The following is a 57,671-nucleotide window of genomic DNA, read 5'->3' as shown; positions in this document are numbered from 1 at the left end:
GCAAGGCATGCTCGTTCAAATAACCCTTTTGCGAGGCAGGATTGGTCCCCCCGTGATACATGTAAAAACCGATCAGGTTGCTGCCGTTCGCCAGCTTCACCACCGTCATCGCTTCCACGCTGCTTGCGTCGACGTAAGGCCGGGCATGATAGCTGACCTGCATTCCTCCCGCCAGCTCGCAGTAGGCTGCGGGGTATTCGCGGCTGTCATACTGCACCCGCTCCATCGGAGATTCATGCAAGTCGCGGAACAAATACTCCCCGCTTGGCGGTTGATCGGGAATCCACGGCGTATAGGCGTATCCTGCCAGCATGGGCAGCACGCCTCCTTCAGGCACGGCGGCCCCTCCCCAAGCCGTAGCGGTAAAAAACAATGGGCGAATGCCTGCATCCATCGCAATTTCGCGCAGCTTGGCCAGATGCTCTTCCCCGTCCCGCCCGGAAGTAATGTATTTGCCAGCCTTATATCCCCAAGCGTCCAAGGGCGCTCCGGCATGCATGTACTCGTTTTCCAACTGAACGCCGATGATCGGCCCGCCTTCCTGAAAGTACTGTCCCTTCAATTGCCGTGCAATCTGTCGATACAAACGCGCAGCGTAGTGCAGGTATCCGGAATCGTTCGATCTGACTTCGAAAGGATAACTGAACAGCCAATCGGGCATGCCTCCATTGCGGACTTCTCCATGACAGAACGGACCGATGCGGACGATCAGGGCCAGCTCATGTTTGCCGCAAAGATCCACGAAATGACGCAAATTCAGGTGGTTCGCCCAGTCGAACACACCCTCCTCTTCTTCATGGAAGTTCCAGAAAACGTAGGTAGCCACGATGTTGACCCCGCCTGCCTTCATCTTCAGCAGTTCTTCTTCCCATTGCAAATGCGCAAATCGGGCAAAGTGAAATTCGCCTACCACCGGAATATGGGGTTTGCCGTTTCGGGTCATATAATAGTTGGTAAAATCATAAAAATCGCCGTGCGGATTTCTGCCGCCTCGGCCGGACATCATTCCCGGGCGAATCTGCTTGTCCGGTTGATTCAGCGTATAACGGATCACGGAATCTCCCGTGTGCATGCCTGAACTCATTCATAATCACCTCGACTGAAAATGGGGATAGCTCCCCTCGTATAAGCTGATCATACGGCACATGCACCTGCCTGCACATTGACATTCAGAGGTTTATCATGGACGATTTTCGGATTAGCTCGCATCGGACCAAAAAGCAAACCGTGAAATGCAAAAAAACACCTGGGCCAGCACAACTCTTGTGCTGTACGTCCCAGGCGCCTGTTCAATCTTGTATATTGTTGATATATCATCCGTTCGCCTTGACCGGCGTACCGGGTTCATGCAAGCGTATGCTTTAAAAACCATTCGTATAATTCCGGATTGGCATACGTCTCATCCCAGGCGTTATGGTTGCCTTCCGGATATACCGTCAACCGCACGTCGGCATTCAATGCCTTCAAGGCATCAACGATATTTTCGGATTCGGACAATGGAACGACATCATCCTTCGCGCCATGAAACGCCCAAATCGGGGTATCCTTTAATCGCTCCGCCTTGGAGGGAGAAATGCCGCCGCATACCGGTGCGACCGCCGCAAACACGCCCGGATAATCCGCGGGAAGTCCCCACGCGCCGTATCCCCCCATGCTGAGTCCCGTCAAATACACCCTTTTCGGGTCCGCAGGCGTGTTCGCAAGAACATGTTCAAGCACGGCCATGACCACTTCCTTTTGCATCGCCCAAAAGTCATCCTCCGGGCACTGCGGCGAAATGACGATAAATGGAAAGTCATCATCCTTGCTTACAATGGCCGGCAATCCGTGCTCTTTTACCTTCTCCACATCATCGCCTCGTTCTCCCGATCCATGAAGGAAAAGAATGACGGGCCACGTCTTGTCCGCAGACATCTTGGCGGCCTTCGGGATATGCAGCAAATATTCGATCGATACCGTTTTGACAACCTGTTTGGTCAATCGGTTCGCCGTTTGGCTCATTGCACGACCTCGCTTCTTTTCCCGACTTGGGACAGTGCCGTCTCCAGCGCCTGAATGACATCATCGCACCATGCATCGAATTCCGGGTCCTCGACCTGAAGCTCGGGATGCGCCAAAATATGCTCGATCGTGCGCTTGATGCCCTGATCCGCCCGCGTCGTTGCCACGAAATCGGGAACAAGCCTTTTTAATTTGCTGTTGTCGAACACGACCGTATTCGCTTTGTCTCCCAGCAGGCTTCCGTGCAGGTCCTGATCGCTGCATGCCGCCAGGAATGCGGACGAAACGTGGACGGCATTCAACGGTTTGCCCAGTGCATCGGCGATGATGCCGTAAATTTGGTTCCAGGTGACCGACTCGTCGGAAGTAATATGTACCGAATCGCCGATGGCATGAATATTGCCCATAAGGCCGATGAACCCTTTGGCAAAATCACGGTTATGCGTAATCGTCCAGAGCGACGTGCCGTCGCCGTGAATGATAACCGGTTTGTTTTCGAGAATGCGCTTCAACACTTGCCAGCTGCCTTTGGCGCCATGAACGCCCAGCGGGACGGACCGATCGCCATAGGTGTGGCTCGGACGAACGATGGTTACCGGGAATCCCTCGTCCCGATACAGCTTCATCAAATATTCCTCGCAAGCGATTTTGTTGCGGGAATATTCCCAGTACGGGTTCGACAATGGCGTGCCTTCCGTAATCCGGTAGTCCGCCAAAGGCGTCTGATACGCCGATGCCGAGCTGATAAACATGAACTGCTTTGTTTTGTTTTTGAACAAACGGTAATCCCGCTCCAGCTGTGAGGGCACAAATGCAATGAAATCGGCCACCACGTCGAACTCCAGATCTGCAACCAGCTCCGCAACTTTGGCCTCGTCGTTGATGTCTGCTTGAAGCACCTTTACTTCACCGGGCAGGTCCTCGTTCCGATTCCCCCGATTCAACAAATAAAGGTCCCATCCCTCAAGGGCAAGCTGGTTCGTAATCGCCGTGCTGATCGTACCTGTCCCACCGATAAATAGCGCTTTCATTTCATGCCACCTCCTGCATATTGTCCGGACCATTCCATGATATCACGCATAGCAAATAGGAGCAAAGCGCCGGCGAACCCGAATCTTTGCTCCTATCCTGGCCAGTCCTGCTTAGAGGACCTTGATCGTCCCATATTCCATGTACATGCCGCAATTGAATTCGTATTCCCCCGGCTTTACGTTGGGATCGATCGTATAGTAATTGTCGCCTTTTTGCAAATAAAAATCCATGCCAAGCTTGCTGGAAAGCACCGAATTGATATGCGTGACTTTCCGGGTCAGGTTAAAGTTGATTTTGGTCGGCACGCCAGCTTTGACTTCGATGACGTTCGGCACGAAGCCGTCATTGCTTACGCTGACATGGATCACTTCATATCCGGCCAAATCCTCCGCCGTGTCCGCTTTGGCAACTGCCGCCGTTCCTGTACCCGGGGACATATCTTTGCCCAAAAAGTACACGGCGAACGCTCCCAGCACGACAATGACACCAAGTCCCAGTGCAAGGTAAGGCCATCCTTTTTTCAACATGTTCATAGGTAACGCTCCTCTTTCCGTTCTACGTACGCAAATCCAACGATTCACAACCTTATTAGCATAACCGATTTACATCCCGATGAAAATGGCCCCACTGGGCTATGGTCTTGCAAGACTTCTTTGGAAAAGGAACATAACCCGTTGTCAGGAATACAGCGTCCGGGATCGTGCCGCCCGTAATTTATACAGCTCCGGCAATGCTATGCCAAGCAATACGAGGATGACGCCGAACCATTGCAAGCTGCTCACATGCTCATGCAATACAATGGAAGACATCAATACGGCGACGGGAAGCTCCGCAGCTCCGAGAATGCCCGCCATGCCTCCGCCGGTATGCGGTACGCCGAAAGCAAAAAGCACAGGCGGGATAAACGCGCCGAAAAATCCAAGCAGCAAGCCGAAAACCAGCAGCTGTCCCCAGATCAATCCGTTAAACAAAAACGTCGGCGGAAACAGAATGCAGAGCAAAATCAAACCGCCGGTAACCATCCAGGCACTGCGAAATGCCGGATGCGCGGCAGGGACTGCTTTACCACTAAAGAGAAGGAACAATGAATAACTCACGGCCGACATCAAACCAAGGGCGATACCCCAGCCGCTGAATTCGCCTAACCCATGCTCCAGAAACCCTGCTGCCAGAAGCGTGCCGCCGAACAACACCAATAGTGTCAAAAACATGACTTTGTCCGGCCGCTCGCGTTTGCTTACAGCTTGAATCAGTACGCTGATCCATGTGAACTGGAATAACAGGATGATCGCCAGCGATGCCGGAATATACCGCAAGGACTGATAATAAACCAGTCCGGTCATGACGGTTGGCGTACCTGCAGCCATCAGCATCAGGCGGTGCTTCCACGTCAAGGACTGAAATCCTCCGGATTTGGCATCAGACGCCGCTGCCGATGCTTTGCCAGCTTTTGCACCGCTTCGTTTCATCCGGAATTTGGTATACAAAGCAAGCGCCCATGACAGGATGAAGCCTACAAATAACTGGCTGCCGACCACCTCGCCAAGTTGGTACCCCTGTCCGTAGGCCAAAACAACGATCGTAGATAAAATGCCGTAACTCAGCGCTCCCGCGAGAACGGCCAAATAATATTTCATTGCCGATAAACCTCCTGCCGTTTCGTTCGATGTCAATACGCAAAAAATCCTAACTCCGTCGCCGGGAATCGGCTGTGAGCCAATTCTTCAGCTTCGTAGTTAGGAAGTTAAGGCTTCCTGTAGAAACCCTCGCCCTGTGTACACTGACGGCCTGCGAGGTTATACGAATGGAATATGGATTTGTTATACGTTCGACTGAGCCTGCATCGGCTTATCCGAGCCTTCGGCCACAGTCCTTTGATGACAACGATTCATATATTACATGGCAGGTGAGGTGGTGTCAAGCCTCTTCTGGCAGCTTTGATTTACAGGCGCTTCTGAGGCCTAAATTACACAACCCTGTTTACATGACGCAATAACGTAATGTTATTCGATGAATATTTCTTGAAGCCCCTCGTTATGCATCCCACTCCAGCGTTTTCTGCAGCCCATCCCGTAAGCCAGGCAAGTCGAGCCCATCTGCGGCGAAAGCTTCACGAATTAGCGGGGGGGCCACGAATTCGTCATATTTGCCAAGGTACGGCGCTTCGTCCTCTGCCAATAGCGCAGATGCGTCAGAGGCCATCCGGCATTCACTCATGATTTCCGCCAGCAAGGTCCGTTCATCCACTTTGCCGGATACCACGAAATAATAAGGCTCCATCGGCACGACCGAACGTAAGCTTAGCTTGCCGGACAGGTTATGTTTCATCAGCCGCTCCAACGTGCGAAATGCCTTGCTTCCTACCCATGGCAGCACATAGAGCGAGTCTCCGCCGGCCGGAATGACGACTTGCTTCAGCAGCCCGCTTGCCCGCGCAAGACGCCGGGCGCGTTCCAGCCGATTCACCGCTTGAGGCGACAAGTACGGGTAGATCGCCGATTCCGACAGCACCTCGCGCATCTTTTGGATGACTGCCGTATGGATGTCGCCGCCCGCGCCAAGCCATAAAGTGTCCACTTTTCCCTTGGCCGCCTTCACATAGACCGACTTGTGCTTGTGATCCACCTCTTCCACCTTCCACAGCTTGCCGGCCAAGGAGAAGCAGTACCCCGGAGGCGGTACGGTCGTAATGGAGCCGATTTCTTCCGAGCCATTCAGCACCTTGTGCTCCTCATCATCCTTGAATACCGCATAAAAACGATAATTGTTCACCGTCTTCTCCCCGGTCAAACCAATGATCAGCGTTCGCTCTTCGGTCCACTGCAAATGGTCGGTATCGATCAGATAGTTCAGAAAAACATCATATTGCTCCAGCGTGATCTCCGCAAAGGGAGCCAACGAAAGAATCGCGTCGGCGAGTTCCCTCGGTTCGGCCTCGCCCATGCTTTTCAGCATGCTCATGGTCTGATGGTAGAGCACGCCGATCGGCATCCGTCGCGACTGCAGCGGCTCAACCCATCTGTGCCGAACGTACAGCTCGATGACGGCAATGGCCCTCAGCAGCGTCCATGGCATGCGGGCAGGCAGCTGGGCTTCTTCGTCCTCTTCTTCCGGGCAGACAAACAGCATTTCCGAGGCCATGTCCTCCCGCCGTCCCGAGCGACCCAAACGCTGCACGAAACTCGATGCGCTGTACGGTGCCCCAAGCTGCACCACCCGCTCCAGCTCGCCAAGGTCGATGCCGAGCTCCAGCGTCACCGTGGCTGCAGCCACGGCAGGACCCGGACCGCTTCGCAGCGCCGCCTCCGTCTCTTCCCTGAGCATGGCGGATATGCTGCCATGGTGCACGTGGAAGACGTCGCGTTCTTCCCTTCGGGCAGCCACGCGGCGCATCTCAAGAATCGTCACCTCTGCATCGGTACGGCTGTTCGTAAAGATCAGCGCTTTTTTGCGGTAGGTGCTCTCATAAATAAAATCGTAGTACGCCTTGCGCGCATGATGCAGCTGCTCGGCCTGCTCCTCGTCCCTGGCGTCGGGAAAGGAGAAATGCTCCACGCGCAGCCTCAGCTTGCGGCCGCCCGGAGAAGTGACCACGTCAACCCCTTGTCCCGTTCCGGCACCAAGCCACGCGGTAGCCGCATCGTAATCGCTGAGCGTTGCCGACAATCCGACCCTGCGCGGCGCACAGCCGGCCATCCGTTCCAGGCGCGCCAGTTGACTCAGCACCTGAATTCCCCGGTCTGCGCCCATGAACGCATGAACCTCGTCGATAATGACGTACCGCAGATCATGGAACAGCGCAGGAATCGCGTTCGGCCGGTTCATGAGCAGGCCTTCCAGCGATTCGGGCGTAATCTGCAGCACGCCGGACGGATTTTTCACGAGCCGCGTCTTCTCCGCCTGCGGCACGTCACCGTGCCAGTGCCACACCGGGATGTTGCCTTCGGTCAGCAAATCCTTGAGCCGTTCGAACTGGTCATTGATCAGCGCCTTGAGCGGTCCGATGTACAGGATGCCTACCGATTTGCACGGACGTTCGTATAGCTCCGTGAGCGCGGGAAAAAAAGCCGCTTCCGTTTTACCGGAAGCCGTGCCGGCCGCAATCAGCATGTGATGCGGGGTGTGGAAACAGATGTTGCACGCTTCGATCTGGGCAGGACGCAGCGATTCCCATCGTTTTTTGTAAATGAACTCCTGCACGAACGGAGCCAGCCTGTAAAACGGGTTTTCGCGCTGGTTCTGGCCGCTCATAGCTCGAACTCCGCCAGGAAGTCGTCCATATCGTCCCGGTCGCTTTCCGCATTCGTCCCCTGTCCGGCATTTCCAGCCTTCGCCGCACGTTCCCCCAGCAGTTCCGCATAATTCACGTGAGGATTCTGATGCAGCGTATGGAGCACGTCCATGAAATCTCGAACGACTTCGCGCGTCGTGAGCAGCTCGTCCGCACCAAGGCGATTCACGGCCATTTGCATGAAACCGACCAGGTCATCGTCCGTCAGGCTTGCGGCATATCCGAAATGCAGGGCATGGATCTGGCGCAGCTTCTGCAGCAAGATCAGAATTTCCTCGTGCGACAGCATCGCCAGCTTCAGGATCGGTCCGGTGTAGTTGGCGTACGCCTTGGCTGAATACCGACCGTCAACAAGCCTGGAACGCAGCGCCTCGTAGCTGAACAGGCCCCGGCGCTCATCCTCAACGAATTGCGGCGTGCCACCCACGAAAATGCCCAGGTGCTCCGCCTTGCCCTGCATCGTATCGTTGAACATGGTGAGCAGCTTCTCGTAGTTGCTCTGGCGCGCGATGCTGTTGCTGATCTTGTACAGGTTCACGGCCTCGTCAATGAACAACAAAAGCCCTTTATATCCGATCCGGGCTATGAAATCGGACCATAATTTGAAATAGTCATACCAGTTGTCGTCATCGATGATGACGCCGACGGCCAGTTCTTTTTTCGCTTCGGTCTTCGTGGCGTATTCTCCACGGAGCCAGCGCAAGGCGGCTTGTTTCCGCTCGTCGTCGCCGAGCTTGTACCCGGTCCAATACGCGGCCAGCACCTTGGCAAAATCAAATCCGTGCACCAGGTTCTGCAGCTCCTGCGTCACGGCGTAGATCCGCGTCTCGACCTCGCTCGTCAATGCCGGATCATCCGGTCGCAGTCCCAGGTTCTGCATCGCTTGCTGCTGGAGGCCTGCGATCCATTTCTGCAGCAAAGGCTCCAGAGCGCCGCCATCGGGGCGGGTGCGCGTGGACATGCGCGTCATAAGCTCGCGATACGTAGCCAGCCCTTGCCCCTTCGTTCCAACCAGCCTGCGCTCGGGCGACAGGTCCGCATCGGCCACCACGAACTCGCGGTCCATCGCGTAATTGCGGATCATTTGCAAAAGAAAGCTTTTTCCGCTGCCGTACCTGCCCGTAATCAACCGAAAGGCGGCTCCGCCTTCGGCGATGTTGTCCATGTCGCGCAGCATCGCCTCCACTTCCGGCTTGCGGCCGACCGCAATTTGCTCCAGGCCGATCCGCGGCACGACACCGGCCGTCAAGGAATTCACCAGCGCGGTAGTCAGCCGCTTGGGGATTTTAAGTTCTGTCATTCAGCTTCACCTCATGCTCTTCACGTGTTCAAATGGGTCCATATATTCATCCATGATGCGGTCGCCATCCACCAGCAGGTCTCCGATCGTCTCCATGGCGACGTCGTTGATTTCGTCCAGCAGAAGCGCAGGCATCGTGCCGCATTGCTCGGCGACTCGCATCAAGGCAGCGTCAGGCTGTTCGCCCAGCAGCGCCAAAATCGCCAGCACATGCCTTGGAGCAAGCGCTGCGGCAAATTGCTTCCATTCTTCATCCAGCTCTCGGAGCGTCGTTTCGTCCCAAAGCGTTTCGACGCCGGCAAGACCGGAAGCGGTCGTTGGTTGGGTTTCAAACGTATGCATTCCCGGTATGTCTTCGGCTTCGAAGACCTCTGCCGCAGGATGAAGACCCGCAGCAGAACCTGCCGTCGTTTGCGCAGGCAGATCCGGCTGGTCTTCCGCAAACGTTCCAAAATCACCCTCAAGCAAGGCGGGGTCTCCGGCCTCTTCTACCGTCAAAGCTTGGCGCACATATTCGCTCTCTTCCTGAAGCACCGCGAGTTTGTCCGCATCAATGGCGATGATGGTTCGCTCGCCGTGCTTCTCCTGTCTGGCCGAATAAGCCTTGTCCAGGTAACGCTCGACCAGCTTCGCCAGTTCAGGTTCAAGCGAATTGCCGCGCAGCCTCCCCCGGAAACCCGACAGCTCGCGCAGTTTGTTCTCGATCGAGCGGAATAGCTGCGTGGCCAAACGGACGAATTCAGGCTGTTCTCCAATCGGGCTATAGGTGAGCAGCGCTTTTTTTCCATACAAACCGTCATCGTATACCGCTTTGCGGAACAACACTCGTTCCATTGTTTTCTCGCCGCTTGGTCCATACAATTCCCAGATTCCCCCACCCCGGGTACGGGTCATGTAAGCATTCACGACAGCGATCGTTCCCGGAACGAACTCGGCCAACGCTTCGCGGCCGCCGTCCCTGTAAAATTTGCTGAGCGTGATGTCGTATTCAACATATCGCTGCAGCAGCTTCAAAGGGATATGAGGCTCAGCTTGCTTCAGCAGCCTGCACATCTCCATATCGAGCACCTCTGCGGGCAGCCTGCCATCGGCAAGGTCCACCAGTTCACCGAACGAACCGTCCAGACGATGGATCAGCGCATAATCCACCAACCATTCCTGCATGTACGCATCAAGCTGCGGCAAACGCGCTTGATATTGGGACCACAGCTCCTTCAATTGACCATAACCCGCTTCGGGCTGCTGCCAGCCGATTCCGTTGATCAGCTCGTAAACATGGACGAACACATAGGAAAGATCCGTATCGGGATATCTGCCTTGCCTTACCTCTGATCTCCAGAAAAAATACCATTGCCTTTGGGCATCGTCCATGACGCCATACGTCGGCCAGTAGCTCATGAAAGGAACCCGCTCGGCGGCCGCGACATTCATGTCGACCAGCCGTTTCGCTTCCTCCACGAATTTTTTTTCCGAAAACAAGATTCCTCCGCCCGAACGTGCAGCATACGCCCCTGTCTGGCGCAGAGCGGAACGATCCGGAATCGGGACACGAGGTATTTCGCCTTCCTCTCGCAGATCGATCTCCATGAACTCCAACTGGCCCGCATCTCTGTTTCTCATCTCCATCATTCACCTTCTCCCGCAAACATGCGAACACGTGTATCCATACTCCCATTATAACATCTGCCCCTGCTTCGTCGAGATCCATTTATCAATGAAAGCTTGCTTGGATGCGACATTCATCGGACGGGATTGCAACACCCCCTCCGTTTCTGCACCCGAACATGGTACACTGGACAGAACATTATCTCTCACTGGAGGAAATCAGGATGAATTTCACTGTACGGGACATCATGCGCCACCTGAACGTCGGAGCGGAACAACGGGAAAACACGGTTGACCTGCTGATTGCAGGTTCGCCCGAACAGCAGGTTAAAGGCGTGGTCACGGCTTTCATGCCCACCCATCATGTCATCGAAGAAACGATCCGCTTGGGCGCCAACCTCATCATCTCGCACGAATCCCCGTTCTATAGTCATCATGGTCACACGGATTGGCTTGCGAACGATCCTGTCTATCAACATAAACGCGGGCTCATCGAGGACGCCGGAATTGCTATTTTCCGTTGTCATGACTCCATTCATCAATCGTCGCCGGACGGCATAACGGAAGGACTCGTGCACGCGCTCGGTTGGCTGCCTCATGTTGAAAAGAGGATGAAAGAAGCGCACGTGCTCTCTTTTCCCGAAGAGTGGACCCTGCGGGACATGGCAAGCCATATCCGAAATGCGACCGGCATCGAGTACCTCCGGGCAGTCGGCGATCCTGGGATGGTTTGCAGGCGTGCCGCCATACTCGTTGGATTTCGCGGCAACGGCAATTTGACGATTCCCCTTATGCAGCAGGAACGGCTCGACCTCATTATCGCCGGGGAAGGGTTTGAATGGGAAACGCCAGAATACGTCCGCGATGCCGTCGGACAAGGCCTGCAGAAGGCGCTGATCATGATGGGCCATGCCGAAAGCGAAATCCCGGGCATGCGCATGCTGGCGGACAGGCTGAAGGTCGCCTTTAAGGAATTAAACGTGCAATTCGTGCCGAATGAGCCGGTTTATCGGGTATTCTAAAGAAGGTTATGGAACTGGAACCCTCTGTTTAAGGGGGTTTTTACGTTTTACGCCCATCGAACCCCCTGAGGACATATGTCCTTGGCAATGGGGCTCATTTGTCATTTAATAGATTTCGAAGTGAATGGATAAGGAGAGCTTATACAATGAAAGGAATTATTTTCGCTATTCTCGGCGGGGCATGCATCACCTTGCAGGGGGTCGCCAATGCCAGAATCAGCAGCGATGTAGGTACCTGGCAGGCCGCGACGATTACGCAACTTACGGGATTTATCCTGGCTGCCCTTATTCTTGTGTTTGTACGGGACGCCAATTGGACGGGCTTGAAACAGGTCAATCCGTTGTATCTGGCAGGCGGCGCCTTTGCTGCGCTCATTATTTTCAGCGAGGTGACCGCGATTCAGCACATCGGCGTAACGTTCACCATTTCTGCGCTGCTCATCGCTCAGCTGTTCCTCACGTTCGTCGTGGACGGCAACGGTTGGTTTGGCGTGGAAAAGCAAAAAATGAAACTGCCGCAGTTTTTGGGCATTGCCTTGATGGTTGCCGGCGTGATTATCATTAAACTGTGAACAGGTAAACCTATTCAGACCGGAGGTGCATCAAAGCCGTGGAGGCATTTTACGATGAGCAGCAGCTGCTTCACTATTTGAAACAATTCAACCTGGAACAAGTATTTGAAGAGAAACTGCGGCCGAACATGGATATATGCCGCTTTGACAAATGCGAGCTGATCTGCCGAGCCGGTGAAATCTCCGAGTATCTTTATGTGCTCGTGCAGGGGAAAATCAAAATTTTCACGACGTCCGCGCAAGATAAAACGCTCGTTCTCTGTTTCAAAACACCCCTTGAGGTTGTCGGGGACGTGGAATTTGTGCGCGAAAGCAATATCGTGAATACCGTGCAGGCCGTGACGCCCGTGACGATGCTGCGCATCCATTACCGATGGCTGGCTGAGCACGCTGGCGACCATGCGCCGCTGCTCCGATTTTTGCTCAAAATCATGACCGACAAATTTTACATCGATTCCAATTTTTCCAATTTCAATCTGATGTATCCCGTCGAGGTCCGGCTGGCCAGTTATCTGTTATCCATCTCGACCGAGGAAGCCGGCAACATCGTCCATGAAGAGCTGGATGCCTTCAATATGACGGACATTGCCCATCTGATCGGCACAAGTTACCGCCATCTGAATCGGGTTATTCAGAAACTGTGTGCAGACGGCCTCATCGAACGAAAACAGGGCTTGTTGCTGGTCAAAGACCAGGACGGATTGCGAGCCTTAGCAGGGCACAATATATATGACAGGAGTTAATGCAATGGTCATCACCGGAATTTTGCTGGCAGCGCTCGCTGGGGCGCTTGTCAGCCTGCAAACCATTTTCAACAGCAAGGTCAACGAAAGAACGGGTCCCTGGTCATCTACCGCATTGGTGCTGTTCACCGGTTTTCTCGCCTCGTTTGCCATCTCCCTATTGGTGGAAGGAAAAGATACGTTCAGCATCCAACATATGAAGCCATGGTACTGGTTTAGCGGAGCGATCGGCGTCGGCGTTGTGTTCTGCCTCATGCAGGCGCTTAAGCTGCTTGGACCTACCTACGCCATTTCCATTGTGTTGACGTCCCAGCTGAGCTTTGCGCTGCTGTTCGACTCCATGGGCTGGCTTGGCCTGGATAAGATCCCCTTCTCCTGGAATCAGCTTGTCGGGGTACTGATCATCGTCGCAGGTATTCTGTTGTTCAAGCTCGGTGGCAAGAGCGAGAAACCAAATGCGGTGGCGCCTAGCCGCGAGGGACAGTAACCGAAAACGCCGCAACCCGAAAGAATTGCCCGTTTCCTTCGGTTGTGGCGTATAAGAAGAGTGGTTCTATCATGTGCAATCAGGCATAGAGCCGCACGCAAAAAGACTATCTGTTCCGATTCAACAGACAGTCTTTGTTTACATAATCCTCAAGAACATTCGCTTAAGACTATATCTTCTCCCGAAAATCAAATTAAGGAAATATACGATTTTTCGAATGCATGAAGGAAGGCTTCAATAAGAGAATGTGATAAGATGTTCCATGCTGAATGCTGTTAAGGGGGCGAGTATGTTGATAAAGTTATTTAATTATAACTGGATGGTAAGAAATGAATGGTTTGAGCGATGTACGCTACTCTCAAATGAAGAATTGCTTCGTCATCGAATTGGTGGGCCAGGCAGCATTCTTTATACCCTTTTCCATATCACAGATGTGGAATATAGCTGGATTCGTGGAATACAAGGTCAACCTGATCTCCAAGTCCAATTTGAGAGCTGCAAGTCACTGGAACAAGTAAAAGAACTTTCTCATTGTTGGATGCAAGAAACAAAGGCATTTCTGGATACTTGGTCAGATAATTTCGAATACGAAACGGTTATAGTCCCATGGACGGAAGGACGTTATACCAAAGGTGAAATACTACGCCATGTCATTGCTCACGAAATTCATCATATGGGTCAACTATCCATATGGGCAAGAGAACTCGGGATTCAACCAGTATCAGCAAATGTAATTGGCAGAGGGCTGTTTTCAAGCTGATTCATCAGCACATAGAGCGAACAACATAAAAAAACTCACTTTTTGTAATAGATATTCCATACAAAAAGTGAGTTTAAAGTTACACGTTCCTCATAACTCGGACACCAAAACGTACATCATCATAAAATCCACCAAGCAAAGACATGTACATCCTCACTTATTGAAACAATTGGCGGTTTTAAGAACAAATTTCCGTCTCATGCCTAGAGAAATGGCTAGGATACGCCTTAATCTTCGAATTCTACGTTGTGGTACACCTGCTGCACGTCCTCAAGGTCTTCCAGCGCATCGATCAGCTTCTCGAATTGCACTTGCGCATCCTCAGGCAGCTGCACATAGTTTTGCGCCAGCATTGTCAGCTCGGCGACCGTGAATTCGGTCACGCCCGCTGCTTTGAACGCTTCCTGCACCGCATGGAATTGGTCCGGATCGGCATATACGATCACCGCTTCGTCTTCCTCCACGATGTCACGCACGTCAACGTCCGCTTCGAGCATTATTTCGAGCACTTCCTCGGAGGTTTTGCCTTCCACGCCGATGACCGCCGTCGGATCGAACATGTAGGCAACAGAACCGCTGACGCCCATGTTGCCGCCGTTTTTGTTGAACGCGGAGCGCACTTCAGGCGCTGTACGGTTTACGTTATTCGTAAGCGCGTCAACGATGACCATCGCTCCGTTAGGTCCGAAGCCTTCATAACGGAGTTCTTCATAGTTTTCGTCTCCGCTGCCTTTCGCCTTTTCCATGGCACGATCAATGATCGCTTTTGGCACATTATATGTTTTGGCCCGCTCCAGAACCACTTTCAACGCGCGATTGGCTTCCGGGTCCGGCTCGCCCTTCTTGGCAGCCACGTAAATCTCAACGCCAAATTTGGCATACACCCGGCTCGTGTTGGCATCTTTTGAAGCTTTCTTTTCCTTGATATTATTCCACTTGCGCCCCATATCTTTTCCGCTCACTTTCAACATGTAATCTGCATTCTACTCTGTCATTATATCTTGTTAAGAGGGCTTCAACAAGTTTCTGAGGGGAAAAGATTGACCAGTAAACCGTCCTCTGTGCGGACTGTGCGGACCCGTGAACGGTAACATTCTCCGCTATCCTTTAATAAGCGCCTCCGCTCCGTCGATATATACCTCGGTCCCGGTAATGTGCCTCGCTTCGTCTGAGGCAAGATACAGCAGCAATCCGGCCACGTCCTCCGGTTTGCCGGGTTTGCGCGTCAGCGGAATGCCGTAATCGGGAATGTTGAACGGAAAGCGAATCTCAGACGTATGCTCCTCCTGCTCCTGCGACTCGAAAATGTTCGTGTCGATCATGCCGGGGCAGATTGCGTTGACGCGAATGCCGTATTGGGAAAGCTCGAGCGCGGCCATTTTGGCAAACGCCGAGATGGCTGCCTTGGACGTGCTGTAAGCCGAGAACCCGGCTTGGGCAAATTGGCGGTTGCCGCTGACGGAACTGGTGACGGTAATCGTTCCTCCGTGTTCTTTCATATATGGGATGGCATGTTTGACCGTCTCCACTGTGCCGAGCAAATTGTTTTTCAGCGTGCGCTCGAACTCGCCGGGCGGAAAATGCTCGATCGGCGAAACGGTTCCAAGAATGCCCGCATTGGCAAACACCGTGTCGATCCGTCCTCCCCAACGATTGGCTGTATGCCGAATGGCTTCCTTTATCTTATCCTCATCACGAATGTCTATCGCGTAATGGAGCACCTCGGCCCCCATTTCGTTCAGTTCGGACACCGTTTCCTCGAGCCGCTCGGCATTTCGGTCGATCAGGCTGACCTTCGCCCCTTCCCGGGCCAGACGGATGGCACCGGCCTTGCCGATTCCGGATGCTGCTCCCGTAATTACCGCGATTTTGTCCTGCATGATTTTCATGTTCACCATCTCCTGTCCCGGAATAAATTATTGAAGCCGCACGAATCAATCACAATAGGCCACTGCAAGTGCAGCACCATCTTCCAGCACTACTGTATCCCCGGATGTTTTCGAACCCCTTTTCAGTGGGAAAATCCGGGGATAACGCCTATGCCTCCGATACAGCTTTCTCTTTGAAAGCTTTTAAGCGAACGTTTTGCTTCTTCGGAGTTGGTTCTGCCTCTCCGTTTACGCGCCTACGTTTTTGCGGTCTATAATAGCTGCTCCTTTCTTCTTACCCCGTTCAGGTCGAATGAAACGAAAACATACACACCAAAAAGCACTCCCCTCGGGAAGTGCTCATTCTCTCTTGGCTAATAATTCACGTTTTATCAGGCATGGAACTGCTGTCCGTCCAATACCTCAGGCACATAGCCGGAACGGATGACAAAGTCGCCGAAATGCTCGCCTTCGCTGCGTTCCTTCGCATATCGATGGATGATCGGCGTCAACGTATCCAGAATCTCTTTTTCGCCGATGTTTTCTTTATAAAGCTTATTGAGTCGATGTCCGGTAAAACTGCCGCCCAGATACAGATTGTATTTGCCCGGAGCTTTCCCGATAAAGGCAATCTCGGCCAACATCGGGCGTGCACAGCCGTTCGGGCAGCCCGTCATGCGAATGACGATCTCTTCGTCTCTGAGGCCTGCTTCGTCCAGCACAGGCTCCAGCTTGTCGATCAGGGATGGCAAGTAGCGCTCGGACTCCGCCATAGCCAGACCGCATGTCGGAAGGGCCACGCAAGCCATCGAGCTGCGGCGCAAAGCGGAGTAATGCGCTCCATCCGTCAAGTTGTACTGCTCCATCAACGCTTCGATCTTTTTTTTCTTTTGGCTCGAGATATTTCCAATGATCAAGTTCTGATTCGCGGTCAGACGGAAATCGCCGGTATGGACTTTGGCAATTTCCCGCAATCCCGTCATCAGCGGGTAACCTTCAAAATCTTTTACGCGGCCGTTTTGAATGAACAAGGTGTAATGCCAGCGGCCATTGCTTCCTTTGACCCAGCCGTAACGGTCACCGTTATGCTCGAAATGGAATTCGCGCGCAGGCTCCAGTTCCCAGCCAAGACGGTTATGCAATTCCTCCACGAACCAAGCGAGGCCGCGATCGTCGATCGTATATTTGAAGCGTGCATGCTTGCGCACCGCACGGTCGCCGTAATCCCGCTGGATCGTGACTGTTTTCTCCGCCACGTCGATCATTTTCTCCGGCGTGATGAAGCCGATCACCTTCGACACTTGCGGATACGTTTTGGAATCGCCGTGGGTCATGCCCATGCCGCCTCCGACTGCGACATTGAAGCCCTGCAGTTTGCCGTTCTCCACGATGGCGATAAATCCTAAATCCTGGGAAAAAACGTCCACGTCATTGGACGGCGGCACGGCAATGCCGATCTTGAATTTGCGCGGCAGGTAAACTTTGCCGTAGATCGGTTCAACCTCCTCGTCATTGTCGCGCGAATCGATGATTTTCTCGCCGTCCAGCCAGAGCTCGTGGTAAGCCCGCGTACGCGGATCGAGATGGTTGCTCACCTGGCAAGCCCATTCATACACTTCGGCATGAACGTCGGATTGGTTTGGATTCGGATTGCACATAACGTTGCGGTTGACGTCGCCGCATGCAGCCAACGTGCTGAGCAGGGCGTCGTTCACTTCACGAATCGTGGGCTTCAAATTCCATTTCAGCACGCCGTGAAGCTGAAAGGATTGACGCGTCGTCAACCGAATCGTGCCGTTCCCGTACTTTTGGGAAACCCGGTCCATCATAAGCCATTGCTCAGGCGTTACGATACCGCCCGACGCTCGCACGCGCAGCATGAACTGGTACGCAGGCTCCAGTTTGGATTTGTTTCGTTCGTTGCGCAGATCGCGATCGTCCTGCATGTAGCTGCCGTGGTGTTTCATCAAACGGTTGTCGTCTTCGGGAATGGAACCGGTGATCCGGTCTGCCAGCGTTTCGGTCAAACTTCCGCGCAAATAGTTGCTCTTGATCTTTATGTCTTCCACATCGCTGTTTTGGCGCTGCGGGTTGAGTAAATTGTTATAAGCCATACCGCTTTCTCCTCTCGCTACTTCGGGATCCGTTTCCGTCAAACTACACTGCGGATTAATACACGTCCCGCTGATAACGTTTTTCTTGCTGCAAACGTGTCAGGTACTCCGAAGCCTCTTCTTCCGTCAAACCGCCCTCCTGCTGAATGATGGTCGCCAGGGCATGATGGACGTCATGGGCCATTCTTTTCTCGTCGCCGCACACGTACACATGAGCGCCTTCCAACAGCCATTGATACAATTCCTTGCTGTGTTCCAACATCCGGTGCTGCACGTATACCTTCTGCTCGGTATCGCGCGAGAAGGCTACGTCCATGCGTGACAGCACGCCATCCTTCAACCAGCGCTGCCATTCCGTCTGGTACAGGAAGTCCGTTGCAAAATGCTGGTCGCCGTAGAACAGCCATGTTTTGCCCTCGGCGCCCGTTTCCTCGCGTTCTCCGAGGAATGCCCGGAATGGCGCCACGCCCGTGCCCGGTCCGATCATGATCACAGGCGCATCGGGGTTGGCGGGAAGTTTGAAGTTCGGATTATGCTGAACGAAGATGGGCAAGCTGTCTCCGGCTTCAATCCGTTCGGCCAAGTGTACGGAACATACGCCATAACGCTCACGGCCGCGCGACTCATAACGTACGGTTCGCACGGTCAGATGCACTTCGTCCGGAGATGATTTCAGGCTGCTGGCAATCGAGTACAAGCGGGCCGGAATTTTCCGCAGCACGGCCAAGAATGAAGCTGCCGGGATGCCGGCAAGTTGATAATCCTGCACGAGATCAAGCAGGTCGCAGCTATGCATGACCTTGCGGAACTCCGATTCATCCGCCAGCAGCCCGGACAGGCCGCTCTCGGGTTTCAGCTTCGCCAGCTGCTCTACAACCGGCTTGGTAACGGCCGTTATTTCAAAAACTCGCAGCAATGCTTCGCGGACGGAAGCCTGATCTCCATTTTTGTTCACCTGTACAAGCTCGTCCTCATTCCAATCCATCGCTGCGATCAGCTCATCCACGAGACGCGGGTGATTTTCCGGAAATACGCCGAGGCTGTCGCCAGGCTCATACTGCAGGTTGGACCCTTCAAGCGATAACTCGATATGGCGGGTCTCCCGATCGGATCCTCTGCCGTTCAGGTTGAGGTTCTCAAGCACTTCTGCCTTGAAAGGGTTCGTGCGGCTGTACTCCGACTCCACGTTGCTTGCAATCGGATTCGCAGCTGCATTGGCGCTGCTAACCGCCCCGGCCGAAGCATTTCCGAGCGATGCAGCCACTTCCTCGATCCACGCTGCAGCAGGTTCATCGAAATCGACGTCGCAGTCCACGCGCGGCACAAGCACCGTCCCTCCCAGTTCCTGAAGACGCTGGTCGAAGTCTTTGCCGGTCTGGCAGAAAAATTCGTATGAAGTATCTCCAAGCGCCAATACGGAATATTGCAATCCGTCGAGCTTGGGAGCCCGTTTGCTGAACAGGAATTCATGGAACGCAATGGCATTGTCCGGCGGCTCGCCTTCGCCATGCGTGCTGACCACGATGAGGAGATTATTGATTTTTTTGAGTCCGTTCGGTTTGAAATCCCCCATGGAGGACAAGGTTACCTGAAGGTTCTGCCCTTCGAGCCTTTTGGCGAGCTTTTTCGCCAGGCTGCTTGAATTCCCCGTTTGCGAACCGTAAAGAACCGTTACTTCCTTCGGTACTGCAGGTACGCTTTCAGGCGCTGCGGCCGCCGATCCCGACGCTGCCAACTGCTGCGGTGCCGCCGGAACCGATGCTGCTGCACTGCCGAACGATGCCGTAAGATATCCGCTCAGCCAGATCCGTTGTCCTTCGTTTAAGGTAGGAAGCAGGCGGTTGAGCAGCTCAACCTGTTCCTGAGTAAAAGGGCTGTTTGTCACTTGAAGTTCCACCATTTGCCACCTCGCGCATTGCTTCAATTTTAATTCCTACTAAAAAGATCACATTTATTTCTGATATTAAGAACCTAACACACCCGCTGTTGGCGGTCAATTTCAAACCTTTTATACCATTTATCAGTTTCGCTGATAAACGACAAAAAACCGCAAATTCATGCTTGATGATTTTTACAACGCCAAGAGGCTTATTCCAGCCTGCAGTCAGGTTGAAATAAGCCTTAGGCATTCCGTTTGCCGCGTTACTTAGGCCATACCAGCTCATTCATCATCGCATACAGTAACACCGCCGACTCGGCACGCGTAGCTGCAGCCAAAGGTTTGACCTCGCCGTTATAACCACCAACGACGCCAAGCTGCACAAGCGTTGCAACACTTTGCCCGGCATAAGGACGGATCATATGCGCATCATGGAAACGTGTCAGGACGTTCTCTGTTTCTACTGAACCCGGTTGAAGCAGTCCAGCCGTTTCAAGCGCTCTTACCGTCAGAGTCATCATTTCCTGCCGGGTAATGGCTGCCTCTGGCAAGAAACGCCCGTTGCCGGTACCGGTGGCAATGCCGAGCGAACGCGCAGTTCCAACCGCCTCGTAATACGGGGCGTCTGCCTTCACATCGGAGAATTCGTCGCCCGCTGGGGCATCCAAACCTAGCGCCGCGACCAGCCATTGCACGTATTGACCACGCGTCATATCCTGTTTCGGCTGCAGATGCCCTGCATCATCAGTTCCATCTGCATGGATGATTCCGCGTGCAGCCAGTGCATGGATCGCTGTTCGGGCCCATGGAACGCTTCCCACGTCGGCAAATGTGCTCTCCACCCGTGCTACGGCATATTCTCCTGTACCTGATGAAGTGGTGAATACAACCTCGCCGCTCTGCTCGTCATATCGGCTTTGTGGCAGCGGTGCTGCCACTCCGTCCGCCCCGATCTTGAACGCAACAATGGCGTCAGGGTGCGCGCCTTGCAGCTTCCCATAAGGCATTCGAAGCGTCAAGACACTAGTAGATGGCCAAACTTCTCCATTCACGTCAAGATCCAGTCGCAGTCCCTGTTGTGTGCCAAGCTGCCGTGCAGTCGGCTTCGCCAATGTTGTTTGCGTTAATCGCACCGTTACGATATCGCTGTCTGCAGCAACGTTTTTGCGCAAATCGGTCGGAAGCTCCAGCGACCCGAAAGCGGTCACGATCAAGATCCGGCGGGCCTTGCCGTCATCCACCAGCGAGGCGGCAGGCAGACGGAGCTCATATGCACCGGCCTCTGCACTCGCTTTCAAGCGAAGCTCCACCAGCGGTCTGTTCGAAGCTGCGGCAGGCACTGCCGCAAAAGCCGCTTCCATTGCGGATTCTTTCACCTCTGCTTGCGCGACGCCATCCTTGCCGGTCTCGGCCTTCACTTCAAGAAGAGCCCTGTCTTTTTGCGGTTGAGGTTTCAAATGGTCTCCTGACGTGTTCGAGCTGCCGTTTTGACCTCCCGTGCCACCCGAAGTTCCGCCAGAGCTGCCGCCCGCACTTCCTCCTGTGCCGCCGCTTGAACCGTCGCTTCCCGTACCTCCGGATGAAGAAGCCTGTGCAGGCACTTTGACGATAAGAGGTACCGTCAATGCCTTGCTGTCGTCAGAGATGCGTGTAATCTCCAATTCCAACGTGACCGCAGCTTCCTCGGATGGCGGCACGATCTTGCCATCGACACGTACAACGTCCGGCATCGAACTCGAAGCGATCGCAATCCTGAACCCTTTCGGAACGGTCGGCAGCTTCAATGTTATTGCGCCTTTGGCGGGCTGCTCCAGTGCTGTGATGGAAGCGGCGACTTCCTCGGCAGTGAGCTCCACCGTCTCCGTTTCGCAGGCCGTCGATAAACCGCCCAGTGATCCTCCCACCGCATCGAGCGCTTCCACTTTATAATAGTAATGCGTATCCGGCGTCAGTTCGCGATCCGTATATTGCCGCAAACTTCCGTTATAAACGACGCTGTACTCCCCGTCTTCACGCTCGGAACGATAAAGCCTGTAACCCGCAGCCCCAAGACGGGCATCCCAGTGGAGCGTAACGTCTGTTCCCGTCACCCCTTCGGCTCGCAACCCGGCGCTTTCGTCCACGGAAGGTGCCATGTCCGGTTTGGCGATGACGATCCAACTGATGAGCGGATCCTGCGCTGCCGTATTGCGTACCGTCAGTTCCAGCTTGTTGTTCGAAACGGCAATGCCTCGATGAGCCCTCACGCTAGATGGCGTATACGTGACTGCACCGGTATTCTCTCCATTAATATAGAAATTGGCTCGGCGCGACGTGTTCGTCCATGGATCATTGAATCCGGCATAGATATCGTATGTTCCGTTCGGTACGTCAAAGCGATAAGTCAGATCCGTGCCTTTGGGCGAATTGGTCACATTGCCGCCGTTCAAATAACGCACGGTCGAAAATATGTCTCCACCATTCGAACCGGAAGGCAGCGCATCCGCGCTGACATATCCCCAGTCGCGTCCCTCGCCCGGCGCATACATCTGGTCCGCCGTTCCCGGGTTGGCCAGCGTTCCTTTCATATAAGCACCCATCAATTTGTAATCGGCTGTCTCGTAACCCCCGCTATTGACAAAATAAAGGGCATTCTCGGGGACGACGTATACGCGCACCGCCTGTTTTTTGTTGCCGAACTCCGGCGTCCTCACCTGTAACGTGAGCGGACCCGGCTTCGCAAAATCTTCGGCCGTCATCACACGGTCGTTCACCGTCCAGACCGCTGGCGTCGGCACCAAGGTTTCTCCGTCGCGCACATTAACGGTTGTTGGCAACGCGGGAACCTTGCCGAGCGGTACTGCTTCCGGCAGCGGATCTGTAATATCCACCTTCCCCATCGAATTCAGCAAATCAGGCGTCCAACTGTCATACCACCGGATCGAGATATCGGAACCTATTCCGAATTCGATCGGCAGGAATACGTATTTGGCCCCGTCATTGGAGAAATTTCCGCCGTTCCATGTATCGCCCACATAAATGAATTTGCCCTTGGCCGGATCCACCGGAATCACTGACGTGGACTGCGTGCCGAACGCTTTGCCCGGATCAGGGTCGCTAGGCAGCGTGCGCACGAACGGATTCGTCATCGTAGACCACGGCCCGAAAATGTTGTCCGCTACGGTCACCTTGTTTTCGTTCGGCGACCAGCCGGTTGCGCCGGAGGTCAGCATATAATATTTGCCCTGATATTTGAACATGGCCGGAGCTTCGCGCTGTCCGCCAGGAAATACGCGCACGTAGTCTACACCGTATTCAGCCTGATAGGTAGAATCGCGCACGGGATTGCCTTTCTCGTCGGTCAACCCTTGCTTGTGCCATCCCGTGACGTCGCTGTAGTCATCCGTCAATTTGGAAATATACAACGTCAGATTTTCCTCGCTGGAGTAAATCAGGTATGCGGTACCGTCGTCGTCCTTAAACAAGTTCATGTCTCGTGCCATGCCCGGATTGCCTGGTTGGTAGTCCTTCTCCCCTTCGGGAGCGCGATCCATCCGGTAACTCTTCTGGTAGACGAACGGACCCGTCGGCGAATCGCTGATGGCATAACCAGCCTGCGCCTTGCCGTAGTTGGCGTTGTCGTTGTAAGGGTCCTTGTCTCCGTCCATGTGGGCCCACATGACGTATTTTTTCGTTTTGTCGTTGTAAATGACCTTTGGCCGCTCGATGATCCGGCCTCTGCGGATATCGGCCCAGATATCCACCCTGTCTTCACGGCCCGCGTACAGTTCCGAGATCAGCGGATCGTTGTCGAAGTCCTCCATGGATCGGATCATCGTGAGCGCCATTCCCTCATCCGTCCAGTTCATCAAGTCTGTCGACGAATATACGCGAATTCCCGTCGCCGGCCATCCTCCCGTGTGGTATTCGCCGTACCAGTAATACTTCTCCGTTTGCTCATCGTAAAAGAACCCGGCGCCATGGGCATCGATCGCCTTGCCGCCCAGGTCCGGCCATAATTGGCCTGGCGTAAAGCTCGTGCGAATCGTGGCGGCCCCAAGCGGCGTCGAAACCGGGGAAACAACGCCGTCAACTTCCGCCTGAATGTTGTAAAAATAACCGGTCCCCATCGATAATTTACTGTCCGTAAACGCAGTGTCGCCACCGCGATACACCTGTTGGAACGTACCGGCTGCACTTGTTGCTCTGGACACCGTATAAGTCACGTTCGAACCGGGTAGAACGTCCCAACGAAGAGAAATCGACGTATCCGTCACATCCGAAACGGCAAAACCGGTCGGGGAGTTGATATCATACGTTCTCGCTTCCGTTGTTGCAGGCGCGGATTCCCCGGCTGCGTTATACGCGGTGACGCGATAGCTGTAGCTGCTGCCAGGCTCCAGACCTTGATCCGTATAACTGAGCGAAGTCCCCTCAACCACCTGCTCGTATGATTCGCTGCCAAGCAAAGCACGTGATACACGGTAGCCGGTCGCCTTGTCTGCCGCAGACCATGACAGCTTTACACTGGTGGCATCGAGCCCGACCGCCGTCAAGTTGCCAGGTGCCTGCGGCGCCGTGGCTGCCGTCCGAACCTCCAATGGCGAAGACCACAACGATTCTGTTAAGCCGCCATATTCGTAAGCCACTTTGTAGTAATAGTTCGTATCCGTACTTAATCCCTCATCCACATAACCCGGAGACATTGTGCTTGCCACAAAGGAATAACCGCTGTCCGGCAATGTGGAACGATACAGGCGATAACCGCCGGTCGCTCGTTCCGCTTCCGTCCATTGCAGCGATACCGAGGAGGCCGTCTGCTCGGCGGCAGTCAGCGCAATATCATTGGCGGGCGGCGGCTCGGCGACGATAACATCGTCGACCTGCACCGTCTGCCACTTGTTGCGAATGCCGACCGTACCGGCGGCATATGTATCGTCCGCAAGATCAAAGACGAGCCGATCGGCTCCGTTTTCCGTAATATAGGCACGAATGGATGTGCCCGACAGCACCAGCTTGAGCGTGTACCACGTGTTTTTGGCAAAAGTGAAATCCGCCGTTTTCAACGTGGTATCCGTACCGTTCACCCGCTTGGAAAACACAAGTTTGTTGGCAGGCACCTGCATTTGAAAATAATAAAAATGGTTCTTGTCCTGAAAACGCGGCAAAATGCCTGGATATCCCTGCCCCGCCCCCGTATAAACACTTGTGGTCACGGTCATGTCGGACATCCTATCACCAGTCGAAATGATGCCTTCCCCGGTATCGCTCTGATAGAGCGTGTTGTTGGAAGCATCGAGCGGATCGGCAGCTATGCTCCAATTTCCTGAACTCACGATCCACTCAGGCGACACGGTATAATCCCCATCCGAAAAGTCATCCTGCAGCAGTATTGCGGGCATGCGGTCCACATCGGCATAAACCTGGCCTGGCAGCATCCACGGTCCCGAAGACAGTGCCAATGAAGCCGCCAACACGAATGTAATCGGTTTCTTCAATGAGTTCAAATCCGTATCTCTCCTTTGCCTCGGAAGATCAAAACATGGATATAAGGGCACGGTGCTGTTTCCGGCCTGTGTTCAACACTCAAGCGCGCCAATGGCGAGGGTACAATCACCTCCCAATTTCATGAAACCGGTTTCATTAAGGCGCAAAAAAAACCTGTCTCCCATACTAGTAGCAATGTGCAAATAATAATTATCCGCCTTTTCCTTGCGCCTATATCGTGAAACAGGTTTCATTTTTATGCAAATGTAAGTGCTTTCCTGAATTATAGTATCGGCAAAACGAATCTGTCAATCATTATTTCCATGCCAACATATTTCGTCACACCAGGCGAAAAAGCACGTATTACGCGGAAGTTCATCCGTGCAATGCGTGCTTTTCATTTCATTTTTGAGCATCTCTACGCCATGGTGTATTTGTATTATTCATCCAGCCCTTGAGGCGATGAGATCCTCCCCTCGCTTCACTGATATGCCGAGCGGCTTCCGGACTTAAAATACTTTCGTCGTCCACGATTCGCAGTTCCACGTATCCGTCACGACGTCGCGGTAAAATTCCGGTTCGTGGGAAATCAGCAGGATGCTGCCCTTATACGCTTTGAGCGCGCGTTTGAGTTCATCCTTCGCATCGACGTCCAGATGGTTCGTCGGCTCGTCGAGCACGAGCAGGTTCGTTTCGTTGTTGATCAGCTTGCACAGGCGTACTTTCGCCTTTTCGCCACCGCTCAGCACCGCAACCTTGCTCTCGATATGTTTGGTCGTCAAACCGCATTTGGCCAGAGCCGCACGCACCTCAAATTGCGTGAAGGACGGGAACTCCTGCCAAATTTCCTCGATGCATGTGTTATAGTTCGCTTCTTTGATCTCTTGTTGGAAATAACCGATTTCCAGCAAGTCGCCGCGCTGCACCGTTCCGTCCAGCGCCGGGATTTCGCCCAAAATGCTGCGCATGAGCGTTGTTTTACCGATCCCGTTCGCACCGACGAGCGCAATTTTTTGTCCACGTTCCATACGCAGATCAAGCGGTCTGGACAATGGCTCGTTGTACCCGATCACCAAGCCTTTGGTTTCGAAAATCAGTTTGCCCGACGTTCTCGCTTCGCGGAAATTAAACTGCGGTTTCGGCTTCTCGGCCGCCAGCTCGATGACTTCCATCTTGTCGAGCTTCTTTTGTCTGGACATCGCCATATTGCGCGTTGCCACGCTCGCCTTGTTCCGGGCCACGAAATCCTTGAGGTCGGCAATTTCCTGCTGTTGGCGTTTGTACGCCGATTCGAGCTGCTGCTTTTTCATCTCGTAAACTTCCTGGAAGTGGTCATAATCGCCCACATAACGGGTCAAATCCTGATTTTCCATATGATAGATCAGGTTGATGACGCTGTTCAGGAACGGAATATCGTGAGAGATGAGGATAAACGCATTCTCGTAATCCTGCAGATAACGTTTCAGCCATTCGATATGCTGTTCATCCAGATAGTTCGTCGGCTCGTCAAGCAGCAAAATATCGGGTTTTTCGAGCAAAAGCTTGGCCAGCAGCACCTTCGTGCGTTGTCCGCCACTCAGATCGTTAACGTCCTTGTCCAGGCCGATGTCGGTCAGACCCAGTCCTCGGGCGGTCTCATCCACCTTGGCATCAATCAAGTAAAAATCCTGATTGGTCAGCGTATCCTGAATCGTGCCGACGTCTTCGAGCAGTTGCTCCAGTTCCTCGGGAGTCACATCTCCCATTTTGCCGTACATGTCGTTCATCTCCTGCTCCATGTCGAACAGGTATTGGAACGCGCTGCGCAGCACGTCGCGGATCGACTGTCCTTTGCTGAGCACGGCATGCTGGTCCAGATAACCGACGCGCATGCGCTTGGACCATTCCACTTTACCTTCATCCGGCTGCAGCTTGCCCGTAATGATATTCATGAAGGTGGATTTCCCTTCACCGTTGGCTCCGATCAGACCGATATGCTCACCCTTGAGCAGACGGAACGATACATTGTTAAAGATGGCACGGTCGCCAAAACCGTGACTCAATTTTTCCACGTTTAATATACTCATCATGACACCTTTTCTATATAGACTTATTCTTGTATATTATAAGCGTTATGGGCCGCTCAACTCAATGGCAACTTCAAATGGCAAGCTTGTCGAGAATCGCGCCGTTCCCTCCACCTTCATCATCATGAAATTCCTCTGCCCATTTGCCTAAATCATCGGAATCCGTTAAAATTTTTCTTTGTATACGTTAAGCTGTCACTGGAACAATAAATAAGGTGTATACACACTAATACAGAACGGAGCTCTTCTGAACGAGCATCAGGTGAAAAGCAATGATTGAAGTAAAACGTTCCCCCATTGGAGGAAGCGGAGAATTTAACCGCGGCGTATTCGCCACGGAGGACATTCCAAAAGGAAAGCTGATCCATCAGGCGCCGGTCGTTGCCTATCCGAATGAAGACCACCATCACATCGATGAGACCATACTCGGAGATTACGTATTCGAGTACGGCACGAACCATACTGCGATGTTGCTGGGTTACGGCAGTTTGATTAACCACTCCTATGAACCCAACGCGACTTATGTCATCAATTTCGACAATCATTCCTTCGATTTCTACGCTTATCGGGATATTCGGGCGGGCGAAGAAGTGTTGATCAACTACAATGGCGATGAAACCAACATGGACCCGCTATGGTTTCTCGATGATTACGAAGAACGCATGCAGCAGTTGAATCAAGCCGAGCAAGCTGCCGAGCGCGAAAAAAACGCTGAATGACGGCCTTCTGAACCCGGGAAAGGGCGGAAAGTCCGGACAGCACAAAGCCCACATGAACCTCAAAGAAGACAGGTGGAATCGTACGATGATTCCTCGCCTGTCTTCTTTCGTATACCGTCGCTGCACCTATATCAAACGGAGGGTTCTACTCTTCGATCGGCGGATCAGCATGCAAGTCCACGTCCGGTGCCGTCTGCTTCCAGCGGAGGAATTCCACGCTGAAGTCGGCACGTTTCGGAGAGCATAGAAAAGGCCCCGCCTGTTTGCCTGTCGCATAGGCAAACCGCGCAACCCGGATCGTGCGCCATGGATGCTTGTCTGTTCTCGCGCGTATAATGACGGCATCGTTGCTCCAGGAAGCCCGGATCGTTACAATTTGACCTGCCCACTCGGGCACAGGAGATAACGACCAGTCGGAAAAATGGTCTGTCACCACCACCGCTGCATGGGGTACGCCGTCGTTGACCTCAATGCCCGCTTTGATCCACTGATGCTGGTCATGCCACAACATCAAGCCCGCCTGATCATACAATTCGGTAAACGATTTTAAGTCAAAGGATACCTCGACGGCATGGGCTCCGTCCCATGCGGCAAGCAAAGCATGGCCATTCCGGTGGCAAAAGCCGTAAAACGTGTTTTCCCAAAAGTCGCTTCCCTCTGCCGCCTCGACGATCAGCCGATCGGATTGCAAAGCCCAAGATGCGGGCTCCGTTGTCCAGGCTGCTTCCGGCCATTGCCCAAAATGATTCATTGACATATGTACATCATCCTTTCTTCGGCATTCCGGCATTTCTGCCCAACATTCCAAGTTCAGTATACCATCCATCCAATGTCCTGCGCGCATGCATGCATCAACGTGATGCGGCTGCCTTTGACAGGAATGGTATACTATAGATATAGTTAGTTTTACATTGTTGAAAGTAAAACATTTCGATTCCGATCCAAAGGAGCGTGGCAATATGCGCATATCCATTACCGATCTTGCTGCAGAGCGCCTGACCGCAGGCCTCGGGGAGCAGCCGGGTTATTTCAAACTTTTTTATGATACCGAAAATTGCGGATGCAACGGCGTGCTCGTCATCGACATCGTAGACCAGCCTGGAGCATTGGATGAACCCGTCGAAACGAATCTGGGCACATTTTACGTGGACCCCAAACAACAGCTTAACCTGGAGGAGAGCATGAAGCTGGATACCGAGCCCAACTATCCTTCGTTCAAGCTCAGCAGCGACTCAGGGGTGCTTAACGGCAACCTTCGCGTACGGGACGCTCGTGCCAGCGCGGTTGGAACGCCCGCAGCCATGAATGCCTGTGCCTTGCCATCCAGCAGATGATCTTTCTGCCAGCCATTGGCCTGGCCCATACCGAAACGGCTTTTGCGGCGACGCATGGCCGTTTTTTTATTTTCACACATTTTGTTTACAAGTCGGAAACATTTGGAGAAACTATTGACATCATCCTCTAGTATACTCGGTTTATAGATTGATAGAACCGAGGAGGATGCAGCATGACCCCATCAATGAATCGCACACGCAAACATAAATCCATCATCTCCGCCATTCTGGCCGGATCCGTCATTGCCGGGGCGGCACTCGCCGCCGTACCTTTCACGTTCGGCACGGCAGCAGAAGCTGCGAGCTCCAGCTTTGCCCAATTCCTGCACGACAATGCACCATCCCGCACGATCAAAACAGCCGGCAACGGCAAAGCTACGGTAACCAATCTCACGAGCACCGTCGTGCTGGTCAACAAAAAAAGAAACCTGCCGGCAAGCTATGAACCGAAGGATCTCGTCGTGCCGAACATCCCGTTCAGCTTCTCCGGCTCCAGCCCGAAAAAGCAGATGCGAAAAGCAGCCGCCACCGCGCTGGAGAAGCTGTTCGCAGCGGCCAAAAAAGACGGCATCGATATCAAAGCCGTTTCCGGGTACCGTTCCTATGCAACGCAAAAGTCAATTTTCGAACGCAATGCCAGCATTAAAGGCGAAGCCGTGGCCAACAAAACAAGCGCCCGCCCTGGACAAAGCGAACACCAGACCGGGCTCGCGATGGACATTTCCAGCGCATCCGCAGGTTACGACCTGCAGCAAAGCTTCGGCAGCACCAAAGAAGGCAAATGGCTGAAAGCCAATGCCCCGAAATTCGGCTTTATTATCCGCTACGGCAAGGATCAGGAAAAACTGACGGGATACTCGTATGAGCCGTGGCATGTCCGCTACGTTGGCGTATACATCGCAGGCGAAATGACGAAACAGAACCTCACGCTGGAGCAATATTTGGAGCGTGCCAAGTAAAAGTGACTGTGAATCAAGTACTTTTCTCGGTGAATAGAAATGATCCTATGATGGTCTGATCGTTACCACAAAACAAAAGGGAGAGAAAGGTCGGCGATCCGCCTTCCTGCTCTCCTGCAACGCTTCTTTTGACAGAGTGCGTCAAACCAAACCACTCTACGCACTGACGATGCGTTTGACAACTGCCGGGAGCCGTTTCATCCCTTCCGTCCCCGCCCAGGAGCCGACCCCAGCCAGCAGGGCATTATGAACCAGGTAAAAAGCTGCATGGTACGCCAGCGTACCCAGCACGATTTCCACGATGACAAACCGCTTCAACGTGGAGGATTCGATCACGTATACCCGAAATTCACGCGAGAATGCGTTGCTTTTAACTTGAGACAGCCATGCCTTCATCGGTCACCTCCACGGTTTATTTTCAGCGTATGGCAGCACCGACTTGTCTTATGCAAAAATTATACATACAAAAAGTAACCAAGTGTGCTATAGTGAGTTTATAATTCAACCAAGCGAGGTACATACGATGAGTGATTTGGAGAACATTATCAAAAACCGCAGGTCTGCCGTTATTTTCGAAGAAGGCGTCGACATCCCCGAATCGGAATTCCATGAGATGTTTGCTTTGAACAAATTCGCGCCTTCGGCCTTTAACCTGCAGCACACCCATTATCTCGTGCTGACGGACCCGGCACAGATCGAAAAAGTCCATGAAGCTTCCCAGCAGTACAAAGTAAAAACGGCTTCTGCCGTCATCGTCGTACTCGGCGATATCAACGCTCACCATCACATCCGCACGATCAACGAAGGTTTGCTGAATCTTGGCGCTATGACGCCGTTCCAATACGAGCAGGAATCACAAAGCGTCACCGAATTTTACGAAGCCCGCGGCAGATTTTTCCAACGCGAGGATGCCATCCGCAATGCCAGCCTGTCTGCCATGCAGTTCATGCTGATTGCCCAGGACCGGGGCTGGGACACTTGTCCAATGATCGGTTTCGATGCCGAGGAGCTGCAAAAGAGCCTTGAAATTCCCGATCACTATGTGATCTCCCTGGTCATCACGATCGGTAAAAAATCCGAAGCCAAGCAGCGTCCGCGCGGTTACCGCAAACCGATTAACGAGTATGTGAGTTTCAACAAAGTAAACGTGGAATAATGAATAACAAACTGAAAACAAACCTTGCCAAAAAGCCACGATCATCGTGGCTTTAAACGTTTCATATATAAGCTGCTCCGACAGATGAAATGCTTCGTCAAACTCCGCAAACAGGTACAATTGCCCCGCAGGCGTTTCCCCTGCGTCGAATCCGAGCCGGAAATTTCCGTTTTCTTCGAACGCCACCTCTGCCAAAATCAGTTCGTCAACGTCCTCATCGGGATGCAGCGCGCAATGTGTTCCAATGCGTCCTGAGTTGCGATGCCGTCGTGAGTTCAAAAAAAGGGCATGAAATTCATTTTAGTCCATGTTAGTATCCGAGTGGGCTTACATACACACAAGTCCATATACTTTCGGAAAGGGTTGAACCACGCATGTCCATTTCTCTCGAAACGATCTCACGTACCCGAATGGCTTATGTTCGTCAAATCGGACCCTATGGCCCTGCCAACAAACAGGCAATGGAAACCTTGAAAAGCTGGGCTCACGATCAACATTTGTTATCCGAAGCTTCCGTATTGTTCGGCATTCCGCAAGATGACCCTGCAACAACTCCACCTGAGGCATGTCGATATGACGCGTGCATCGTGATCAGCGACGATTTCGTTTTCTCCGGAAACGATCCCGTAAAGGAAGGAGAATTGGCCGGCGGAGATTATCTCGTATACCGAATCGCGCATACTGCGGAAGCCGTGATGCATGCCTGGACCAGCATTCCCGGTTTGGTTCGGGATCACGGACATGCGATCGCAGATGGCCCCGTGATGGAACGATATAAAGGGGAACTTCTTCTGCGGCATCAATGCGAGCTTTGCATTCCGGTGCGCAAGGACGCTAACCTTAGGTGAACAATTCCCATGTAAACATGAGTCATCGAGGCGCGCGAAGTTGTGGAATTTATCGAAGGCTTCGGTCAGGGGCCTAAATCCGCTTTCCAAGGAAAAATGAACATGCGATAACTTCACTTGCCCAATAGATCGTGCAGCCTCTTCTCATCAGAGAAGATCAGGAAGCGTTTCGCGCAGACCGCACTAAATCAAAAAAGAGCGGATCATGCAGGCAGAATGGCCTACGTGATCCGCTCTTTGGGTGACAAGCATGCGAGAATTAGTTGTTGAACGCCCAGTTGCCTTTGCGGAATACCGGCTCGATCGTGCCATCCGGCAATTCCCCGTCGATATCCAGCTCTGCGGAACCGATCATAAAGTCCACATGGGTCAGGCTGACGTTGCATTCATGTTTTAACAGCTCTTCGTTGTTCATCGTGGTGCCGTCCTTCATGCAAAACGGATATGCGCTCCCCACCGCAAGATGGCAAGAAGCATTTTCGTCCACGCCGGTATTGTAGAAAATGCGGTTCAGGTTCGAAATCGGGGAATCATGCGGCACAAGCGCCACTTCACCCAGATAACGCGCACCCTCATCGGTGGAAAACAGGTTTCTCAGATGCTCCTCGCCGGATGCGGCGCTGAACGCAACGACCTGTCCATCCTTAAATGTGATCTTGATCTGATCAACCAATTGGCCATTCAAATTCAGCGGCATCGTGCTGCTGACATAACCGTTGACCCCGCTGCGCTTCGGCATGGTGAACACTTCTTCGGTCGGCATGTTGGCGACAAAATAGTTACCTTCTTTATTCTCGCCGCCTCCGCCATGCCAGATATGCCCATCGACAAGCTCGATCTTCAGATCGGTGCCTGGCGCGCGATAGTGAAGGCTTTTATAGTTTTTGGCATTCAGGATGGCGTTCATGTCGTTCAGCGTTTTCAGGTGATTTTTCCAATTTTCCACGGCATCGCCGCCGTCGACGCGATTCATTTTGAAAATGGTGTCCCACATGACGCTGATCCGTTCTTCTTCCGGAATGTCGGCAAACACTTTGTTCGCCCACGCTTTCGTCGGCGCTTTGATCAAGCACCAGCTGATTTCGTGGTTGCGCGTGTATTTGGAAAATCCGCGGCGAGCGGTTGCCGCAGCCTTGGTTGCACGCGACACCTTGTCCGAATCGATGCCGTTGTACAGATCCGGATCAGGGACTTTGATCGTCAATGTTGCGCCGCCTTCGGCCGCGAACTTCTCCAGCATTTCCGCTTTCCAGGCCGGAAAATAATCGAAGCTGTCATCCGAACCGTGGATGAAACGGCTGCGCGTAATGATGTCGTCCTCGAAATCGACTTGCACGTATTTCGCGCCTGCGGCATAAGCCTTCTGTACGATCAGCCGGGTCAGATCCAACGTTTCAATCGGAGCCGTAACGATCAGCACCTGTCCTTTCTGAATGTTGACGCCGACTCGCACGACGAGTTCCGCATATTGTTCCAAAGATTGTTCAAAGCTTTGTTCAAATGTACTCATGATCATTTCACTCCTGATGGTAGTAGTCTGGGCTGCTAAGACACCCAAAAACTGCGTCTATAGAAACCACGCTTCGCTTCTCCGGATTGTTCTGCCTCTCCGTTAACGTGTGTAGATTTTTTTGCAGATTAACCGTTGCGTTTTTCCTGCTCGCGCAGCTCGATGCGCCGAATTTTGCCTGAATTGGTTTTGGGCAGGTCGGCCACGAATTCGACTTTACGCGGATATTTGTAAGGGGCCGTCCATGTCTTCACATGATTTTGCAGCTCTTTCACCAGCTCGGGCGAGGATTGGGAAGCGTCTTTCAGCACAACAAACGCCTTGACCACATGGCCGCGGATTTCGTCCGGACTCGCCACCACGGCACATTCCCTCACGCTCGGGTGTTTCATGAGTGCTTCCTCTACCTCGAACGGCCCAATCGTATATCCTGAGCTGATAATGATGTCGTCGCTGCGGCCCTCGAACCAGAAATATCCTTCTTCATCCACGCTCGCGCGATCCCCGGTTACGAAGTAGTCCCCGCGCAGGTTCGCTTCCTTGCGGCCTTCATCTTTATAATACTCACGGAACAGCGCAGGCATGTCTTTATGTACCGCAATGTCCCCTACCTCTCCGGCTGGCTGCGGCTGGCCGTCTTTGTCAATGACCACGACCAGACCTGGCGCGATGGACTGTCCCATGGAGCCAATCCGGACAGGAGCCCCGGAAAGGCTGCCGATCACCAGCGTACTTTCGGTTTGTCCATACCCGTCCCGAATCGTCAATTCGAAATGACGCCGGAAAATTTCGATTACTTCCTGGTTCAGCGGTTCGCCTGCCGACACCGCGCTGCGCAGGCTGGACAGGTCGAAATGTCCAAGATCATCCGTTTTGGCCATCAGCCGATATTCGGTCGGCGTGCAGCAGAGTACGTTGATGCGCTGCTGCTGCATTAACTGCAAGTAACGCTGCGGATGGAATGACCCGCTGTAGATCAGGCCGGTAGCGCCTTTTCCCAAGACGGACAGGAAGGGGCTCCAAATCCACTTTTGCCATCCCGGCGCAGCCGTAGCCCACACGACGTCCGAAGGCTGCACGTCCAACCAGAGCGTTGACGCAATCCGCAAGTGGGCATATGCCCAGCCATGGCTATGAACGACACCTTTCGGGTTACCTGTCGTTCCGGAAGTATATGCGAGAATCGCGATATCATCGCGATGCGTCTCCACGGCAGGCAGCACATCCGGCTGCCCCTGCATCAGCTGCTGAACATGCAGCCAGCCTTCGCCAGGCACAGCTTCGTCTCCTTGCGGTCCGGCAACGATACGGTGTGCGAGCGATGGCAAGTCGGCGTCGATTTTCTCCACTTCCGACGTCGTTTCGTTCCACACGATGACGGCGCGGGCTTGAGAATGGCGGAGACGATATTCCAAATCTTTGGCACGCAGCATTTCCGAAGAAGGAATAATGGCCATGCCAAGCTTCAGGCAAGCAATGTATATAACGTATGCGATGATCCGTCTGGGAACCATGACGAGCACCCGGTCGCCTTTGACGAGACCCAGGCTGCTCAGTCCGGCTGCAAGACGGTTCGCCTGTTTAAGCAGGTCACCATACGTGATCTCTTCCATTTCAGCCTGATCGCTGATCCAGCGAAGGGCAACCCGATCCTGCGGGTGGTTCTCCATCTCCGAGGTCATGTTATAGATTTCCGGCGAAATCCACTGTTGAAAATTCATGGTGAAGCCACTCCTTTGTAATTCCGTGGTATGAATCGGTGTACATTGTTCCATTATACCCTAAATGCTAGGACCTGGTGCCATGAACTGTGCCTAATCCGCAAAAAAATAAACACCGGTCAAATACATGCCTGCATGATCTTACAAATATGGTTTCGAAAAGAATGATATTAAAGCCATGTTAGAGAAATTCATTTGAAAACCATCGTTTCAACATAAAAGAAGCAGCCGTTACAGGCCGCTTCTGATAAATACTCTATTCATCTCGCCAAAATCGTTCTAGACGCACGTCATTCTAATTACCATGCATAGTTTCCGATTCCGTCCAATACCGCTTCAATGTCTTGCAGCTCCTGCGTCGTCAGCTCTGGCGCCTGCAAGGCAGCCACGTTCTCTTCGATCTGGGATACACGGCTCGCGCCGATCAAGGCAGACGTGACCCGGTCCCCGCGCAGCACCCAGTTCAATGCAAGCTGTGAAATCGTTTGTTCTCTGCGGGCAGCGATAGCCTGAAGCGCTTCGAATTTGGCAATGCGTTCATCCGTGTACGCTTCCGGACGCAGGCTGCCCGATGGGTTTGCTCGCTCCTCTTTGAGTTTGTCCACGTATTTGTTCGTCAGCTGCCCCCGTCCCAGCGGACAGAAGGCGATCGAACCCACGCCCTGCTCGTGCAGCACATCCTGCAGGCCATCCTCGATCCAGCGGTTCAGCATGGAATAATTCGGCTGGTGCAGAAGGCATGGCGTTCCCAGACTACGCAGAATGCTTGCCGCTTCCTTGGTCTGGTCCGCATTATAGTTGGATAACCCGACATACAGCGCCTTGCCCTGTCTGACGATATGGTCCAATGCAGCCATCGTTTCTTCAAGCGGCGTATTCGGGTCCGGTCGATGATGATAGAAGATGTCCACATAATCCAGCCCCATGCGTTTCAAGCTTTGATCCAGGCTCGCAATCAAATTTTTGCGCGACCCCCATTCGCCGTAAGGCCCCTTCCACATATAATAACCAGCCTTCGAAGAGATGAGCAATTCGTCGCGATAAGGCCGCAAATGCTTTTTGAGAATAATGCCGAAATTTTCTTCAGCCGATCCAGGCGGCGGACCATAGTTGTTCGCCAGGTCAAAATGATTGATGCCCAGGTCGAACGCACGCAAAATCATTTCTTCCTGAATATCCAAGGTGCGGTTGCCGCCGAAATTTTGCCATAATCCAAGCGCGATCTGGGGCAATCGGATTCCGCTTCTGCCTGAGCGGGCATATTTCATTTCATCGTATCGTTGTTCATTGGCAATATAAGTCATGAGCATCTCTCTTTTCTTTTCGGAATGGAAGCTACTTTTATCTTAGACATTCCACCCGGGACAACGGTATGGCATCACGCTATATTCATATGGAAAAATGATCGTTAAAGTACTATAATACCGATAAATGATAAACATTATATGATAATACATATGTCAAAATGCAAGATCACTACTTTTATAATGGAGCGTGCAGCCTTGATTACGTACATGTTTCGAAACGATCAATTTCAGGATCTCCAGCTGCTCCATTACGGAACAGAACCTTGTACTCCCCGCCATCACTTCGGTCCGGCGATGAGAGATTATTATAAAATCCATTACATCCTGGGCGGCAAAGGGATCTTCAGAGTCAACGGACAAACCCATGAGCTGCGCAAAGGACAAGGGTTCCTCATCGTGCCTCACTCGGTCGTTTATTATGAAGCCGATGCCGACGATCCATGGGAGTACAGCTGGGTTGCTTTCGAAGGAAATGCCTGCGAAATGCTGCTCAGTCAAGCGGGGCTCTCCGAGCATCAGCCCGTGTTCAGCCTGGAGCATGATGAAGAAATGCGCTCCTGCCTGCATCGGATCGTGCACGCCCGCGACACCCGAAAAGGCTGGGAAATCGGCATGCTTGGTTTGCTCTACCAATTGTTCTCCATCTTGGCCGCGTCTTCCGAACAACGCCATGAGAGCAAAATAGAACCTTTTACGAAAGACGCTTACGTCACGCAGGTCATCGATTTCATTGAAACGAATTATGCCAATGCCGTTACCGTGCAATCTATCGCTTCCCAAGTCGGCCTGCAGCGAAGTTATTTGTGCTCCTTGTTCAAGGAGCGAATGGGCAGCAGCATCCAGTCTTACCTCGTCCACTATCGCATGCGCCGGGCGGCGGAATTGCTGTTGGATCAAGGATTCACGATCGGCGATATCGCACGTTCCGTCGGTTACAACGATCAGCTGCTTTTTTCGAAAATGTTCAAAAAAGTGATGGGCAGCGCCCCTTCGCGCTACCGTGAACTAAAAAGCAGCACCTTCCCCCAACGAAACGGTTGACGGGGAGGTGCTGCTTTGATGAATAGTTGAAAGATTACATGGACACGCCCACGACATGTACCCGAATTTCGTTTACGTGCAGCCCGGTGAAGTCCTGAACCTGCTCGCAGACATTTTGCTGCAGCTTCCGGCATACCTCGTGCATTTTGCAACCGTAAGCGACAACGACGCGCAGATGGATGGAGACGCCGGATTCATCCATTTTAATGTCGATTCCCTTTTGCAGGCCTTTGCCCAGAACGCTCTTGGCGATGCCTTCCGACAAACCGGCCGACATCGATGCGATGCCAACCGTCGTTTGCGCCGCCATGGCCGCTATTTTCGATACGACGTCATTCGTGACATGGATCGTCCCCGCCTTTAAAGGCTGTGTTTCCTGTGCCGCCAGTCCATTCGTATTCTCTTCTTCGCTAAGGATCGATTGCGTTAATTCGTTCATGATTATCCACTCCATTTCTGCGTTTAGGCATTTTCCCATTTGTCTTTAAAGAATAATTGATAGATGCGAACCAGAATAATTTTGAAAGTCATGTAGACCGGGATGATGATGAGAATGGCGATGATGCCCCCCAGATCCCCGGCGCCCAGCACCAGAATAATGGTCGTCAGCGGGTGAATGTCCAGCTTCTTGCCAAATACATAAGGTGCAACCAGATTATCTTGAATCTGCTGAGCGACCAAAATAATGATAAGCGACCAGATCGCCACTGAAGGCGACTGGATGAGACCGATGATGACGATCGGTATCGCCGACACAATCGCCCCGATGAACGGAACGAAGTTCATGATCACCGCGATGACGGTCAACAATAACGCATACGGCAAACCGATGAACAAAAACCCGACATACATCAGCACGCCAAGAGCCAGATTCACGATCACTCGGCCCACAATGAAGCCGCTTAGAGCCTGATCGATTTCCAATACCACTTCGCGGCTGTCCTTCTGGAACCGTTTCGGCACGATATGAACCAGCTTGCGCCCGAATTTCTCCCCCTGCTTCAGCATGTAGAACAGAATGATCGGGAACGTAAACAAAATAATCGCAAAACTCGAAATGAGCGAGATCGCACTGGAAACATAATCGGTGACGAAGTTGAATCCTTTGTTTACATATTCGGTAATCTGGGACAACGGATTGGAGCTTTCAGGGAACAGGGTTGTAAATATCCCGCTCTGCTCCAGTTCCTTTAATTGCGCGCTCAACGCATTAATCATGTTAGGCGCGTTGTCCACGAGATTTTTCAGCTGATCCCTTAAGGACGGCCACAATCCAACGATGAACAAGGCCAGAATGGCCGCGGAGACCAGATAGATCAGCAGGATGCTGACGGTACGGTTGATCTTTTTCTTCTCCATATAATTCACCAGCGGCCGCAGCAAATAATAGAAGAATATCGACAGCATCATCGGAATTGTAATGACCGTCACCATGGTGACGAGTGGCTGAAAAATAAAGCTCACCCGTGACAACAGGTAGATGTTGATGAGCACCAGGGCAAGTCCGATGCTGATACGAACGAATGAATTTCCTTTAAACAAACATTTCCCCTCCAGCTATCCTTTTTATGGTTATCGGCCAATGCGTTTCTTTTCTGTATGGCCTTCCTATATAAACAGCAATAGTAATCACACTAGGCCACTGCAAGTGCAGCACCATCTTCCGATCGCTGTTATCCCCGGATTTTTTTCCAATCCCTTTTTTAAAGGGGAAATCCGGTGATAAGCCTATGCTTCCGATACAGCTTTCTTTCAGAAAGCTTTTAGGCGAACGCTTCGCTTCTCCAGATTGGTTCTGCCTCTCCGTTAACGTGTGGATGTTTTTTGCGGTTTATATATCTATCCTTTTTACCTATCCCATTCGGGTCTTTTGTCTTCTACGTTTGAACGTCCGTCTGGTCTCTCTTTTTTTTGTGTCAATATTGAAATATCCTATTTTCACACGACAGTCTCTCCATTTCGTTCGAATTCACCTTCATTTTTTCTTGATTCTACTACTTTTTTTATATGTATTTGGATGAAGCGGCATCATGATCAACATATCCGGAACTCCCCAATAATTGTAACATAATCCACTAGCAAATTCCTTTTCCCCAAACCGATCCCCATCGCCCATTCAAAGGCAAACCAAAAAGGCGCCACTTCTGCCGCGGCGTGGAGCCATGACATGATGGGCGCCTTTTATGTTTTTCTTTACCAACTGCATTTGCCCCGACGGGTTCAAACCAGTTTGGTGTACATGTTTCTCAAATAACGCCAGCGCACAACCGCAAAGTACGCGAGCTGCATGGACGCAAACACCAGGAAAATGCGCAGGCTGTGTCCCAGCACCGAGAAATCGACCAGCTGCTGCAGCGCCACAAAGGCGACGGAACTATGGAACACAGCAACCAGTAATGGCAGGAAAAACATCAATACGAGCTGACTGGTCACGATCTTTCGCAATTCGGGACGGCTCAGCCCCATCTTTCCGACCATACGATACTGCTGCTCGTCCCGATCCAGGTCCGCATACAACCGGAAGTAAGTAAAGCTGGCCGCAAAGGTGAAAAACACGATGCCAACCAGGCTGCTAAGTATGAGAATGATCCCGTTTGTTTGCTTCGAATGAAGCCAATCCAACACGAGCGAGGTCGGATAGAAGTACCCCTCGGAAGTTGGCGTGTTCTGGATTTGCTCCAGCAATTCCGCTGCAAAGCTGCGTGTACGCATCCAGTCCTTGACCACGAATTGCGTGATGGTCACCCCGTTATATTCGTTGGGATCGCCGCCAATATAAATGGGGAACAACCTGTCGTATAACTTATCCGAAATGACATAGATGGACGAATTGCCCTCAAACGGCAGCACGATCTCCGTGCCGGGCAGTGTTAACGTTACTTTTTGCCAAACGTCCTCCACGTTGAATTCAAGCGTTTGGCTAGTAAGGCTGTTCTCACCAGCCCGAATTTTTTTCCGCTGCTGCAAGCTGCCTGGCGTCAAAAATGCCTCTTGTTCCCCCAATTGCCTTTCCCCGTACCCAAGCGCGGAAGATAATCGGTTATAATCCTCAAGTTTGATAAAAATCTCCCCATCATACGTATACATAGGGACGTAGCTTCCCTTTTGATAAGAAAGTTCATGATCCACCAGCGCTTCCTCTACCATCCGGATATGTTTCGCTTCTGCCGCGGGATCGCCGGCCGCCTCATAACTGAATCCATATGGATTGGTCATGGCCGACAGTCCCGGATCCGCCAAAGCCAGCATCGTACCAATCCCCGTAAAAGAAGACGCCGAAATCACGGTCACCATAAAAAACATGACTGCATTATCCTTCATGCGGTAGGTCAGTTCTGATAGAAAGAGCAGGTTCGTTTTGCGAAAAAACAGGCCCGGACGTCTTTTCAACGCACGAATCACATATACGCTGAGCTGCGTAAAGAGCAGATACGTACCGACAATTACGGCCACCACGCTGCCCAGCAGCAGTGGGAAGGAAGGATTGTCCCATACGAAAACAAATACCCCCGCATAACCGGCTAGGATGGCCATTAGGGATAGCGATGCTAACCAAGGCGATGCTTTTGGCTCCGGTTTCGGTTTTTCTTCCGATTTGACAAGGTCGATCAACGTCCCCTTACGGATCAACAACGAAGAGGACAGCGCAATCACCGCAAACAAAGCAAGGAAGGCAAATGCGGTGAGCAGAATGGCCTTGCCTGGAAAATAAAAGGGCAGACCGTTCTCCACGGCCAGCATGGAGCCGCAAATGAGCAGAATCAACTTGGAAAAGATCACACCCAAACCGATGCCCGCCACCGTAGCCGCTGCCCCGATGCACATGTTCTCCAAAAACAGCAACCGATTCATCTGCCTTTTGGTCATGCCCAGAATCAGAAAAATTCCAAAATCCTTTTTGCGCGTTTTCAGAAATGAGCCGACCGAATATAACAAAAACAGAAACGAAAACACAAAGATGACGATCTCCGCTACGATCATTCCCTGATTCGCCAGCATCGTAACCGTGCTGTTCGAACCTTGCAATCCGCTTTTCAAGTCTGGATGAAACAACAAAAGCGCGTAGGTAAAAAAAATCATGACGGAAAACGTGCTGCTGAGAAAATGAGCGAGATAGATGCGCTTGTTCCGAACGACGTTGTTAATGGCGAACTGGCGAAAATTCATGTCCCGTTCCCCCCATCAAAGACAACACATTGATGATTCGCTGGTAGAACGCAGGCCGGTTGTCCCCGTAATGAATTTCGTTGTATAGCTGCCCGTCCTTGATGAACACGACCCGGCTGCAGTAACTCGCGGCCACCGCATCATGCGTAACCAGCAGCATCGTGGCCCGGTCCTCGCGGTTCCGGCGTTCCAGCATCTCCATCACGTCGCGGGCGGCCTTCGAATCGAGGTTTCCGGTAGGTTCGTCCGCAAGAATCAGTTTGGGCCCGTGAATCAGCGCACGCGCGATCGCCGTCCGTTGGGCTTGCCCGCCCGATATTTCGAAAGTACGCTTATCGAGAATGTCCGAGATTCCCAGCTTATCAGCCAACCTCGCCGCACGTTCGTTCATTTCTTGGACGGATACTCCGTCCAGCGTGAGCGGCAATACGATGTTTTCCTTCACCGTGAGCGTATTGAGCAAGTTGAACGATTGAAATACAAATCCCAATTCCCTGCGCCGGAACAAAGCAAGTTCATCGGCATGCAGCGCAAACGGATCACGTCCTCCAATGTTCAGTTCGCCCGAGGTCGGACGGTCGATCGTCGAGATCATGTTCAGAAGCGTCGTTTTGCCGCTGCCGGACGGCCCCATAATGCCTACGAACTCGCCCTCCTGAATGCTCAGATCGATTCCGGATAACGCTTCGTGAGATACGATGCCTTTATAAATTTTGCTGATTTGCTTGACCGAGCAAATTTCCATGATTTTAGAACCCCTTTCTTTCCAAAAATCGGCTTGACTCAAACCGCCGTTTTATCGAAACGCAGTTTTCTTTGCTGATCCCAGTCTATCGAAGTTTCCGCTATTCTCCTATGGATTAACCTTTCACGATCATGACATTGTTGTAAGGTTGCCACAAAAGAAAAACGTCCGCGCCTTGTATAGGCACTGACGTCTTCTTGGACAGCGTGTTTCCTAACCGCTTTAACTTTCAAAACGAATCCGTACCAATGTACCTTCCCCCCGGACGGATTCCAGCTCCACCGAATGATTCATGCGGGTCAGCACTTCCTTGACGATGTACAATCCCATGCCGGTAGATTCTTTGAAGTGCCGACCGTTCTCCCCAGTGAAAAAAGGTTGAAACACCCGGTTCAGGTCCGATTTCGGAATGCCCACGCCCCGATCCTGCACCTCCAAAATCACGGCATGCTCCGCCCGGTAAGCTCGCAGCTTTATTTTCTGTTCGCTGCCTGCGGAGTATTTAATGGCATTGGACAACAATTGGACCAGAACGAAGCGCAGCCATTTGGCATCAGACTGTACGACCAGATCGTCTTCGATCTGCATGTCGGGATAAACATGGCTGCGAATAAAAAAACGCTTCAGTTCATGAACAGCGTCTTCGCCCACCGCCTTCAGCCGTACGGGTTCGACGCTGAAATCCTGTTCGAACGTCTCCAAACGCGCGACATACAATACGTTCTCCAATCCTCGCCGGAGTTGGTCGGCTTCCTCGCGAATGCTTGCAAGCCGCAGATCGTCATCCTCCTGACCCTCCACGGTCAACTCGATGACGGACAGCGGTGTTTTCATCTGATGCACCCATTGGTTCATGAACGTCAAATATTCTTGCTGTCTTTGCTCCATCCCGTGCAGCCTTGCATGGTAATGGCCGTATTGGGAGTCCATCAGTCGGTCCAATGCCTGCGTCAACGGGGCGGTTTCGTTTAGAGAGACGAATTCCTGCAAGGAAGTCATCGGTCTGGACATGCGCCGATAAAACTGGCGATGCGATAAATAACGATAGCACAGATAGCCCGCATACAGAAACAAACCCAGAAAAGCCGCATATGCAGCGGTAAGCCAGTGATCATACCCGTCATACCAGAATACGGCGATGACGGCGAGCAATATGGCAAAGATCCAAACCGTCAACGCGATATGTTCCCGGATGAACAGCCTCATGGTTCCTGAACCGTTTTCCAATGGTTGATTAACCGATATCCGGAACCCCTTACCGTTTCCAGCGCGTCCGAAATGCCAAGCTCTGCCAAGCGTTTGCGAACACGCGTAACGTTAACGCTAAGCGTATTGTCGTCCACAAAGGAATCGTCCCACAGCTTCTCCAAAATCGTCTCCCGGCTCACCAGTTTGGGACTGCGGCGCAACAGCGTCTCCAGCAAAATCGTTTCTTTTTTCGTGAGCTGGACTTTGGCGTCGCCCCACTGAATCTCCATGCTTTCAAGGTACAATTTCAGACCGTCCAGCTCCACGGTGCGTTCTTCATGCCTTGCCGCGTAGTCGCCGTAGACCCTCCGCAGCTGGCTGCGGATTTTGGCCATGACGATCTCATGCTCGAAAGGTTTGGTGATATAATCGTCAGCTCCGTTTTCGAGCGCCATGACCTGATCCATTTTGCCGCTCCGGGCCGAAATAAAAAGGATCGGACATGTGGAAACCGTGCGGATCTGCCGACACCAGTAAAACCCGTCATAGCTTGGCAAATTGATATCGAGCAGCACAAGATGGGGCTGCAGCTGCTCAAACTGCTGTAATATTCCTTCGAAATCCAGCGCCTTTACGGCCCTGTCCCCGTATCGTTCAATATGCGAACATAACAAACCCGCAATTTTGGGATCATCTTCGATAACCATTATGGTATACATCAAGCAGTACCACCTTTAACTTATATCATCTATATAGGTTGAACTAGAAATTTACACAAAAACGGAGGGGGCAAAAAGAATCTGCAGAAGCGGAGCTAAAAGCTTTCTGTAAGAAAGCTCCATCGAAAGCATACGCTTCGTGTTTATCACCGGATTTTCCCTTTGAAAAAGGGGATCAAAAAAATCTGGGGATAATAGCGATCGGAAGATGTTTCGCAATCCACTCCAGCACAAATCATATCACAACTGTCACATCTGGCAACCTAACAGCGCAAATAAATAAGCGAAGGAGCCCCTGTGCGCATAACAAAAAGTGCCGAACAAGCCCCCCATGCACGCGGAAAGCTGCCCGGCACGAATGCCTTCGTTCCATATCCTCATCAGATTGCCTCAAATGTTACATCAACGTGCTTCCACCTGTTTGCGCCAGTTCGTAATGTCTTTATTCAACTGGGTCAGATCGCCGGAAGCCTGCCTTTCGTCCGACAGGCCCGCCTTCCGTTTCAATGCCAAAATGCGATAGACGCTCTCGTCGATGCGGGATTCGTCGAGCTTGCCTTTCTTTACCGCATCGATCAGCGTATCAAAAATCGTCTTTGCGCTTTCGTAACTGTGGGCGACGAGCAAAATATCGCTGCCTGCACGGACAGTTGCCAGGGCGGCTTCATCCAGCTTGAAGTTTTTGGCGATGGCTCCCATGCTGAGATCATCCGTGATGACGACGCCTTGATAATTGAATTTGCCGCGCAGATGTTCGCCGATAATGACGTTAGAGAGCGATGCCGGGTACTTGGAATCAAGCTTCGGAAATAAAATATGGGCCACCATGACCGCCTCGGCGTTCTCCTTGATCGCCGCTTCAAAAGGGATCCACTCCAGCTTTGCCAATTGCTGCTCCGTTTTGTTTACCACGGGCAGCTCCAAATGGGAATCGACCGACGTATCCCCGTGACCGGGAAAATGCTTCACGACCGGAATGATGCCCTCGCTGCGCAGCCCCTTCATCTCGGCCACGCCCAGACGGGACACCAGCTCAGCCGTGCTGCCGAATGAACGGTCGCCAATGACCGGGTTATTCGGGTTGCTGTTTACGTCCAGCACCGGGGCAAAATCGAGATTGAATCCGGCAAGCTTCACCTGCCTTGCCAGCAGCGTGCCCATCTCTTCTGCAAGGCCTGCGTCCTTGGTTTTGCCCACCTTTCCATTGGAAGGAATCGACTTCACCTCATCGGGCATGCGGCTTACCTTGCCGCCTTCCTGGTCTACACCCATCAGAATGGGAACAGGATTGGAACGGTTCGCTTCTTTAATGGATTGCACGAACTTCGCTGTTCCATCCAGCGTTGTCACGTTGTTCGCATATAAAATAATGCCGCCAACCTTTTGGTCTGCAATCATGCGGCGAGCCTGGTCATCCAGCACAGTGCCTTGAACGCCGGCGAGGATCATTTGCCCCACTTTTTCCTCCAGGGTCATCTGATCCAACTGCTCCTGAACGGGATCATGGTTCTCCTGGGATGGCGTCGTGCCTTCCTCTGACTCGTTCCCGGGCGAGTTCCCCGCTTCCGGTTGGGAGCCGCTCCCGGCAGATCCGGCTTGGCCGCTGCTGTTCCCGGTTCCTTCCTGGCCTGTACCGGCATCGGGACTGGCCGAAGGATTGGGTTGCCCGGATTGTCCGCAAGCTGCCAGCATAATCATCGTGCCCAGCAGCAGGAATAGAACGAAACCCCTGTATCTCTGTCTCGTGCGGTGGTTCTGCTCGTTTTGCTTCATATTCAATGTATGTTTGCCTCCTTGTGCGTATCGTGAAGCGAATCAAAGGTTCAGGCCTACCATATCATATGTATCCGTTTTTTCAAAACCAATCTCCCTTGTTCCACCTGACCAACACGTTGCATGGGTGTAACGGTCTGGCAGACATTCACGTTATTCGAAGCGCGGGAACCGATCCCTGGCGGAATGTGCTTAAGAGCGTGCGCGGAAGCTTGGTTTTCTATTATGAATTTTTCATATATTGAAATTATCATTATAGTCTCGTAAAATAGCCGCCAATACGGCGGCTGTACGTTGGTTTTCCTTTAATTCCATCGTAATCCTTCATCCGGGTTAAATTATATCTTCGGAATATACTGGCTTCGAACCCGCAGCAATTTTCCCGACGAGGGAGAAAGCACATCCGGATCCGTGCCCAGACCGAAGTAGAAATCACCGTCATATTCCTCGAACGATTTGGCGTACGTGTCCTGTTTAAAACGCAGCACCTCGTTCCATGTGTCCAAATCGGTCGTTTGGTATACCCGGTTGATATATGAGTTGGCGCTTAACCGCGTATACGTCAAAACGTACACTTTGCCGTCGCGAGCGAGCACATCCGTCGGCAAAGCTTTTGCATCAGGCAGCGCAACCCTTCGGGCCTGATGGATATCCGTCATAACGTTCAACGATTTGGGCAGCAGTTGATGGTCGTTGAATACGCTGCCAATAATGTAGACCAGTTTGCCGTTGAAATTCACCTTTTTGCCGATTTTGTTGTACGGAACTGTCCCTTGCTGGTACGTCAGCCCAGGGAGCAGGTTTTTCCCGTACACCACCACTTCTTTCTTTTCCAGCTTTGCGTTGATTTCCAGAATGTTTGTTTTGTCGCCCCATATTTTGTTGTCCGGATACAACATGGCGGAAGCATACAACTTGCCGTTGATTTCGAACAGCGAATAGGCACGCATTCCGAGCGCATTCATCGTTGCAAACACCTGCCAACTTTCGCCCATGTCGTGGGAAACAAGCACTGTCGGTTTACGATCCGTACCGATGGCGGCAAATAATTTTCCTTGATACAATGCCATGTCATATACATGAATGCCCGAAGGCAAATTGCGGTATTTCGTCCAAACGTCCCCGTCCAATCGATAGAAATTGCCTAATGACCATTCTTCACCGTCCGAATCATTTCCCGGAATATACAGTTTGCCGTCAAGCACTTTGAATATGTCAATCTGCTCTTCGTCGACTGTCATTTTGGGCGCAGACTTCAGGGAGGGGTTGCTGCTTTTTACCGATTGGGTCGTAAACGACGAACCTGCGGCATCATAGTAGATGATGGGAATGGGCCCCGCATTCGGAGATGGACCAGTGTTGCTGCTGTTTCCAAAGCCCAAATAAATTTTCCCGTTGTACAGCTGCATATCCCAAACGTTGTTGGCATAAGGCGCTTTGTTGAACGGTTTGCCCAGAAATTCGATTTTGGAAGTCACGTCGGACGAAGGCCCCGGAATGCTGGATACCTTTGCCTTAGCCATTACCTGCTCTCCCTGCGGCGGCAGTTCCTGCGGTACATGTGATTTCGTCTGAAATTTCCCTGCCGCCAACCATCCCAAGCCCGCGGCAATGGTCAACATGAACGCAATCCACTTGCTATTGCTCTGCATGTCCACTTCCTCCTTCTTGCGTATTCTCATTGATTCCGAGCTATAAACGATACATTTTGTATCCTTTTATACTATGTGAAACCGTACATGCTTGCAACAAAGTCCGCCCACGATGCGCAAAAAAGAGGCAAACTATCCGCTGCCGCCGATAGCTTTGCCTCTTGTAACGATTGCAATATACGTGATACCCGCCTACTTGATAGACAGCTGTACCCCCTCATTCCCGTCTTGCAAGGACATTACTCTGCTTTTACGAGAATCTTAACCTGGTTTTTCTCTTTCAAAAGCGCTTCGAACCCTTCGCTCACGACTTCATCCAAAGAAATCCGTTTGGTAACGAGCTTCTCGGCAGGGAAGAACCCTTTATCCATCAGGCTGATGACGGCCGGGAACACGTCGCGATAACCGATGATGCCGTTTACGGTACGTTCTTTCATGACGATGGAATTCGGCATGATCGGCGCTTCCTTTTCGAAAATGCTGACAATCATCAATTCGCCGCCAATGCGGGTGGAGTTAATCGCCTGCTGCAGCACAGGAGGAACGCCTGTAACCTCATAAGCTACGTTGACGCCGCCATTCGTCCGTTGATGAATCTCATCCACCACGTCGAACTTGGTTGGATCGATGACGATTGCGCCAAGCTCTTCTGCCTTCGCTTTGCGCTCTTCAGACAGCTCGACCACATAGATCTCGGAAGCACCAGATGCTTTCAGTGCCTCGATGACGAGCAAACCGATCGGACCTGCGCCAAACACGGCTGCGGTGTCTCCTACTTTCAGTTTGCTTTGGCGTACTGCGTGCAGCGCCACGGCTGAAGGCTCAACCAGGGCACCCTGTTCGTACGAAATGGAGTCGGGAATCGGATGGACCATGTTTTCCCATGCCGTCACATATTCGGAGAAACCCCCGCCGCCGCCGGCAAGACCCAGGAAGCCCATCTCATCGCACAGATTGTATCGTCCTTGTTTGCAGGCTTCACAGTGTCCGCAAGCATAGATCGGCTCAACGACTACGCGATCGCCTGCCTTGAAGCGGGTAACGCCTTCGCCAACCTCCACCACTTGACCGGAAAACTCATGGCCCATAACGATCGGTGCTTTCTCCCCTGTTAGCGGATGCGGATCCTGCGCGGGAATGAAAATCGGCCCGGCTGTATATTCGTGCAAATCACTGCCGCAAATCCCGCACCATTCTACTTTTATTTTAACCTTTCCCTTGACAGGGCGGGGTTCTTCAATGTTTTCGAGACGCAAATCTTTAACTCCATGCCAACGAAGTGCTTTCATTTCTTTCATCTCCCAGATGATTTGTTTTAAATTAATTCCGGAAACGTTTCCGTAGTTAAATATGTCACACTTTAGATAACATGTCAAACTTAAATTTCCTTTTATTTAATTAAAAGTTGAACCATTCTCGCGATGAACTCCATGTGAAATAAAGCACTTTCATTGAAGCCTATTCATTTTCCCCACAGCTGCAATATTTATGCGGATACATTCGTGCGGCAAGTGTTATAATCTATATATATCCATCGTTCCATATATTACTTCGAACCAAAAATCGGAATCGTTTCCGATGAAATGAGGTCAGATTTTAACGTGAGCAAAGAACATAAAGTGACAATCAAGGATGTGGCCGAGCGGGCTGGCGTAGGCATCGCCACCGTCTCCCGCGCCATCAACAACTCGAAGGGCATCAGCAGCAAAACGAGGGAACGAATCATGCTCGCGATTGAAGAACTCGGTTTTATTCCCAATACGTCCGCGCAAAGCCTGAAAATTCGCCAAACCAACCAAATCGCGCTCGTTGTGCCCGATATACGCAATGCCATTATTCCGGAAATTTCGTGGTCGGTCGAGCAGACCGCCAAACAGCATGGTTACCATGTGGTACAGATTAACACCGCCGGCAATGCACGCACGGAGCTGGAAACGATCCGTCATATTAAAAAACTGCATGTCGACGGGCTGATCATGATGCCCCTGGCCTACCCCAAAACATTGCCGTCCCTGATCAACAAAGCGCCATTACCCATATCCCTGATCAATTACGGCAAAAAACTGGAACAGGGCATTCATGCGGATATCGTCTCCCTTTCCCAACCTGAAGGCAAACTGATCATGGACCATCTGATCAAAATCGGCCGGACCCGCATCGCTTATGCCGGCGCTCCCAAAGACATTATCGAGGAACGTTATCGGGCGTACGAGCAAGCATTGGGGAATGTCGACATCTCGCTGGTTTACTTCGGGGAGGATTTTTCATTGCAGACCGGCGCAAATGCTGCGGACTATTTTTACGGCCTGACCCGTATGCCGGACGCCGTCTATGCCATCAATGACATGGTGGCCATCGGCCTGGTCAACCGTTTTAAGGAATTGGGCATTCGCGTTCCGGAGGATGTAGCCGTCGTTGGCGTGGATAACAACCAATGGACCACGGTCAGCTCGCCGAAGATCAGTTCCGTGTCGATCATGGGCGAAGAAGTGGCCAGGCTGGCAACGGAATTGCTCCTTAAACGCATTCGGGACATGAGCTCCAGCGACTACGAACGGATTCAGTTCGAGCCCAGGCTTATCGTACGCGAGTCCAGCGTCAGCATGACACGTTCGACGCTGAGGGAATAAGACGATGAAGGCATGAAGCGTTCATGCTGCCCTTCCCGGCAAAACGCCGGTCATCACGCAAACAAGGTGCTCCCGACGTGGGTCAACCCGTCGAAGAACACCTTGTTTGTCGTTCTCTCTACTTTGAAATGCTATGCCTTACGGCGTTCCCTTGGCCCCCTGCCAACTCGTTTGAAAAGCAGCAATTGCCTTCGTACCTATGTAATGATTGAAAACTTGAGCTCTACCCGGTCTGTGTCTGTGATCGTCGTGCAATCGGCATTGCTCCAACGTTCTGCTGTGATCTAAAAGAAATACCAAACCAGTTTGAACAAAGCTGCCGTAACGAGTATGGCCACCAGTACCTGAACGATGGCACGAACCTTGGCATACAAAGCATCCTGTTTGGATTGGTCGGTCATTCTCAAGGTTGCCTCAATCACGACAAGCGCCAGCACGCCCAGCGTGACCAGCCCAAAAGTGACCATGCCCGTATTGCCCAACGTCGTGGAAAGCACGCCTACCAAGTAAAATGCAATCAACATGATTCGGTTAAGTACCAGCCGCATGTTCCCCCTCCTTATCTGCATTCAACGTTATTCGGGAAAGATACACGTCTTTGCCTTTCATACGTTTGAATATACATAAAGTTTCATAAAGTTACAGATTAAGGGTAAGAGAGTCAGCGGCGTTCACCCTGTTCCAGTTCTCGGCTTATGCACATTTCCATTTTGGAACGAAGATCGCTATAACGGTCAATCATGAAATGATTTATGCCCAAATCGAATCCAATCCGGCCCATAATGGAATCATCTTCATGCGGCGTGCTCCATGCAAACAACTGCTGGTACAGATCTTCCATCGATTCCTGTAGCTTTTGTGCATGCCGAAGCGGATGATCCGGAGCTTCCATTGTGAATTGCAACAAATCATGAAGCACCTGATATCGGTGCACTGCCGAAAATTGGGCAGAATCGCTCCTGTTTGCACAGGGTGCAGACGCCAGATGATCTGAGGCCGTGTTCGTTTCGTTTAGCCGCAGCTCGGCGATCAATTCACGAACACTCAATCCTGTCAATGGCATCGCCATATATGCCCACCAATGACTGCCTGTTCCGTTCTGGCACAAATCCCAGCCAGGCTCCAACAACAGACGTTTAAGCACCTCTTTCTGGGAGGGGCCGTACAGGGCAATTCCCAGAACCAATCCTGCATTGCAGTCGGTCGATGCACGATTCCCCCACTCGACAAGTCGGGGAACCATATTCGCCGCAGGAGCCCACTTCACGCACAATGCAGGCAAAAATTCCGAGAAAATCGCCTGCCCGACCACTTGTTCCACCGCCTCTTCCAGCCGGTGGTGTTGCTCTTCGCAAGGCAAATGCAGCAAAGCAAGGCACGCATCTTTCGACAGGTACCAATCCCCTTCAAGTACGCAATCTACCAGGTAATTCGTATCCAGGGGATACTCCATATAACCAAGAACATGCAGAAGCTCCGACGGCATCTCCGGTTTCAATCTTCCGTGTTCGAACGCGAATCGGTACAATTGTTCCGCCAAATCCCGGTCACCACATCGCATCACTGGTCCAAGCAGCGCGGTATAACGATAATCCTCGGGCCGCTCCATAAAAACTCGCAGCAATGCGGCAGCGTCCGACCGATCCCCGTAATTTGAAATCACTTTGCAATGGGCGTCAATGATCGCCGCATCAGGGGCTGTGTTTGATTTCAATCGCTCAAGCAGCTTGCTCGTCGTTTGGATCATCGCTCTCCACCTTCCAGCACGGACAGCGCCATATCGATGCTCTGCCGAATAAACGTCTGATCCGGTCCGGATTTCATCATGACCGTCAGACCAATCATCGAAACGACGAGCGATTGAGCCACGGCATGTGCATCCAGCGTCCCGGATAGTTCCCCCATTTCCTGTCCCCTCGCGATCGCTTCTTTAAAAATGGCGGCAAGATACATCTGATGCTCACGCGTAAGCACGGCAAACCTCGGATTATGCGGAGCCAGTTCAACCATCGTATTAATGCAAAAACAACCTCTATTTATCCCCGTTTCTTCCTCAGCAGTCCCGATGCTTTCGAACAAGGTGCGGAACGAAGCTCGAACGGAGGACTCCTGCTGCAGCTTGGCTTTGATTCGGGATGCATGCAGGGCGTTATATCTGCGCAGCGTGCTTTCGAACAGTTCTTTTTTGTCCCCGAAAGCTGCATAGAGGCTGGGACGCTGAATGCCCATGCTGCTGGTCAAATCGCTCAGCGATGCAGCTTCGAATCCTTTTTCCCAAAACACATGCATGGCCGCATCCAACGCTTTTTCGGTATCAAACTCGCGTGTTCTAACCATTGACAACCCACCTTTTATTACCGTTCAGTATAATTCATATTTTAAAAATTTTGACGTTCACCGTCAAGTCTTTACCATCCATTTTTGATGTTTAGAACTGGTTACCTAGATTTTTATTGACATTATATCCGATCATGCCTTATCGTTTTATTCAGCTTTATTATGTATCGATCGGTACATTATAAGGTGAATCCTTACTATTTTCACATCCTGAAGGGAGCTTGATCATGAGCAATTCGGTACGACAAGTTCGTATTTCCAGGGAAACCCCTGCTGCTTTGCCCGGATACGTCGTTCTTTTGTTAGCCCTCTGCAGCGGCCTTTCCGTCGCAAACATTTATTATGCCCAGCCGCTGCTGGACTCCATTGCCAGCGACTTTCATGTCTCTGCTTCCGCGATCGGTATCGTCGTTACCGTAACCCAGGTTTGTTATGCTGCAGGTCTGCTGCTGCTGGTACCGCTCGGCGACTTGGTTGACAAACGCACACTGATTGCCGTTCAAATGGGCATATCGGCTCTGGCCCTGGTGTGGGTTTCGGCTTCTACGTCCATAACCGCCATGCTCATCGGCATCGCCGCGGTCGGCACGCTTGCCGTCGCTGCACAAACGATGGTTGCTGCCGCAGCGACGCTTAGCCCGGAAGCCAAACGCGGACGCACGGTAGGTTTGGTGACCAGCGGCATCGTCATCGGCATATTGCTGGCACGCACCGTTGCCGGGACGTTGAACGACTGGCTGTGCTGGCGGTCCGTTTACCTTTTTTCCGCAGGTTTCACGATTGTATGCGGCATCGCTTTGTTTGTCTTGCTCCCAAAACACAAGCTCCCCAAGTCAAAGCTGAGTTATGTGCAGACGGTTCGTTCCGTATTCCGGCTGTATCGCGAACTGCCGGTGCTGCGCGTGCGTTCTCTGCTCGCCATGCTTATTTTTGCGTGTTTCAGCATTCTGTGGACTTCGATGGTTTTGCCTTTGAGCACGGCACCGCTGTCTTTATCCTATACGGCCATCGGCGCCTTCGGCCTCGCCGGTGCTGCCGGAGCTTTCGCCGCGGCTCAGGCCGGCAAACTGGCGGACGCCGGATACGGCCAGCGCGTCACGCTGATCGCGGTGCTCATTCTTCTGGCCTCTTGGCTGCCAATAGGTCTGCTGTATCACTCCATTGGCTACCTCATTGTCGGCGTCGTGCTCCTGGACCTCGCCGTACAAGCCATTCACGTGACGAACCAGAGCCTGATCTACAAGGAGCGTCCCGAAGCCCAAAGCCGCCTCACTGCCGCATACATGGTGTTTTATTCCATCGGCAGCGCCACAGGCTCCATCGCCTCTACGCAAATGTACGCATGGGCAGGATGGAGCGGGGTTAGTTGGCTTGGCGCTTCCGTAAGCGGCCTAGCCTTGTTCGTATGGGGTTATGAGCGCATACGCCAACGAAAATAGTAACACGGCTCTGCATTCTCCATCACGCGATGTCATACCTGCTTCTCAAGTTTGTTCCACACCACGATAAACCGTGTTGCAAGCGGGCCGCACAGCCGCGAGATCAGAAACCGGTTCAGACCGCTTCGGTTTTTGCCTTGTGCGAGCCCTGCATTAATCAAAGCTAACGTACCCCAACCGACGAAATATTCATTTTCCATAGGTTAGCCTCCGTTTCAATCATTTGACGTAATATACCATTCACTTTCCAAAACGTTTTTCAGCCGGGCATTTCGGCTTTTCAGAAAGGCATGCATGTATTTCCGAAGGACCAATCGCTCGGCGATCATACCCAGAACGCCTAAAGGGGCCTCAAATATTAGCGTATCCCTCATGCAGGTGGCCTGATTATCCCGTTGTTCAAACGAGTGCACATGGCGCATGCTCTTAAAGGCTCCTTTCTCCATTTGGTCCACGAATAGAAAAGGCCGGTCAAATTCTACAATGCGCGAAGTCAGCCGCTGCCGGATGCCGAAGTGGGTTGCTTCAAGCGTGACGCTCTCCCCTGCGCCGATCAGGCCTGTGGTCACTCCTGCGACTGCTCGTTCCCGCGTATGTTTCCAGACCGTTCGGGTATGCAAGTCAATGTTTCTGGCCGCGTCAAAACAACGCTCCATCGGAGCATGGATCATCGTTTCTGTCTGGACTTCAATCATCGGAGCAACTCCCTCCACCGGTTCCATTTCCTGGTTTCTCCTAGTATAGTGCTTGCCCTGAAGCAAACACAATGAACCCCAGGCACGCAAGCCAAAAACGGGACTCCTGATTTGGTGCAGGAGTCCCGTTTCATATGAAGCAAGTAGCCAGTGCCGAGAAGCGTTCCTTTGCTAGATCTTCAATTCCTTAATATCGATATTACGCTCCTTGGACAAGTCGCGATATTGGCCGGATTCGACCTTGACAAGCGGTTTGAAAATATCTGAGCTGTTATTCATGATAATAACACCTTTCTCCGCATTGCTCAGTACCACCTGTTTGCCGATGAAATTAGGCATTAAGTGCTGCATCAAGGCTTGAACGGCCTTCCCGTTCAGTTTGCCGAAACCCATCGCATAGATATCACGCAAATTGTTGATCAGGTTTGGATTGCTGCTGCCGTGTTTGCCGGATCTCATGCCGATATACACATCGGCCACGGATACGATTTGAGTGTATGGATGGATGTCCTTGTGGTCAAGCATCTGCGGATAACCCGAGCCATCCTCACGTTCATGATGCTGAAGGGCTACCAGCGCCGTTGTTTCGTCGGTCATGGAGCTTTTGATAATATCGTGCCCGTAGATCGTATGACGCTGGTATTCAAGCTGCTCTTCAAGCGTAAAAGGTTCCAGCTTGTTGCGAATCCGGTGGGATACCTTGCATTTGCCGATATCGTGCAAATACCCGCCGCGACTGATGACATAGCTCTCTGCCTGCGAATAGCCTAGCCAAGTCGCAATATAGAACGACAACAGTCCAACCTGAATCGAGTGCGTATAGTTGTTGACGTCATCCCGCTCCAGCATCATCAGCAGATGAACGACATCCTTCTGCTCGTCCAATCCGTCGACCATGGGTTGAAGCGCATCGTCCACCATCGTGGCGTTGAATTTGCCTACGGTGAGTGCTTCCAAAAAAGCATTTTGATAGTTATGTACGGTTTGAATAAATTGGGGCTTCATTTCCTCTTCCGGCGGTTCTTCCTTGCTGATTCCAGGGACATCCACAGCTGCTGTATCGCCATTTGCAACAGGTTCTCCTTGCTCGCGGTCCACAATGTCGACGTACTCCACCCGATGCTGCATCAGCAGGGTGATGTCATCGCTTTTGAGAACCGTCCCCTTGCCCAGAACGTGCAGTCCTGCATCGCTAAATGTATCTGCAGAGAGACGATCGCCATCCTGCAAACTCAAAATATGTATTCTCAAATCCGCTTCCCCCTGAACGATCATTATAGTACAGTCCCCAATGCAACAGGGCCTCGAAACATCTATATTACTTAATATCGAATATTCAGCGAGGTTTCTCCATAGTTCTAATGACCTTAATCACGGTGGGAAATATGAACGAGTAAGACTTTATTCTCATTTCGAATTTGAAATAAATCCCGGGTCTACACAGGTCATTGGGACCATAGGAAAAAGCCCAAACCTAAATGTCTGGGCTTTTTCGCGGAATCAAATGTTGACCGAAGCCAGGCTTCCACCCTTGGCGAAAAGTCGTTCAATGCTTTTCTCCACGGCGGGATCCGGAATCAGCGGCGGAGCTTGATGCGGTTTGACGCGTGCATCGATAATGACCTGATCACAGCCCCAATGTTTGTGGCTATATCTGCTGTTCACACCATATATGTCATGGGAAGGATTGCTTCTAGTAAATGTAGCCCATAAAAAATTGCTCAGATTCGCACTCATGAAGGTGCTGTCATCGCACAGGATGATCATGGGACAGCCGTCTTCCGCTCCCCGTTCCTGGAGTGCATCGGTCAATTGCCGCATTTGCTGCTCCGCGTCTGCGTAATCGGCGAATGCGTCCGTTTGCATGCAGACCACTCCCGGCATGATGAGTCGCGGGTTCTCGTATCCGCGAATCTCTTTCAGCGATTCGGGAACCTCTCTGCATAATTCGCGCCGCTTGTCCCCGTATGCCGCAAACACGACTTTGCTGCCGCTGTTCAGTCCCGTCCCGGAATAATCGAGCGTATCGATCGTAGTATTCGTCTGAAAATGGATGTCGCGCTGCAAATCCATGCGTTCCAAAATATAGGACAAGAACTCGATCTCGCGATGCGTGTCGAGCGGCTGCTCGTCCTCGGCCGTAATGAAAAGATACTTCGCCAAACTAAGCTGCCCTGTACCCAGAATGCGGTTGGCGATGGTCAACAGCTCCGTAGGCTGCTTCACTTTCTGATACGGCGTATACCGCTCGCTTCCGATGGCAAAGAGCAAAGGGTGAACCCCTGCGGCATCCACCGCATGGACTTCTTTGACGCCGGGAACTTCCTGTTTGACGGCATCGCCCGTTATTTCGTGAATCAATTCTCCGAAAGACGTATCCTCCTGCGGCGGACGGCCAACCACCGTGAATGGCCAAATTGCGCCTGGTCTGGCATATACTTTGTGCACCCGCATGAGCGGAAATGGATGCGTCAAGCTGTAATAGCCGAGGTGGTCACCGAACGGGCCTTCCGGTTTCGTCTCAC

Annotated in this window: 49 protein-coding genes and 1 riboswitch (2 of these 50 only partly in view); of the genes, 13 read left to right on the top strand and 36 right to left on the bottom strand. The window is 52.1% G+C overall.

Annotation, left to right across the window (positions count from 1 at the left end):
* From L6H98_RS22275 to L6H98_RS22240, 8 genes are all read right to left on the bottom strand, one after another.
* Positions 1 to 1,084, bottom strand: the 5' portion of a protein-coding gene (locus L6H98_RS22275; RefSeq protein ID WP_236419607.1) for a beta-galactosidase. 1,253 nt of this gene lie to the left of the window's left edge; the window shows 1,084 of its 2,337 coding nt (coding positions 1-1,084); its start codon is at positions 1,082 to 1,084; its stop codon lies beyond the left edge, outside the window.
* A gap of 260 nt (positions 1,085 to 1,344) precedes the next feature.
* Positions 1,345 to 2,001, bottom strand: coding sequence for a prolyl oligopeptidase family serine peptidase (locus L6H98_RS22270; RefSeq protein ID WP_236419605.1), 657 nt, complete (start codon positions 1,999 to 2,001; stop codon positions 1,345 to 1,347).
* Positions 1,998 to 3,032 (bottom strand): SDR family oxidoreductase, encoded by a 1,035-nt coding sequence (locus L6H98_RS22265; protein ID WP_236419604.1) that lies wholly within the window; start codon positions 3,030 to 3,032, stop codon positions 1,998 to 2,000. The genes L6H98_RS22270 and L6H98_RS22265 overlap by 4 nt, the downstream gene beginning before the upstream one ends.
* A 111-nt stretch (positions 3,033 to 3,143) precedes the next feature.
* On the bottom strand, positions 3,144 to 3,566 hold the full coding sequence (locus L6H98_RS22260; protein ID WP_236419602.1) for a cupredoxin domain-containing protein: 423 nt from the start codon (positions 3,564 to 3,566) through the stop codon (positions 3,144 to 3,146).
* A gap of 144 nt (positions 3,567 to 3,710) precedes the next feature.
* A complete protein-coding gene (locus L6H98_RS22255) occupies positions 3,711 to 4,670 on the bottom strand; it encodes a DMT family transporter (protein ID WP_236419601.1) in 960 nt (319 codons plus the stop codon).
* 76 nt (positions 4,671 to 4,746) lie between these two features.
* A riboswitch (purine riboswitch) is annotated at positions 4,747 to 4,857 on the bottom strand.
* A gap of 210 nt (positions 4,858 to 5,067) precedes the next feature.
* On the bottom strand, positions 5,068 to 7,284 hold the full coding sequence (locus tag L6H98_RS22250) for a DEAD/DEAH box helicase (protein ID WP_236419599.1): 2,217 nt from the start codon (positions 7,282 to 7,284) through the stop codon (positions 5,068 to 5,070).
* Positions 7,281 to 8,624: an ATP-binding protein gene (locus L6H98_RS22245; RefSeq protein ID WP_236419597.1), complete on the bottom strand. Its 1,344-nt coding sequence runs from the start codon at positions 8,622 to 8,624 to the stop codon at positions 7,281 to 7,283. Before L6H98_RS22245 ends, L6H98_RS22250 begins: the two co-directional genes overlap by 4 nt.
* Before the next feature lie 6 nt (positions 8,625 to 8,630).
* Positions 8,631 to 10,244 (bottom strand): TerB N-terminal domain-containing protein, encoded by a 1,614-nt coding sequence (locus L6H98_RS22240; RefSeq protein WP_236419595.1) that lies wholly within the window; start codon positions 10,242 to 10,244, stop codon positions 8,631 to 8,633.
* A 209-nt stretch (positions 10,245 to 10,453) separates the two neighbouring features.
* Between L6H98_RS22240 and L6H98_RS22235 the strand changes: the two genes are divergently transcribed.
* The 5 genes from L6H98_RS22235 to L6H98_RS22215 all read left to right on the top strand — a co-directional run bounded on the left by L6H98_RS22235 (position 10,454) and on the right by L6H98_RS22215 (position 13,813).
* Entirely contained in the window at positions 10,454 to 11,251 is a 798-nt protein-coding gene (locus L6H98_RS22235) for a Nif3-like dinuclear metal center hexameric protein (RefSeq protein ID WP_236419593.1), read from the top strand.
* A gap of 146 nt (positions 11,252 to 11,397) precedes the next feature.
* Positions 11,398 to 11,823 (top strand): DMT family transporter, encoded by a 426-nt coding sequence (locus tag L6H98_RS22230; RefSeq protein WP_236419590.1) that lies wholly within the window; start codon positions 11,398 to 11,400, stop codon positions 11,821 to 11,823.
* A gap of 38 nt (positions 11,824 to 11,861) precedes the next feature.
* Positions 11,862 to 12,566: a Crp/Fnr family transcriptional regulator gene (locus L6H98_RS22225; RefSeq protein ID WP_236419588.1), complete on the top strand. Its 705-nt coding sequence runs from the start codon at positions 11,862 to 11,864 to the stop codon at positions 12,564 to 12,566.
* Between the two features lie 4 nt (positions 12,567 to 12,570).
* Complete coding sequence (locus tag L6H98_RS22220) at positions 12,571 to 13,053, top strand: DMT family transporter (RefSeq protein ID WP_236419586.1); 483 nt, start codon at positions 12,571 to 12,573, stop codon at positions 13,051 to 13,053.
* 289 nt (positions 13,054 to 13,342) lie between these two features.
* Positions 13,343 to 13,813, top strand: a complete 471-nt coding sequence (locus tag L6H98_RS22215) for a DinB family protein (protein WP_290371476.1) — start codon at positions 13,343 to 13,345, stop codon at positions 13,811 to 13,813.
* A gap of 227 nt (positions 13,814 to 14,040) precedes the next feature.
* Here L6H98_RS22215 and L6H98_RS22210 read toward each other — a convergent pair whose 3' ends face one another.
* The 7 genes from L6H98_RS22210 to L6H98_RS22180 form a co-directional block, all read right to left on the bottom strand.
* Positions 14,041 to 14,760, bottom strand: coding sequence for a YebC/PmpR family DNA-binding transcriptional regulator (locus tag L6H98_RS22210; protein WP_236419653.1), 720 nt, complete (start codon positions 14,758 to 14,760; stop codon positions 14,041 to 14,043).
* 153 nt (positions 14,761 to 14,913) lie between these two features.
* The gene (locus tag L6H98_RS22205) at positions 14,914 to 15,702 is read right to left on the bottom strand and encodes an SDR family NAD(P)-dependent oxidoreductase (protein WP_236419584.1); all 789 of its coding nucleotides are present in this window, start codon (positions 15,700 to 15,702) and stop codon (positions 14,914 to 14,916) included.
* Positions 15,703 to 16,073: 371 nt separating this feature from the next.
* Positions 16,074 to 17,795, bottom strand: a complete 1,722-nt coding sequence (gene cysI, locus L6H98_RS22200) for an assimilatory sulfite reductase (NADPH) hemoprotein subunit (RefSeq protein WP_236419582.1) — start codon at positions 17,793 to 17,795, stop codon at positions 16,074 to 16,076.
* A 55-nt stretch (positions 17,796 to 17,850) separates the two neighbouring features.
* The gene (locus tag L6H98_RS22195) at positions 17,851 to 19,692 is read right to left on the bottom strand and encodes an assimilatory sulfite reductase (NADPH) flavoprotein subunit (protein ID WP_236419651.1); all 1,842 of its coding nucleotides are present in this window, start codon (positions 19,690 to 19,692) and stop codon (positions 17,851 to 17,853) included.
* Positions 19,646 to 19,924 (bottom strand): hypothetical protein, encoded by a 279-nt coding sequence (locus L6H98_RS22190; protein WP_236419580.1) that lies wholly within the window; start codon positions 19,922 to 19,924, stop codon positions 19,646 to 19,648. The genes L6H98_RS22195 and L6H98_RS22190 overlap by 47 nt, the downstream gene beginning before the upstream one ends.
* Before the next feature lie 13 nt (positions 19,925 to 19,937).
* A complete protein-coding gene (locus L6H98_RS22185) occupies positions 19,938 to 25,160 on the bottom strand; it encodes a fibronectin type III domain-containing protein (RefSeq protein ID WP_236419578.1) in 5,223 nt (1,740 codons plus the stop codon).
* Positions 25,161 to 25,649: 489 nt separating this feature from the next.
* Positions 25,650 to 27,206 carry an ABC-F family ATP-binding cassette domain-containing protein gene (locus L6H98_RS22180; protein WP_236419650.1) on the bottom strand — a complete coding sequence of 519 codons (1,557 nt, stop codon included), beginning with the start codon at positions 27,204 to 27,206 and terminating at the stop codon, positions 25,650 to 25,652.
* Positions 27,207 to 27,478: 272 nt separating this feature from the next.
* Between L6H98_RS22180 and L6H98_RS22175 the strand changes: the two genes are divergently transcribed.
* A complete protein-coding gene (locus tag L6H98_RS22175) occupies positions 27,479 to 27,925 on the top strand; it encodes an SET domain-containing protein (protein WP_236419576.1) in 447 nt (148 codons plus the stop codon).
* Between the two features lie 145 nt (positions 27,926 to 28,070).
* On the opposite strand, the gene L6H98_RS22170 is transcribed toward L6H98_RS22175, so the two are convergent.
* A complete protein-coding gene (locus tag L6H98_RS22170) occupies positions 28,071 to 28,682 on the bottom strand; it encodes a DUF1349 domain-containing protein (RefSeq protein ID WP_236419574.1) in 612 nt (203 codons plus the stop codon).
* Positions 28,683 to 28,884: 202 nt separating this feature from the next.
* On the opposite strand from L6H98_RS22170, the gene L6H98_RS22165 reads away from it, so the two are divergent.
* Both L6H98_RS22165 and L6H98_RS22160 read left to right on the top strand, forming a co-directional pair.
* A complete protein-coding gene (locus L6H98_RS22165; protein WP_236419572.1) occupies positions 28,885 to 29,259 on the top strand; it encodes an iron-sulfur cluster biosynthesis family protein in 375 nt (124 codons plus the stop codon).
* A 173-nt stretch (positions 29,260 to 29,432) separates the two neighbouring features.
* Positions 29,433 to 30,218: a M15 family metallopeptidase gene (locus tag L6H98_RS22160; RefSeq protein ID WP_236419570.1), complete on the top strand. Its 786-nt coding sequence runs from the start codon at positions 29,433 to 29,435 to the stop codon at positions 30,216 to 30,218.
* Positions 30,219 to 30,374: 156 nt separating this feature from the next.
* On the opposite strand, the gene L6H98_RS22155 is transcribed toward L6H98_RS22160, so the two are convergent.
* Positions 30,375 to 30,614: a hypothetical protein gene (locus L6H98_RS22155; RefSeq protein WP_236419567.1), complete on the bottom strand. Its 240-nt coding sequence runs from the start codon at positions 30,612 to 30,614 to the stop codon at positions 30,375 to 30,377.
* Positions 30,615 to 30,741: 127 nt separating this feature from the next.
* On the opposite strand from L6H98_RS22155, the gene L6H98_RS22150 reads away from it, so the two are divergent.
* Positions 30,742 to 31,374, top strand: coding sequence for a nitroreductase family protein (locus L6H98_RS22150; RefSeq protein ID WP_236419565.1), 633 nt, complete (start codon positions 30,742 to 30,744; stop codon positions 31,372 to 31,374).
* Between the two features lie 374 nt (positions 31,375 to 31,748).
* The gene (locus L6H98_RS22145) at positions 31,749 to 32,222 is read left to right on the top strand and encodes a GyrI-like domain-containing protein (RefSeq protein WP_236419563.1); all 474 of its coding nucleotides are present in this window, start codon (positions 31,749 to 31,751) and stop codon (positions 32,220 to 32,222) included.
* Between the two features lie 259 nt (positions 32,223 to 32,481).
* On the opposite strand, the gene L6H98_RS22140 is transcribed toward L6H98_RS22145, so the two are convergent.
* The 3 genes from L6H98_RS22140 to L6H98_RS22130 all read right to left on the bottom strand — a co-directional run bounded on the left by L6H98_RS22140 (position 32,482) and on the right by L6H98_RS22130 (position 36,757).
* Positions 32,482 to 33,732, bottom strand: coding sequence for an aminopeptidase (locus L6H98_RS22140; RefSeq protein ID WP_236419562.1), 1,251 nt, complete (start codon positions 33,730 to 33,732; stop codon positions 32,482 to 32,484).
* A 128-nt stretch (positions 33,733 to 33,860) separates the two neighbouring features.
* Positions 33,861 to 35,453, bottom strand: a complete 1,593-nt coding sequence (locus L6H98_RS22135) for an AMP-binding protein (protein ID WP_236419560.1) — start codon at positions 35,451 to 35,453, stop codon at positions 33,861 to 33,863.
* Positions 35,454 to 35,752: 299 nt separating this feature from the next.
* Positions 35,753 to 36,757, bottom strand: a complete 1,005-nt coding sequence (locus L6H98_RS22130) for an aldo/keto reductase (protein WP_236419558.1) — start codon at positions 36,755 to 36,757, stop codon at positions 35,753 to 35,755.
* Between the two features lie 198 nt (positions 36,758 to 36,955).
* On the opposite strand from L6H98_RS22130, the gene L6H98_RS22125 reads away from it, so the two are divergent.
* Positions 36,956 to 37,801: an AraC family transcriptional regulator gene (locus L6H98_RS22125; RefSeq protein WP_236419555.1), complete on the top strand. Its 846-nt coding sequence runs from the start codon at positions 36,956 to 36,958 to the stop codon at positions 37,799 to 37,801.
* A 34-nt stretch (positions 37,802 to 37,835) separates the two neighbouring features.
* Here the strand turns inward: L6H98_RS22125 and L6H98_RS22120 are convergent, their stop codons facing one another.
* The 9 genes from L6H98_RS22120 to L6H98_RS22080 all read right to left on the bottom strand — a co-directional run bounded on the left by L6H98_RS22120 (position 37,836) and on the right by L6H98_RS22080 (position 49,334).
* Positions 37,836 to 38,240, bottom strand: coding sequence for an Asp23/Gls24 family envelope stress response protein (locus L6H98_RS22120; RefSeq protein WP_236419553.1), 405 nt, complete (start codon positions 38,238 to 38,240; stop codon positions 37,836 to 37,838).
* A gap of 23 nt (positions 38,241 to 38,263) precedes the next feature.
* Positions 38,264 to 39,343, bottom strand: a complete 1,080-nt coding sequence (locus L6H98_RS22115; protein ID WP_236419551.1) for an AI-2E family transporter — start codon at positions 39,341 to 39,343, stop codon at positions 38,264 to 38,266.
* Between the two features lie 678 nt (positions 39,344 to 40,021).
* Complete coding sequence (locus L6H98_RS22110) at positions 40,022 to 41,968, bottom strand: ABC transporter permease (protein WP_236419549.1); 1,947 nt, start codon at positions 41,966 to 41,968, stop codon at positions 40,022 to 40,024.
* Complete coding sequence (locus tag L6H98_RS22105; RefSeq protein ID WP_236419547.1) at positions 41,943 to 42,713, bottom strand: ABC transporter ATP-binding protein; 771 nt, start codon at positions 42,711 to 42,713, stop codon at positions 41,943 to 41,945. Before L6H98_RS22105 ends, L6H98_RS22110 begins: the two co-directional genes overlap by 26 nt.
* A gap of 222 nt (positions 42,714 to 42,935) precedes the next feature.
* Positions 42,936 to 43,919 carry a sensor histidine kinase gene (locus tag L6H98_RS22100; RefSeq protein ID WP_236419545.1) on the bottom strand — a complete coding sequence of 328 codons (984 nt, stop codon included), beginning with the start codon at positions 43,917 to 43,919 and terminating at the stop codon, positions 42,936 to 42,938.
* On the bottom strand, positions 43,916 to 44,620 hold the full coding sequence (locus L6H98_RS22095; protein ID WP_236419543.1) for a response regulator transcription factor: 705 nt from the start codon (positions 44,618 to 44,620) through the stop codon (positions 43,916 to 43,918). The genes L6H98_RS22100 and L6H98_RS22095 overlap by 4 nt, the downstream gene beginning before the upstream one ends.
* A 402-nt stretch (positions 44,621 to 45,022) precedes the next feature.
* Positions 45,023 to 46,393 carry a beta-N-acetylhexosaminidase gene (gene nagZ / locus L6H98_RS22090; protein WP_236419648.1) on the bottom strand — a complete coding sequence of 457 codons (1,371 nt, stop codon included), beginning with the start codon at positions 46,391 to 46,393 and terminating at the stop codon, positions 45,023 to 45,025.
* A gap of 338 nt (positions 46,394 to 46,731) precedes the next feature.
* Entirely contained in the window at positions 46,732 to 48,045 is a 1,314-nt protein-coding gene (locus L6H98_RS22085; protein WP_236419541.1) for a hypothetical protein, read from the bottom strand.
* Between the two features lie 239 nt (positions 48,046 to 48,284).
* Entirely contained in the window at positions 48,285 to 49,334 is a 1,050-nt protein-coding gene (locus tag L6H98_RS22080; RefSeq protein ID WP_236419539.1) for a 2,3-butanediol dehydrogenase, read from the bottom strand.
* A 312-nt stretch (positions 49,335 to 49,646) separates the two neighbouring features.
* Between L6H98_RS22080 and L6H98_RS22075 the strand changes: the two genes are divergently transcribed.
* Complete coding sequence (locus L6H98_RS22075; RefSeq protein ID WP_236419537.1) at positions 49,647 to 50,675, top strand: LacI family DNA-binding transcriptional regulator; 1,029 nt, start codon at positions 49,647 to 49,649, stop codon at positions 50,673 to 50,675.
* A 284-nt stretch (positions 50,676 to 50,959) separates the two neighbouring features.
* Here the strand turns inward: L6H98_RS22075 and L6H98_RS22070 are convergent, their stop codons facing one another.
* The 3 genes from L6H98_RS22070 to L6H98_RS22060 form a co-directional block, all read right to left on the bottom strand.
* The gene (locus tag L6H98_RS22070; RefSeq protein WP_236419535.1) at positions 50,960 to 51,223 is read right to left on the bottom strand and encodes a hypothetical protein; all 264 of its coding nucleotides are present in this window, start codon (positions 51,221 to 51,223) and stop codon (positions 50,960 to 50,962) included.
* 113 nt (positions 51,224 to 51,336) lie between these two features.
* Positions 51,337 to 52,422: a hypothetical protein gene (locus L6H98_RS22065; RefSeq protein ID WP_236419533.1), complete on the bottom strand. Its 1,086-nt coding sequence runs from the start codon at positions 52,420 to 52,422 to the stop codon at positions 51,337 to 51,339.
* Entirely contained in the window at positions 52,419 to 53,012 is a 594-nt protein-coding gene (locus L6H98_RS22060; protein WP_236419530.1) for a TetR/AcrR family transcriptional regulator, read from the bottom strand. Before L6H98_RS22060 ends, L6H98_RS22065 begins: the two co-directional genes overlap by 4 nt.
* A gap of 227 nt (positions 53,013 to 53,239) precedes the next feature.
* Between L6H98_RS22060 and L6H98_RS22055 the strand changes: the two genes are divergently transcribed.
* Positions 53,240 to 54,451, top strand: a complete 1,212-nt coding sequence (locus tag L6H98_RS22055; RefSeq protein WP_236419529.1) for an MFS transporter — start codon at positions 53,240 to 53,242, stop codon at positions 54,449 to 54,451.
* Positions 54,452 to 54,483: 32 nt separating this feature from the next.
* Here the strand turns inward: L6H98_RS22055 and L6H98_RS22050 are convergent, their stop codons facing one another.
* From L6H98_RS22050 to L6H98_RS22035, 4 genes are all read right to left on the bottom strand, one after another.
* A complete protein-coding gene (locus L6H98_RS22050; protein WP_236419527.1) occupies positions 54,484 to 54,651 on the bottom strand; it encodes a hypothetical protein in 168 nt (55 codons plus the stop codon).
* A gap of 15 nt (positions 54,652 to 54,666) precedes the next feature.
* Positions 54,667 to 55,173 (bottom strand): SRPBCC family protein, encoded by a 507-nt coding sequence (locus L6H98_RS22045; protein ID WP_356723947.1) that lies wholly within the window; start codon positions 55,171 to 55,173, stop codon positions 54,667 to 54,669.
* Between the two features lie 144 nt (positions 55,174 to 55,317).
* Complete coding sequence (locus L6H98_RS22040) at positions 55,318 to 56,397, bottom strand: HD domain-containing phosphohydrolase (protein WP_236419524.1); 1,080 nt, start codon at positions 56,395 to 56,397, stop codon at positions 55,318 to 55,320.
* Between the two features lie 249 nt (positions 56,398 to 56,646).
* Positions 56,647 to 57,671 carry the 3' portion of a UbiD family decarboxylase gene (locus L6H98_RS22035; protein WP_236419522.1) on the bottom strand. 811 nt of this gene lie beyond the right edge of the window, so 1,025 of the gene's 1,836 nt are visible here — the last part of the coding sequence; the start codon falls outside the window, past its right edge; it ends in the stop codon at positions 56,647 to 56,649.

This window comes from Paenibacillus sp. JJ-223, from assembly GCF_927798175.1.
Classification (GTDB): domain Bacteria; phylum Bacillota; class Bacilli; order Paenibacillales; family Paenibacillaceae; genus Paenibacillus; species Paenibacillus hubeiensis.
Note: the sequence above shows the minus strand (reverse complement) of the source record. Positions and strands in the feature narration are given on the sequence as shown.

What these genes read in the sequence shown, in the direction of transcription:
- L6H98_RS22270 (WP_236419605.1), bottom strand. Translation starts at nt 2,001, where the DNA reads ATGAGCCAAACGGCGAACCGATTGACCAAACAGGTTGTCAAAACGGTA.
- L6H98_RS22265 (WP_236419604.1), bottom strand. Translation starts at nt 3,032, where the DNA reads ATGAAAGCGCTATTTATCGGTGGGACAGGTACGATCAGCACGGCGATT.
- L6H98_RS22260 (WP_236419602.1), bottom strand. Translation starts at nt 3,566, where the DNA reads ATGAACATGTTGAAAAAAGGATGGCCTTACCTTGCACTGGGACTTGGT.
- L6H98_RS22255 (WP_236419601.1), bottom strand. Translation starts at nt 4,670, where the DNA reads ATGAAATATTATTTGGCCGTTCTCGCGGGAGCGCTGAGTTACGGCATT.
- L6H98_RS22250 (WP_236419599.1), bottom strand. Translation starts at nt 7,284, where the DNA reads ATGAGCGGCCAGAACCAGCGCGAAAACCCGTTTTACAGGCTGGCTCCG.
- L6H98_RS22245 (WP_236419597.1), bottom strand. Translation starts at nt 8,624, where the DNA reads ATGACAGAACTTAAAATCCCCAAGCGGCTGACTACCGCGCTGGTGAAT.
- L6H98_RS22240 (WP_236419595.1), bottom strand. Translation starts at nt 10,244, where the DNA reads ATGAGAAACAGAGATGCGGGCCAGTTGGAGTTCATGGAGATCGATCTG.
- L6H98_RS22235 (WP_236419593.1), top strand. Translation starts at nt 10,454, where the DNA reads ATGAATTTCACTGTACGGGACATCATGCGCCACCTGAACGTCGGAGCG.
- L6H98_RS22230 (WP_236419590.1), top strand. Translation starts at nt 11,398, where the DNA reads ATGAAAGGAATTATTTTCGCTATTCTCGGCGGGGCATGCATCACCTTG.
- L6H98_RS22220 (WP_236419586.1), top strand. Translation starts at nt 12,571, where the DNA reads ATGGTCATCACCGGAATTTTGCTGGCAGCGCTCGCTGGGGCGCTTGTC.
- L6H98_RS22215 (WP_290371476.1), top strand. Translation starts at nt 13,343, where the DNA reads ATGTTGATAAAGTTATTTAATTATAACTGGATGGTAAGAAATGAATGG.
- L6H98_RS22210 (WP_236419653.1), bottom strand. Translation starts at nt 14,760, where the DNA reads ATGGGGCGCAAGTGGAATAATATCAAGGAAAAGAAAGCTTCAAAAGAT.
- L6H98_RS22205 (WP_236419584.1), bottom strand. Translation starts at nt 15,702, where the DNA reads ATGAAAATCATGCAGGACAAAATCGCGGTAATTACGGGAGCAGCATCC.
- cysI (WP_236419582.1), bottom strand. Translation starts at nt 17,795, where the DNA reads ATGGCTTATAACAATTTACTCAACCCGCAGCGCCAAAACAGCGATGTG.
- L6H98_RS22190 (WP_236419580.1), bottom strand. Translation starts at nt 19,924, where the DNA reads ATGCCTAAGGCTTATTTCAACCTGACTGCAGGCTGGAATAAGCCTCTT.
- L6H98_RS22180 (WP_236419650.1), bottom strand. Translation starts at nt 27,206, where the DNA reads ATGAGTATATTAAACGTGGAAAAATTGAGTCACGGTTTTGGCGACCGT.
- L6H98_RS22175 (WP_236419576.1), top strand. Translation starts at nt 27,479, where the DNA reads ATGATTGAAGTAAAACGTTCCCCCATTGGAGGAAGCGGAGAATTTAAC.
- L6H98_RS22170 (WP_236419574.1), bottom strand. Translation starts at nt 28,682, where the DNA reads ATGTCAATGAATCATTTTGGGCAATGGCCGGAAGCAGCCTGGACAACG.
- L6H98_RS22165 (WP_236419572.1), top strand. Translation starts at nt 28,885, where the DNA reads ATGCGCATATCCATTACCGATCTTGCTGCAGAGCGCCTGACCGCAGGC.
- L6H98_RS22160 (WP_236419570.1), top strand. Translation starts at nt 29,433, where the DNA reads ATGACCCCATCAATGAATCGCACACGCAAACATAAATCCATCATCTCC.
- L6H98_RS22155 (WP_236419567.1), bottom strand. Translation starts at nt 30,614, where the DNA reads ATGAAGGCATGGCTGTCTCAAGTTAAAAGCAACGCATTCTCGCGTGAA.
- L6H98_RS22150 (WP_236419565.1), top strand. Translation starts at nt 30,742, where the DNA reads ATGAGTGATTTGGAGAACATTATCAAAAACCGCAGGTCTGCCGTTATT.
- L6H98_RS22145 (WP_236419563.1), top strand. Translation starts at nt 31,749, where the DNA reads ATGTCCATTTCTCTCGAAACGATCTCACGTACCCGAATGGCTTATGTT.
- L6H98_RS22140 (WP_236419562.1), bottom strand. Translation starts at nt 33,732, where the DNA reads ATGAGTACATTTGAACAAAGCTTTGAACAATCTTTGGAACAATATGCG.
- L6H98_RS22135 (WP_236419560.1), bottom strand. Translation starts at nt 35,453, where the DNA reads ATGAATTTTCAACAGTGGATTTCGCCGGAAATCTATAACATGACCTCG.
- L6H98_RS22130 (WP_236419558.1), bottom strand. Translation starts at nt 36,757, where the DNA reads ATGACTTATATTGCCAATGAACAACGATACGATGAAATGAAATATGCC.
- L6H98_RS22120 (WP_236419553.1), bottom strand. Translation starts at nt 38,240, where the DNA reads ATGAACGAATTAACGCAATCGATCCTTAGCGAAGAAGAGAATACGAAT.
- L6H98_RS22110 (WP_236419549.1), bottom strand. Translation starts at nt 41,968, where the DNA reads ATGAATTTTCGCCAGTTCGCCATTAACAACGTCGTTCGGAACAAGCGC.
- L6H98_RS22105 (WP_236419547.1), bottom strand. Translation starts at nt 42,713, where the DNA reads ATGGAAATTTGCTCGGTCAAGCAAATCAGCAAAATTTATAAAGGCATC.
- L6H98_RS22100 (WP_236419545.1), bottom strand. Translation starts at nt 43,919, where the DNA reads ATGAGGCTGTTCATCCGGGAACATATCGCGTTGACGGTTTGGATCTTT.
- L6H98_RS22095 (WP_236419543.1), bottom strand. Translation starts at nt 44,620, where the DNA reads ATGTATACCATAATGGTTATCGAAGATGATCCCAAAATTGCGGGTTTG.
- nagZ (WP_236419648.1), bottom strand. Translation starts at nt 46,393, where the DNA reads ATGAAGCAAAACGAGCAGAACCACCGCACGAGACAGAGATACAGGGGT.
- L6H98_RS22085 (WP_236419541.1), bottom strand. Translation starts at nt 48,045, where the DNA reads ATGCAGAGCAATAGCAAGTGGATTGCGTTCATGTTGACCATTGCCGCG.
- L6H98_RS22080 (WP_236419539.1), bottom strand. Translation starts at nt 49,334, where the DNA reads ATGAAAGCACTTCGTTGGCATGGAGTTAAAGATTTGCGTCTCGAAAAC.
- L6H98_RS22070 (WP_236419535.1), bottom strand. Translation starts at nt 51,223, where the DNA reads ATGCGGCTGGTACTTAACCGAATCATGTTGATTGCATTTTACTTGGTA.
- L6H98_RS22065 (WP_236419533.1), bottom strand. Translation starts at nt 52,422, where the DNA reads ATGATCCAAACGACGAGCAAGCTGCTTGAGCGATTGAAATCAAACACA.
- L6H98_RS22060 (WP_236419530.1), bottom strand. Translation starts at nt 53,012, where the DNA reads ATGGTTAGAACACGCGAGTTTGATACCGAAAAAGCGTTGGATGCGGCC.
- L6H98_RS22055 (WP_236419529.1), top strand. Translation starts at nt 53,240, where the DNA reads ATGAGCAATTCGGTACGACAAGTTCGTATTTCCAGGGAAACCCCTGCT.
- L6H98_RS22050 (WP_236419527.1), bottom strand. Translation starts at nt 54,651, where the DNA reads ATGGAAAATGAATATTTCGTCGGTTGGGGTACGTTAGCTTTGATTAAT.
- L6H98_RS22045 (WP_356723947.1), bottom strand. Translation starts at nt 55,173, where the DNA reads ATGGAACCGGTGGAGGGAGTTGCTCCGATGATTGAAGTCCAGACAGAA.